The sequence below is a fragment of the Marinococcus halophilus genome (assembly GCF_002265875.1).
Taxonomy (GTDB): domain Bacteria; phylum Bacillota; class Bacilli; order Bacillales; family Marinococcaceae; genus Marinococcus; species Marinococcus halophilus.
Genome location: NZ_NPFA01000010.1, coordinates 1 through 57,671, shown reverse-complemented (window position 1 = coordinate 57,671; position 57,671 = coordinate 1). Strand labels below are relative to the sequence as shown.

The 57,671-nt window shown below is 49.7% G+C and carries 55 protein-coding genes and 1 pseudogene (1 of these 56 running past the window's edge); 53 read left to right on the top strand and 3 right to left on the bottom strand.

Going from position 1 to position 57,671, the window contains the following annotated elements:
- The 18 genes from CHL76_RS11325 to CHL76_RS17090 all read left to right on the top strand — a co-directional run.
- Positions 1-838 carry the 3' portion of an aldehyde dehydrogenase family protein gene (locus CHL76_RS11325; RefSeq protein ID WP_079475444.1) on the top strand. It extends 596 nt beyond the left edge of the window, so 838 of the gene's 1,434 nt are visible here — the last part of the coding sequence; its start codon lies off the left edge, out of view; its stop codon occupies positions 836-838.
- Between the two features lie 32 nt (positions 839-870).
- On the top strand, positions 871-1,776 hold the full coding sequence (locus tag CHL76_RS11320) for an AEC family transporter (protein WP_079475445.1): 906 nt from the start codon (positions 871-873) through the stop codon (positions 1,774-1,776).
- Positions 1,777-1,815: 39 nt separating this feature from the next.
- Positions 1,816-2,274 (top strand): hypothetical protein, encoded by a 459-nt coding sequence (locus CHL76_RS11315; protein WP_158219161.1) that lies wholly within the window; start codon positions 1,816-1,818, stop codon positions 2,272-2,274.
- A 336-nt stretch (positions 2,275-2,610) separates the two neighbouring features.
- A complete protein-coding gene (locus tag CHL76_RS11310) occupies positions 2,611-3,645 on the top strand; it encodes a LacI family DNA-binding transcriptional regulator (RefSeq protein ID WP_079475447.1) in 1,035 nt (344 codons plus the stop codon).
- 57 nt (positions 3,646-3,702) lie between these two features.
- Positions 3,703-4,716: a sugar kinase gene (locus CHL76_RS11305; protein WP_094908612.1), complete on the top strand. Its 1,014-nt coding sequence runs from the start codon at positions 3,703-3,705 to the stop codon at positions 4,714-4,716.
- A gap of 14 nt (positions 4,717-4,730) precedes the next feature.
- Positions 4,731-5,795: a mannonate dehydratase gene (gene uxuA, locus CHL76_RS11300; protein ID WP_094908611.1), complete on the top strand. Its 1,065-nt coding sequence runs from the start codon at positions 4,731-4,733 to the stop codon at positions 5,793-5,795.
- Positions 5,796-6,638 (top strand): SDR family oxidoreductase, encoded by an 843-nt coding sequence (locus CHL76_RS11295; RefSeq protein ID WP_094908610.1) that lies wholly within the window; start codon positions 5,796-5,798, stop codon positions 6,636-6,638. It abuts the gene before it with no gap.
- Positions 6,639-6,653: 15 nt separating this feature from the next.
- Entirely contained in the window at positions 6,654-7,271 is a 618-nt protein-coding gene (locus CHL76_RS11290) for a bifunctional 2-keto-4-hydroxyglutarate aldolase/2-keto-3-deoxy-6-phosphogluconate aldolase (RefSeq protein ID WP_079475451.1), read from the top strand.
- A gap of 33 nt (positions 7,272-7,304) precedes the next feature.
- Positions 7,305-8,318 carry a TRAP transporter substrate-binding protein gene (locus CHL76_RS11285; protein WP_094908609.1) on the top strand — a complete coding sequence of 338 codons (1,014 nt, stop codon included), beginning with the start codon at positions 7,305-7,307 and terminating at the stop codon, positions 8,316-8,318.
- Complete coding sequence (locus CHL76_RS11280) at positions 8,315-8,794, top strand: TRAP transporter small permease (RefSeq protein WP_094908608.1); 480 nt, start codon at positions 8,315-8,317, stop codon at positions 8,792-8,794. Before CHL76_RS11285 ends, CHL76_RS11280 begins: the two co-directional genes overlap by 4 nt.
- Positions 8,791-10,065 (top strand): TRAP transporter large permease, encoded by a 1,275-nt coding sequence (locus CHL76_RS11275; protein ID WP_079475454.1) that lies wholly within the window; start codon positions 8,791-8,793, stop codon positions 10,063-10,065. The genes CHL76_RS11280 and CHL76_RS11275 overlap by 4 nt, the downstream gene beginning before the upstream one ends.
- A 17-nt stretch (positions 10,066-10,082) precedes the next feature.
- Positions 10,083-11,105, top strand: a complete 1,023-nt coding sequence (locus CHL76_RS11270; protein ID WP_079475455.1) for a zinc-binding alcohol dehydrogenase family protein — start codon at positions 10,083-10,085, stop codon at positions 11,103-11,105.
- A gap of 388 nt (positions 11,106-11,493) precedes the next feature.
- Positions 11,494-12,591: a sensor domain-containing diguanylate cyclase gene (locus tag CHL76_RS11265; protein ID WP_158219160.1), complete on the top strand. Its 1,098-nt coding sequence runs from the start codon at positions 11,494-11,496 to the stop codon at positions 12,589-12,591.
- 55 nt (positions 12,592-12,646) lie between these two features.
- On the top strand, positions 12,647-12,889 hold the full coding sequence (locus CHL76_RS11260; protein ID WP_158219159.1) for a hypothetical protein: 243 nt from the start codon (positions 12,647-12,649) through the stop codon (positions 12,887-12,889).
- Positions 12,886-13,737, top strand: coding sequence for a GNAT family N-acetyltransferase (locus CHL76_RS11255; RefSeq protein ID WP_079475458.1), 852 nt, complete (start codon positions 12,886-12,888; stop codon positions 13,735-13,737). The genes CHL76_RS11260 and CHL76_RS11255 overlap by 4 nt, the downstream gene beginning before the upstream one ends.
- Before the next feature lie 126 nt (positions 13,738-13,863).
- Positions 13,864-14,142 (top strand): hypothetical protein, encoded by a 279-nt coding sequence (locus CHL76_RS11250; RefSeq protein ID WP_079475459.1) that lies wholly within the window; start codon positions 13,864-13,866, stop codon positions 14,140-14,142.
- 47 nt (positions 14,143-14,189) lie between these two features.
- Positions 14,190-14,849 carry an SOS response-associated peptidase gene (locus CHL76_RS11245; RefSeq protein ID WP_079475460.1) on the top strand — a complete coding sequence of 220 codons (660 nt, stop codon included), beginning with the start codon at positions 14,190-14,192 and terminating at the stop codon, positions 14,847-14,849.
- Positions 14,842-15,111 (top strand): hypothetical protein, encoded by a 270-nt coding sequence (locus CHL76_RS17090; protein ID WP_079475461.1) that lies wholly within the window; start codon positions 14,842-14,844, stop codon positions 15,109-15,111. The genes CHL76_RS11245 and CHL76_RS17090 overlap by 8 nt, the downstream gene beginning before the upstream one ends.
- On the opposite strand, the gene CHL76_RS11235 is transcribed toward CHL76_RS17090, so the two are convergent.
- Positions 15,106-15,960, bottom strand: coding sequence for a MurR/RpiR family transcriptional regulator (locus CHL76_RS11235; RefSeq protein ID WP_079475462.1), 855 nt, complete (start codon positions 15,958-15,960; stop codon positions 15,106-15,108). The two genes, CHL76_RS17090 and CHL76_RS11235, sit on opposite strands and share 6 nt — an antisense overlap.
- Before the next feature lie 186 nt (positions 15,961-16,146).
- On the opposite strand from CHL76_RS11235, the gene CHL76_RS11230 reads away from it, so the two are divergent.
- From CHL76_RS11230 to CHL76_RS11200, 7 genes and pseudogenes are all read left to right on the top strand, one after another.
- A complete protein-coding gene (locus CHL76_RS11230; RefSeq protein WP_079475463.1) occupies positions 16,147-17,724 on the top strand; it encodes a gluconokinase in 1,578 nt (525 codons plus the stop codon).
- Positions 17,721-19,073 carry a GntP family permease gene (locus CHL76_RS11225; RefSeq protein ID WP_079475464.1) on the top strand — a complete coding sequence of 451 codons (1,353 nt, stop codon included), beginning with the start codon at positions 17,721-17,723 and terminating at the stop codon, positions 19,071-19,073. The genes CHL76_RS11230 and CHL76_RS11225 overlap by 4 nt, the downstream gene beginning before the upstream one ends.
- Positions 19,074-19,095: 22 nt before the next feature.
- A complete protein-coding gene (gnd, locus tag CHL76_RS11220; RefSeq protein ID WP_079475465.1) occupies positions 19,096-19,995 on the top strand; it encodes a phosphogluconate dehydrogenase (NAD(+)-dependent, decarboxylating) in 900 nt (299 codons plus the stop codon).
- 136 nt (positions 19,996-20,131) lie between these two features.
- The gene (fliD, locus tag CHL76_RS11215; RefSeq protein ID WP_079475466.1) at positions 20,132-22,150 is read left to right on the top strand and encodes a flagellar filament capping protein FliD; all 2,019 of its coding nucleotides are present in this window, start codon (positions 20,132-20,134) and stop codon (positions 22,148-22,150) included.
- A 173-nt stretch (positions 22,151-22,323) separates the two neighbouring features.
- Positions 22,324-22,698: pseudogene (gene fliS, locus CHL76_RS11210) on the top strand (flagellar export chaperone FliS); the annotation flags it as partial.
- Positions 22,698-23,054 (top strand): hypothetical protein, encoded by a 357-nt coding sequence (locus tag CHL76_RS11205; protein WP_079475467.1) that lies wholly within the window; start codon positions 22,698-22,700, stop codon positions 23,052-23,054. The pseudogene fliS and the gene CHL76_RS11205, both read left to right, overlap by 1 nt.
- Before the next feature lie 98 nt (positions 23,055-23,152).
- Positions 23,153-23,533 carry a hypothetical protein gene (locus tag CHL76_RS11200; RefSeq protein WP_143747455.1) on the top strand — a complete coding sequence of 127 codons (381 nt, stop codon included), beginning with the start codon at positions 23,153-23,155 and terminating at the stop codon, positions 23,531-23,533.
- Between the two features lie 31 nt (positions 23,534-23,564).
- Here the strand turns inward: CHL76_RS11200 and CHL76_RS11195 are convergent, their stop codons facing one another.
- Both CHL76_RS11195 and pdxR read right to left on the bottom strand, forming a co-directional pair.
- The gene (locus tag CHL76_RS11195) at positions 23,565-24,587 is read right to left on the bottom strand and encodes a DUF6612 family protein (protein WP_094908606.1); all 1,023 of its coding nucleotides are present in this window, start codon (positions 24,585-24,587) and stop codon (positions 23,565-23,567) included.
- Between the two features lie 84 nt (positions 24,588-24,671).
- Entirely contained in the window at positions 24,672-26,096 is a 1,425-nt protein-coding gene (gene pdxR, locus CHL76_RS11190) for a MocR-like pyridoxine biosynthesis transcription factor PdxR (protein WP_094908605.1), read from the bottom strand.
- A 113-nt stretch (positions 26,097-26,209) separates the two neighbouring features.
- On the opposite strand from pdxR, the gene gabT reads away from it, so the two are divergent.
- The 28 genes from gabT to CHL76_RS11050 form a co-directional block, all read left to right on the top strand.
- Positions 26,210-27,520 (top strand): 4-aminobutyrate--2-oxoglutarate transaminase, encoded by a 1,311-nt coding sequence (gabT, locus tag CHL76_RS11185; protein ID WP_094908604.1) that lies wholly within the window; start codon positions 26,210-26,212, stop codon positions 27,518-27,520.
- The gene (locus CHL76_RS11180) at positions 27,517-28,896 is read left to right on the top strand and encodes an APC family permease (protein ID WP_094908603.1); all 1,380 of its coding nucleotides are present in this window, start codon (positions 27,517-27,519) and stop codon (positions 28,894-28,896) included. Before gabT ends, CHL76_RS11180 begins: the two co-directional genes overlap by 4 nt.
- A 352-nt stretch (positions 28,897-29,248) precedes the next feature.
- Positions 29,249-30,676, top strand: coding sequence for an NAD-dependent succinate-semialdehyde dehydrogenase (locus tag CHL76_RS11175; RefSeq protein WP_094908602.1), 1,428 nt, complete (start codon positions 29,249-29,251; stop codon positions 30,674-30,676).
- Positions 30,677-30,901: 225 nt separating this feature from the next.
- Complete coding sequence (gene hpf, locus CHL76_RS11170; RefSeq protein ID WP_079475474.1) at positions 30,902-31,498, top strand: ribosome hibernation-promoting factor, HPF/YfiA family; 597 nt, start codon at positions 30,902-30,904, stop codon at positions 31,496-31,498.
- Positions 31,499-31,746: 248 nt separating this feature from the next.
- The gene (gene secA, locus CHL76_RS11165; RefSeq protein ID WP_079475475.1) at positions 31,747-34,239 is read left to right on the top strand and encodes a preprotein translocase subunit SecA; all 2,493 of its coding nucleotides are present in this window, start codon (positions 31,747-31,749) and stop codon (positions 34,237-34,239) included.
- Positions 34,240-34,329: 90 nt separating this feature from the next.
- Positions 34,330-35,434, top strand: a protein-coding gene (prfB, locus tag CHL76_RS11160; protein ID WP_143745413.1) for a peptide chain release factor 2 whose coding sequence is annotated in 2 segments (ribosomal slippage) — positions 34,330-34,401 and positions 34,403-35,434 — 1,104 coding nt in all. Because the reading frame shifts where the segments join, the coding sequence is not laid out codon by codon here.
- Between the two features lie 69 nt (positions 35,435-35,503).
- On the top strand, positions 35,504-36,382 hold the full coding sequence (locus CHL76_RS11155) for a YitT family protein (protein ID WP_371862270.1): 879 nt from the start codon (positions 35,504-35,506) through the stop codon (positions 36,380-36,382).
- Between the two features lie 418 nt (positions 36,383-36,800).
- Positions 36,801-38,261: a S41 family peptidase gene (locus CHL76_RS11150; RefSeq protein WP_094908600.1), complete on the top strand. Its 1,461-nt coding sequence runs from the start codon at positions 36,801-36,803 to the stop codon at positions 38,259-38,261.
- A 64-nt stretch (positions 38,262-38,325) separates the two neighbouring features.
- On the top strand, positions 38,326-39,519 hold the full coding sequence (locus CHL76_RS11145) for a PDZ domain-containing protein (protein ID WP_094908599.1): 1,194 nt from the start codon (positions 38,326-38,328) through the stop codon (positions 39,517-39,519).
- Positions 39,520-39,715: 196 nt separating this feature from the next.
- Entirely contained in the window at positions 39,716-41,692 is a 1,977-nt protein-coding gene (gene uvrB / locus CHL76_RS11140) for an excinuclease ABC subunit UvrB (protein ID WP_079475478.1), read from the top strand.
- Between the two features lie 7 nt (positions 41,693-41,699).
- Positions 41,700-44,585: an excinuclease ABC subunit UvrA gene (gene uvrA / locus CHL76_RS11135; RefSeq protein ID WP_094908598.1), complete on the top strand. Its 2,886-nt coding sequence runs from the start codon at positions 41,700-41,702 to the stop codon at positions 44,583-44,585.
- 105 nt (positions 44,586-44,690) lie between these two features.
- A complete protein-coding gene (locus CHL76_RS11130; protein WP_158219158.1) occupies positions 44,691-45,818 on the top strand; it encodes a DUF4097 family beta strand repeat-containing protein in 1,128 nt (375 codons plus the stop codon).
- 21 nt (positions 45,819-45,839) lie between these two features.
- The gene (locus CHL76_RS11125) at positions 45,840-46,046 is read left to right on the top strand and encodes a PspC domain-containing protein (protein ID WP_094908596.1); all 207 of its coding nucleotides are present in this window, start codon (positions 45,840-45,842) and stop codon (positions 46,044-46,046) included.
- Positions 46,046-46,408: a phage holin family protein gene (locus CHL76_RS11120; protein WP_079475482.1), complete on the top strand. Its 363-nt coding sequence runs from the start codon at positions 46,046-46,048 to the stop codon at positions 46,406-46,408. The genes CHL76_RS11125 and CHL76_RS11120 overlap by 1 nt, the downstream gene beginning before the upstream one ends.
- A 199-nt stretch (positions 46,409-46,607) precedes the next feature.
- Complete coding sequence (hprK, locus tag CHL76_RS11115) at positions 46,608-47,543, top strand: HPr(Ser) kinase/phosphatase (protein WP_079476989.1); 936 nt, start codon at positions 46,608-46,610, stop codon at positions 47,541-47,543.
- Between the two features lie 36 nt (positions 47,544-47,579).
- Positions 47,580-48,410 (top strand): prolipoprotein diacylglyceryl transferase, encoded by an 831-nt coding sequence (lgt, locus tag CHL76_RS11110; RefSeq protein WP_079475483.1) that lies wholly within the window; start codon positions 47,580-47,582, stop codon positions 48,408-48,410.
- Between the two features lie 25 nt (positions 48,411-48,435).
- Positions 48,436-49,092, top strand: a complete 657-nt coding sequence (gene ppaX / locus CHL76_RS11105) for a pyrophosphatase PpaX (RefSeq protein WP_079475484.1) — start codon at positions 48,436-48,438, stop codon at positions 49,090-49,092.
- Positions 49,089-49,568: an acyltransferase gene (locus CHL76_RS11100; protein WP_094908595.1), complete on the top strand. Its 480-nt coding sequence runs from the start codon at positions 49,089-49,091 to the stop codon at positions 49,566-49,568. The genes ppaX and CHL76_RS11100 overlap by 4 nt, the downstream gene beginning before the upstream one ends.
- Positions 49,569-49,767: 199 nt before the next feature.
- Positions 49,768-50,955, top strand: coding sequence for an ATP phosphoribosyltransferase regulatory subunit (locus CHL76_RS11095; protein WP_079475486.1), 1,188 nt, complete (start codon positions 49,768-49,770; stop codon positions 50,953-50,955).
- Complete coding sequence (gene hisG, locus CHL76_RS11090; protein WP_094908594.1) at positions 50,948-51,589, top strand: ATP phosphoribosyltransferase; 642 nt, start codon at positions 50,948-50,950, stop codon at positions 51,587-51,589. Before CHL76_RS11095 ends, hisG begins: the two co-directional genes overlap by 8 nt.
- Positions 51,589-52,860 (top strand): histidinol dehydrogenase, encoded by a 1,272-nt coding sequence (hisD, locus tag CHL76_RS11085; RefSeq protein WP_094908626.1) that lies wholly within the window; start codon positions 51,589-51,591, stop codon positions 52,858-52,860. The genes hisG and hisD overlap by 1 nt, the downstream gene beginning before the upstream one ends.
- Before the next feature lies 1 nt (position 52,861).
- Positions 52,862-53,452, top strand: coding sequence for an imidazoleglycerol-phosphate dehydratase HisB (gene hisB, locus CHL76_RS11080; protein WP_079475488.1), 591 nt, complete (start codon positions 52,862-52,864; stop codon positions 53,450-53,452).
- A gap of 18 nt (positions 53,453-53,470) precedes the next feature.
- A complete protein-coding gene (gene hisH, locus CHL76_RS11075; RefSeq protein WP_079475489.1) occupies positions 53,471-54,115 on the top strand; it encodes an imidazole glycerol phosphate synthase subunit HisH in 645 nt (214 codons plus the stop codon).
- Positions 54,108-54,839 (top strand): 1-(5-phosphoribosyl)-5-[(5-phosphoribosylamino)methylideneamino]imidazole-4-carboxamide isomerase, encoded by a 732-nt coding sequence (gene hisA, locus CHL76_RS11070; protein WP_079475490.1) that lies wholly within the window; start codon positions 54,108-54,110, stop codon positions 54,837-54,839. Before hisH ends, hisA begins: the two co-directional genes overlap by 8 nt.
- Complete coding sequence (gene hisF, locus CHL76_RS11065; protein ID WP_079475491.1) at positions 54,839-55,597, top strand: imidazole glycerol phosphate synthase subunit HisF; 759 nt, start codon at positions 54,839-54,841, stop codon at positions 55,595-55,597. The genes hisA and hisF overlap by 1 nt, the downstream gene beginning before the upstream one ends.
- On the top strand, positions 55,594-56,223 hold the full coding sequence (gene hisIE, locus CHL76_RS11060; protein WP_079475492.1) for a bifunctional phosphoribosyl-AMP cyclohydrolase/phosphoribosyl-ATP diphosphatase HisIE: 630 nt from the start codon (positions 55,594-55,596) through the stop codon (positions 56,221-56,223). The genes hisF and hisIE overlap by 4 nt, the downstream gene beginning before the upstream one ends.
- Before the next feature lie 182 nt (positions 56,224-56,405).
- Entirely contained in the window at positions 56,406-57,437 is a 1,032-nt protein-coding gene (locus CHL76_RS11055) for a tetratricopeptide repeat protein (RefSeq protein ID WP_079475493.1), read from the top strand.
- A gap of 89 nt (positions 57,438-57,526) precedes the next feature.
- Positions 57,527-57,671, top strand: a 145-nt coding sequence (locus tag CHL76_RS11050; RefSeq protein WP_143747454.1) for an FAD-dependent oxidoreductase, incomplete at its 3' end; no start/stop codon positions are given.

Here is a 57,671-nt window from a genome sequence, read left to right as displayed (position 1 = left end):
GCTGCCAACTGGAAAACTTCAGGTGCTAACGGGGCACGGCGCAGAAATTGGAAACTGGCTATTGGAAAATAATAAAGTAAATATGTTTACATTCACGGGGAGTACTAGTGTAGGGAAATATATTAAGGAGCATGCAGGACTTCGAAAAGTAGCATTGGAGCTTGGAAACAACTCGGCTACTATCGTTCATCATGATACAGATGTTCAGGCGGCCGCTAAAGCGGTAGCATTGAAAAGTTTTAATAATGCAGGGCAGGTTTGTATTTCCGTTCAAAGAGTTTTTGTACACCGGTCTGTTCATGATGAATTCGTCCAGCATTTGAAGAAAGCAACGGAAAGTATACAGGTTGGCGACCCTGGAAAGGAAACTACGGATGTCGGCCCGATGATTTCTGAAGATGCGGCACAGCGTGTAGAAGACTGGGTAGCAGAAGCAGTACATGAAGGGGCAAAAATTCAAGTTGGAGGCCAGCGGAAAGAAGCTGTTTTTTATCCGACTGTGTTGACCAATGTTACTGAAACGATGCGTGTATCGTATGATGAAATATTTGGCCCGGTAGTGTGCGTGGAAGCATACACTGGTACAGAAGAATCAATACAAAAAGTTAATAATTCTGATTACGGACTGCAGGCCGGTATATTTACAAATGATTTAAACTTTGCCCTGCAGGCAGCAGAAGAAATAGAAGTAGGTGGAGTAATTATTAATGACACCCCAGGGTATAGAGTGGATCATATGCCTTATGGAGGAGTGAAAAATAGCGGTACGGGCAAAGAAGGCCCGAAGTATGCTATTGAAGAAATGACAGAAGAAAAGCTTATTGTCTGGAATCGATAACGGCCATTCAATAATAAGAAAGAAGATGCGTTATGGACATTTTTAATATTGTCTGGCCAGTGCTTGCAATTTTTATGGTGGGCTTTATTGCTCAGCGTTTGCTAAATATAGAATTGGCGCCTTTGTCTACGTTTTCGATCTATTTGTTGGTGCCATTTCTTGCATTTAGAACGTTTTACCAGGAAGGCATTAACGCAGAAATTGTTTATTATGCCTCATTTGTGGGTGCCCTATGCTTATTGCTGGTTCTCATCAGTTATTGTTTTTCTTACTTTTGGTATAAAGATAAAGAAAAACACTACGGTTTTATTTTATCTTCAGCATTTATGAACAATGGTAATTTTGGAGTCCCTTTAGTATTGGCAATATTTGGAGAACAGGCTCTGAATATTGCCGTAATGCTAATGGTGCTGCAACAGCTGTTAATGAGCTCTGTGGGAGTTTATTTTGCTGCGAAAGGGTCTTCTATGGAGGCTGCGGGAGGCCAAAACGTAATTTGGAAAGTGTTGAAGCTTCCCCTTTTATATGTTGCCCTTCTGGGCTTTATATTTAATAGCACTTCAATCACGCTGCCGGGGGGAATTACGGGCGGAATTAATTCGATAGCTGATGCAGCGATACCCGTTATAATGTTGCTTTTAGGCATGCAGCTGGCAAATATATCTTTTGCTCACATCAATATATCAAGAATGATGAGCGCGGTTTTAGTCAGGTTAATCATTTCTCCTGCCGTCGCTTGGCTTCTTGTAGTGATGCTTCCCGTAAACACGTTGACGGGGAATATTATGATCATTATGGCGGCGGCCCCCTCAGCAGCGAATACTACTTTGTATGCAGTGCAGTTTCAAACAGACCCACACCATGTATCGGCAGTTACTTTAATAACGACGGTCAGCAGTATTTTTACCATCCCCTTGCTGCTTTTGTTATTGATTTAAGGAGAGCTGTAATGTATGTTCAACGCTATTCGAGTGATTTTGAAACAAACGCTGGCTTTAACAAGTATTTTTGCAGGAGTTAGTTTTTTTGGTGTATTGATATTGAATATATTTGATTTTGAAAGCATTATATCTATTAAAGAACACTGGGCGGAAGCTATTGAAAGTACATTGAAAATCATCGGCATTCTTTTTATCTATAGCATTATTCAGTATGCTTTGGGAAATAAAAAATGCATGCTGCCGGTTTCAGGTTTATTTTTAATGTTTTGTCTGAAAAACTCTATCTATGCTTCCATAACAGTATTAATCTGTGTAGTACCAAGCTTTTTAATGATAAAATTCTTCATAGAACCTTTAGATTTCACCATGGCCTGGTTAAATTACACTGATTTAATTAGCATAGCCGCAGGTATTGGAAGCTTATCGTTTTTGATTACGGTAGTAAAGCAGCTCCCCGTGTATTATAAATGGAGCACTTCGGGCGGGTACGAATAGTAACTGCTACGCCAACAATATTTTCGCCCCTCGTGAAAGCCGGCTTGCGGCAAGCGTCGTGCCCTCTAAAGTCATTACGGCAAACATGATAAAAGACATTTACGGGCACGACTGCACGGTGATTGAGGGCCCCCGTTTCGCTTTCGCCGATGGTTGTGTCGAAGGGCTGCTATCATAATCAAAAAGAAGGTAAATAAAGGGAGCTGTCTTCAAGAAAAGGCAGTTCCCTTTGGCTTAGACGAAAAATATTAGTCCAAATTTACAAAAAAATCTTGTAAAAAGAAAATGTTATCGTTTACAATAAATTTACTAAACCGATTTAGGAAGCTGGGGGATATGACAAAAAAACACTCTTCTCATTTAACAATGTCAGATGTAGCTAAAAAAGCAAACGTTTCCAAAAGTACCGTTTCCCAGTATTTGAACGGCCGGTATGAATTTATGTCTAAGAAAACGAGAGACATGATTCAGCGGGTAATTGAAGAAACAGGGTACTCCCCTAATGTGGTTGCCAGAAGCCTGAAAGTGAAAAAAACATCAACCATTGGTGTTATTGTGGCAAATATACTTCATAAATTTTCTACGGAAATTATACGGGCGATTGAAGACGCTTGCATGGAGGCGGACGTGCACGTAATTGTTTGTAACGCTGACGACGATCCTGAAAAGGAACGAAAATATATTAAAGCATTAATGGCAAAACAGGTGGACGGATTTATCGTTTTTCCTACTGGGGACAATATTGATATGTATGAACTTCTGGAGGAAAGAAACATACCACTTGTGTTTTTGGATCGGATCATTCCTGATTTAGCTGTTAATACGGTGTTGCTTGACAATTTTAAAGCTGTAGATACAGCCGTCCAGGTATTTGCCCAGGCTGGCCATACAAGAATTGCCATTGTCACCATGCCGGCTACGGCTTATGTTACTCCACGACTTGAACGTATCGAGGGCTTTCGTATAAGTATGGAGCGGTACGGCCTGGAGATGCAGGAAAACCACATAATCGATCAACCCCTGGATAGAATTCAGCAGGAAGTGACTGGAATGATGAGCGGCCCGGCTCCGCCGACGGCGGTCCTTGCTGGTAATGACCTTGTTCTGTTGGAAATTTTAAATGAGTGCAAAAACAGCGGCCGCCATATTCCAGAGGATTTTAGTTTAATTAGCATTGATGATGTTTCCTACGCGAATGTATACCAGCCGTCTCTTACGACCATAAAACAGCCAAGTGCAGAGATTGGAGAAAAGGGAGCGGAAGTTTTGCTTCAAAAAATTCGTGGAGAAATTAATGATCAGCAGATTGTTCGAATGGCTCCTACGTTGATTGCCAGAGAGTCAGTGAAGGAATTAATAGAAGAAAACTAAAATTTTTTCTATTAAACTAAACCGATTTAGTTAATTTGTTTGATAAAGGAGAAAACAATGGGAAAAATTATGGCACTTGGAGAAATGATGATGCGCTTTTCTCCTCCCGGCACAGAAACACTAAAACAACATACGAGTCTCGAAACCTTCTACGGCGGGGCGGAAATTAACGTGGCCGTGGCATTAAGCAACCTCGGTACAGAAGCAGAAGTGATCACCGCGCTTCCCGATAATCCTGTAGGAGATGCAGCTCTGGCCTATCTGCGGAAGGAAGGCGTGCAAACAGGAGCTGTTCAGCGGGAAGGTAACCGGCTGGGAACGTACTTTGTGGAAAAAGGAACAGCCGAGCGCCCTTCGAAGATAACCTATGACAGGGCTTATTCTTCCTTTTCCCAATGGAGCCCGCAGGAGACCATCAGTGACAGCTGGTTTCAGGACTGCCAGATACTGCACATTTCGGGAATCACTCTGGCTATCAGCCGGGAGGCGCGCGAGACAGCGTATGCTCTTGCGAAAAAAGCAAAGGAACATGGAGTGCAAATCAGCTTTGACTTTAACTACCGGAGCAAGCTGTGGAGCATCGAGCAGGCCCGGGAAGCGTTTGAATACTTTCTTCCGATGGTGGATATATGCTTCGCCGGGGTGAAGGACCTTACGAACATTTTAAATTATAACGTCTCCGGTGATGCAGACGGGGAGGAAAAGGCGTACAGAGCCTTTATGCAGGATTACGGGATTACCTGGCTGGCTTCTTCGCGTCGCCGCCCATTCACCAATCTGCAGCACCAATTATCCGGGCTGCTGCTGCACGCTTCAGGCGGGCGTGCTGAAGCGCCGGTTTACGATGTGTCCGTTTATGACCGGATTGGCGGCGGCGATGCGTTTTCAGCCGGCATCCTGCACCAGATTCTGGAGTCCCCGGAAGCATCAAAGAATATGTCTGAAATGATTACATTTGCAGTAGCAGTTGGCGTACTCGCGCATACGGTGCCGGGAGATGCATTCTGCTTACCTAAAGAAGACGTTAACGCTTTTCTAAACAGCCAACAAGGCAGCGATATAGCTCGTTGAAGGGAGAAAGAATAATGGATATTGGATTTCGATGGTACGGCGAAGGCAATGACAATGTAAAGCTGGAAAACATCAGGCAGATTCCCGGAACGACACAGATCGTCTGGGCGCTTCACCATAAGGCTGCCGGTGAAGTATGGGAAAAAGAAGAAATACAGCGCGAAATGCAGCTGATCGAATCCCACGGCTTTAAGGCAGAAGTCGTGGAAAGTGTGAACGTTCATGAAGATATTAAATTAGGGCTTCCGAGCAGGGAAGAATACATCGCCAACTATATCGAAACGATAAAAAACCTGGGCGGCGCCGGAGTAAAAGTGATCTGCTACAATTTCATGCCGGTGTTTGACTGGATTCGGACCGATTTGGCTAAAGAAATGCCAGACGGCTCAACGGCGCTGTTTTATGAAAAAGATCTTCTGAATGACGCCAGCCCTCAGGACATAATCGAACGGGTGCTTCAGAATCCCGAATTTACGATGCCGGGCTGGGAACCGGAACGATTGAGTAAAATTGAAGACACCATTCAGCAGTATGAAAGCGTATCGGAAGATGATTTATTTTCCAACCTGCAGTACTTTTTAGAGCGAGTCATCCCTGTATGTAAAGAGCACGATGTCCGCTTGGCCATTCACCCGGACGATCCGCCGTGGTCCGTGTTTAACCTCCCGAGAATCGTCTCCAACCAGGAGCAGCTGCAGCGCATTCTCTCGCTGGTAGATGAGGAGCACAACGGTCTGACCTTATGTAGCGGAGCACTGGGAGCGAATAAAGAAAACGATGTGCCGGCGATGATTCACGCGTTTCAAAACAGAATCCATTTTGCCCACGTCCGTAACGTTTACCGGTACGACAACGGGGACTTTATTGAATCCTCCCACCGGGAAGAAGACGGCTCCGTGCCAATCACAGATATCATGAATGCTTACTATGACATTGGCTACAAAGGATGCATCCGGCCGGACCACGGCCGCCACATCTGGGATGAAGAGGGTCGCCCCGGCTACGGCCTGTACGACCGCGCGTTAGGTATCATGTATATGCTTGGGATCTGGGACCAGAAACGAAAGGAGCAAAAATAAATGACACATACTTCGCTAAAGGGAAAAGTTGCAATTGTCACAGGAGGCGGAGGCGTTCTGTGCGGACAGATGGCTGAGGCTCTGGGAGCACAGGGCGCCCGGGTTGTTGTATTAAGCAGAAATCAGGAGAACGCCCAAAAAGTAGCTGACAAAATTACTGAAGACGGTGGGGAAGCTATTGCCTTTGCCTGTGATGTGACGAAGAAAAGCGACATTGAAGCAGCGAATGAAAAAATCCAGGAGCATTACGGACAGTATCATATCCTGATCAACGGCGCCGGAGGAAACCACCCGGAAGCCGTGACTACAAATGAAGCGTTCCGCTGGGAGGACGTCCAGGACCCGGAAGCAAACTCTTTTTTCGATATTACCGAAGAAGGCATGAATCACGTGCATGATTTAAATTTCACAGGATCAGTGCTTGCTACGCAAGTTTTCCTGAAACACATGATTCATGAAGAGGAAAGCACTGTTATCAATATCTCTTCGATGAGCGCGCCGAGCCCAATGACCAAGGTGCTTTCCTACAGTGCTGCTAAAGCCGGCATTGAGAATTTCACCCAATGGCTGGCCGTACACATGGCCAAGCACAATATCCGCTGTAACGCTGTGGCACCGGGATTCTTTTTAACGAAGCAGAACCGGAAAATGCTTTTGGATGATAACGACCAACTGACCGAGCGTTCATCGAAAATCATCAATCATACCCCAATGGAACGCTTTGGGCAGCCAGAGGATTTAACCGGCACGCTATTATGGCTGGCCGACCCGTCTTATTCAAGATTTGTCACAGGAATTACGGTGCCTGTGGATGGCGGATTCATGGCCTATTCGGGCGTTTAAAAGGAGCGGAAACAAATGAAAAAATGGCAGGCAATACAAAAAGTAGAAGAGAATAAAATCGTGGCAGTCGTGCGCGGGGAAACAAAAGAAGAAGCGGAAATGATTGCAGTAGGCGCCCAAAAAGGCGGCATCGATTTGCTGGAAATCACCTTCACTGTTCCGCATGCTGATAAATTGATTGAAGAATTATCGGAGCGGTACGGATCGGAGGCGGTCGTAGGTGCAGGTACGGTGTTGGAGCCTACAACCGCCAGGCTGGCGATACTCGCGGGGGCCTCTTTTATTGTGTCCCCTCATTTCTCCCTGGATATAGCGAAAATATGTAATTTATATCAGGTGCCTTACATGCCGGGCTGCTATACGACGACAGAAATTATTGAAGCACTGCAGGCGGGCTCGGACATTATAAAGGTGTTTCCGGGGAATATGGCTTCGCCTTCTTTTATCAAAACTATGAACGGGCCGGTGCCGCAGGCCCAGCTGATGCCTTCCGGCGGGGTGAGCCAGCATAACATTAAAGAATGGATTCAAAACGGAGCAGCGGCCGTAAGTGCGGGCAGCAGCCTGTATTTTGATGACGAGGAAAGTGTCCGGCAGGCAGCAGCAGGTTTAGTTGAGGCTTTAAACAACTAAGAAATTTTCATGTTAAAAATTAGGAGGATCCGCATGAAAATATGGAAAAGCTTTTTAGTAGGGACAGCTTCTGTACTGGCGCTGAGTGGATGCAGCACTCAGCCCAGTGCGGAAGAACAAGAAGTAACAACGTGGAAACTGAATCATTTTTCGGACAGCAACCATTATTGGAACGAAACATCGGAATATTTTGCTGACCGTGTGGAAGAATATACCGACGGGAGCGTCAACATTGAAGTTTATGCGAACGGGCAGCTGGGCGATGAAGTTAATACTATTAACAGCATTCAGCACGGGGCGATCGACATGACGATCACCGGGGAAACGCTGGAAAACTGGACACCGAGCGCGATGCTGATGGCTACTCCTTACGCTTTTAACAGCCAGGAGCATATGAGAAGCACGGTCGAAGGTGAAATTGGGCAGGAAATTGAAAGCGATATCAAGGAAAACGCCGGCCTGACGCCTCTATTCTATATGGAGCGCTCGCCAAGAAACTTAACTTCCAACCGCCCGATTTCTGCACCGGAGGATTTGAATGGGCTTGATATGAGAGTGCCTAATGTTCCGCTGTTTATTGATGCTTGGTCGGAAGCCGGGGCCCAGCCGCAGTCCATCAGCCTGAGCGAGGTGTTCACCGCTCTGCAGCAGGGGGTTATAGACGGCCAGGAAAACCCTAATGATCTTATTCAAAGTAACGGATTTTATGAAGTACAGAACTACATCAATGAAACCCAGCACGTCCGTTCCTGGATCTACGTGGTTATAGGAAACGACCAGTTCGAAGCGCTGACGCCGGAGGAACAGGACGAAGTACAACGTGCGGCAGAGGACGCCCAGGAATACTCCCAGGAATTATTCACCGAACAGGTGGAAACCGTGGAGCAGACGCTTCGGGATGAAGGCGTGCAGTTTAATGAAAACGTGGACCAGAAAGCATTTCAGCAAGCCATGCAGCCTGCTATCAGGGAATATTTTGACCAAGAGCAGTACGAGATGTATCAGCAGATTGTGGAGCAGGGCAAAGAAAGGGAGAATAGCGAATGAGGTGGATTAATACATTGGATAGAGCCATACAGGGCATTGTCTTATTGCTTTTTAGCGCTTTGCTGCTTGTAGTGGTCTTTCAGATAGTTATTCGCTTCCTTCCGGTGACCGTGCTGTGGACCGAGGAGATTACAAGATATCTTTTTGTTTACACGATTGCGTTCGCCGCTCCGCTGGCATTGTATCGAAAAGAATTTATAAAAGTGGATTTTATCTATTCGTTTTTATCGGCAAAGCAGCGGGCGGTTTACGAAACCATTGTACATACCCTGATCGGCATCGTAGCAGCGTATTTAGTCGTAGAAGGCATTAACTTTTATCTGCTGGGTACTTTCTTTAGTTCGCCTGCCTCTGGCATTCCTATGCAATACGTTTATGCGGCGGTACCTGTACTGGGGTTATTGCTTCTTTGCTACTCTGTTCTTTTTGTGATTTCTCAATGGACGTCGACAAATATAGAAGCAGGTGAGAAATAATGGCTTTTTTGTTAGTTGGTTTATTTTTAGTATTATTGCTTGCCGGCATGCCCATTGTTTTTAGTCTTGCCGTTTCATCATTAGTGTATTTGTTAATTAATGGGGAGTCGTTAACCATTATCCCCCAGACAATGTTTGCAGGGATAAACTCCTTTACACTTGTAGCCATACCAGCATTTATTCTAGCTGGAAACTTAATGAACGAAGGCGGCATTACGGACAAAATCATACAGTTTTCCAAGGCATCTGTCGGAAGGGTCCGCGGCGGACTGAGTTTAACGAACGTCGCTTCTTCGTTAGGCTTCTCTGGCATTTCCGGAACTGCCCTGGCCGATACAGCAAGCATCGGTTCAGTGCTTATTCCTGCGATGAAAAAGGAAGGGTACGGTCCGGGCTTTTCCGCGGCCGTAACGTCGATGTCTTCGACTGTAGGACCGATGATCCCGCCTTCTTTGCCGATGATTATTGTCGGAACGCTTGCAGGAGCGTCTATTGGAGATTTATTCCTGGCAGGGGCGATTCCCGGCTTACTGCTGGCCTTAGGCTTTTTCATTGTCGCTTACGTGGTATCGGTGAAGCGTTCTTACCCGAAAGAAAATCCGGTATCGACGAAAGAGCTTTTCAAGTCATTTTTGGGCGCTTTTTGGGCGCTTTTGATGGTTTTCATCATTTTATGGGGTATTCTCGGAGGATATTTCACGCCAACAGAAGCCGCAGTCGTAGCAGTATTGTACGCTTTTGTCATTGGCGCCGCAGTCTACCGCAAATTACATTTAAGAAACTTCCCGAAATTATTGATCGATACCATTGTCGCCACTGCCGCCATCCTGCTTTTAGTAGGGTTTGCCAATCTGTTTGGCTGGATACTGGTCAGTGAAGGGATCCCAACGATGTTGGCGGACGGGCTCTTGTCCCTTACAGATAACGGTGTGTTGATTATTTTAATGCTGCTCCTGCTTTTATTGATTGTAGGCATGTTCATGGAAACCATTGCTGCGCTCACTATTCTGTTTCCGGTACTGTTGCCAGTAGCCGAATCAATTGGAATGGATACCGTGCACTTTGGCGTAGTGATGGTACTTGCGTTAATGATCGGTCTATCTACACCGCCGGTAGGGGTTTGTTTATTTGTGGCAGCTGACCTGGCGAAGGTTTCTGTAGGGAAAGCGTTCAAGGAATTGATTCCGTTTCTCGGTGTGTCCCTTGCAGTACTGCTATTGGTCAGCTTCATTCCATCAATATCTTTATTCCTGCCTGGGTTATTTGAATAATAGAAAGGAAGAATAATATGAAAGCTATACAAGTTTCAGAACCTGGCCAGCTAAATGTGATAGAAATCGAAAAGCCACGGATAGAAAACGAACATGAGGTGCTCGTGAAGGTCCATGCAGCCGGGATCTGCGGTTCGGACATGCATATCTATCACGGCAGCAACCCTTTCACCGTGTACCCCCGTATTATCGGTCACGAAGTAGCAGGGGAAGTAGCCGAAATAGGAGAAAGCGTTCATTCTTTACAAGTCGGGGACAAGGTTTCCCTGGAGCCAATTCAGAGCTGCGGAGAATGCTATGCATGTAAGCAGGGCCAGCCCAATGTGTGTGAAAACCTGGAAGTATACGGCGTGCACCGGGACGGCGGGATGAGAGAATTCATGTCTGCTCCTGAGAAAAATTGGCATAAATTAGATGAAGAAACGTCCTGGAATGAAGCTGTGCTGACAGAGCCTTTAACGATAGGGGCGCAGGCAACTGCAAGAGGAGGCGTGAAAGAGGGAGATACGGTGCTGATTACGGGCGCAGGTCCGACAGGCATCAGCTGTCTTCTTGTCGCCAAATTGAAAAAAGCACGGGTGATTATGACGGACCTGAACGATGAGCGATTGAATTATGCCTCTTCGATCGGGGCGGACGTCACTATTAATCCTGGAAATGAGCCGGACGTGTTTGACCGGGTAAGCCAGGAAACAAATGGAATGATGGCGAATGTGGTAATCGATGCAGTAGGAACGGAAAAAACGTTTGAACAGGCGGTTTCGATGGCCTCTATTGCAGGCCGGGTAGTGACGCTAGGTTTTAATAAAGCTCCTTCTTCCCTTACTTCCCTGGACATTACGAAAAAAGAGCTGATGATTGTTGGCTCAAGGCTGCAGTCCAATAAGTTCCCAGAGATTATTGAGTATATTAATCAGGGGAAATTGGATGTAGAATCAATGGTTTCTCACCGCTTTAATTTTCAGGATGTGCAGCAGGCGTTTGAGCAGCTTGAAAGCGCCCCAAATGAAGTGAGAAAGGCTGTTCTTGCATTTGGATAAACAATCCACTAATTTTCAGCCATCAGTTATATGCTAAAAACGTGAAAATAACAATTAATCTATGTAAAGAGCTGTTAAATTAAAACAGCTCTTTTTTGCTATCTAGGAAAATTCTCACGAAGGTAGAGAGGTTTATATACAGAAAAAATTGGTTAATAGGGTTACTAATCATAATACTTAAAAGAAATACATGCTTATAAAAAATTATGTTAAAATATGGATACCAAACCGCTATTAAAAAATACCTGAAAACTGCACCCTTTTTGATTATATATGCCTAAAACTTAAGACATGTGATAAAATGAGTCAATACTATGAATATTATCGCGCTGAGGCATAAAGGCTTAAAGGATTTATGCGGAGGCTTTCGAGCAGGGCGGGGTGTAAAATGAAGCATAAGGAAATAGCGCAGATTAAAACCCAGGAAGTGGCAAAGCGTGTCACGCTGGCGATGCTCGTCTTAGTTCCGGCATTTATGCTGGTGAATTTTTACGATGTATTTTTTCTGGGAGCACCACTTGAAACAGACTGGCTGATTGTTCGTTTGCTTACTGGCATAATTATCCTTAGCTGTCTGCTTTGGTTTGTGTTTAAGCGCAGTGTAGACCAACGGGTGCAGCGAAACTATTACCATGCCCTGTTTGACCAGCCGCTCTCTCCAGTATTTCTGCTGAACGGCCGTGGCAGCGTGATTGAAGTAAATGAAAAACTGCTTGAAATGCTTAACAAGGAACGGGACACCGTGATTGGCCAGTCGATGAATGAATTAAATTTCACAGACTACGAACTGGTCCAGAGATATACTGACCGGGTTATGAAAGGACATTCCCAGCATTTTGAAGTAAATCTACGGCGCCAGGATGGAACGGTGATGGAGCTCGAAGTCATGGCAAGCCCTGTTTTTATGTATCGACGAATCATTGGAATGATTGGCATTATCCGGGACCGCACCAAGCATAACGCAAATATCCGTAAGCTCGAGCGTATGGCGAATGTAGACGGCTTAACGGGCCTTGCCAACCGCAGGGCGTTCAATAATGCCTTTCACCGCTATTGGATCGAAGGCTTGGAACGCCAGTCTCCGCTTGCAGTCATGATGATCGATCTGGATGAATTTAAGAACTTCAATGATACGTATGGCCACCTCGAGGGGGACGAGTGCTTAAAGCAGATTGCCGGGGCTATCCACGGAGTATGCGTGCGTTCCGGAGGAGTGGCCTCCCGGTTCGGCGGAGAAGAGTTTGCTTTGTTGCTGCCGAAAACGAATAATAAAGAAGCCCGGGCTATTGCCCATGAGATAAGTGAAGAAGTAGACAGGCTGAATATCCGTCATGAAACGTCGAGTGTGAGTCCGAAGGTGACGGTCAGCATCGGCGTGAATGTCGTTATACCAGCCCTGCACCGCAGCCGGGAGAACATGATGCTGAAAGCGGATGAAGCCCTGTATGAAGCAAAAAGCCATGGGAAAAATACAGTGAAACTGTAAAAAGGGCCCGTGCAGGCGAGAGGTGAAGAAAGTGAACGCCAAACAGCAAAAAGCTGTGAACAAAAAATCAATTTATGCAGGGCGCTTAAAGAAGGATCTCTTCGGCAGCGCCCTGCTTCTGTTAATGACCATTATTCATTGGATCTCCGCTCCATTTACGACAGATGCATACCTCTTTTACGGAGTGATTTATGTAATTATGGCCACAGAGGATTTGTATATTTACTGGAAGATGAAAGCAGAGCAGGCGTGGATAGACAAAAGCATGACGGATACAGAAAAGAGGGCAGGCAGATGACATTTACGATGCAGCAGCTGACCGAAGAAGACATTCCGGAACTCGTGCAGCTGCTACGGGAAGTTGGCTGGGACTACGACGGAGCGGAAATGAAAGCAGTGCTCGCGGCGGGAGTAGTGTACGGACATAAAACGCCGGAGGGCGGGGTGGTGTCCAGTGCGGCAGTGATTCCATATGGGAAGGCAGCTGCTGCGCTCGGCCTCGTTATTGTGAGGAAGAGCTGCCGCCGTCAGGGATTGGCAAAGGAAGCGGTGAAGGCGTGCTTAAATACAATTCCAGTAAACGCTGGTGTCCTGCTGTTTGCTACGAAAGAAGGGAAGCCGCTCTACCAGCAGCTCGGGTTTGAGGAAGCGGGCAAGGTTTACAAATATGTTGCCCCGGGCCAGGTGGTGAAGAAAACCAGCATCGTTCGGCCGTCCAGCATAAGAACGTACGAAGCCCACGACTGGAACAGCTTACAGCAGCTCGATCTTGGGGCGTTCGGCCAGGACCGGAGCGCTTTTTTGCGTCACCGGATCACCCAGGCCCACCAGGCGCTAATATTATTGGATGACCAAAACCATCCGGCTGGCTTTGGCCTGTCGATCTGGCATGAAGGGCAGCTGCTGCTTGGGCCGATCGCGGCGCCGAATGAAAAAGCGGCAGCAGAGCTGCTCGAACAGTTGATCGAATCGCATCCGGTGAAGGTGCGGATAGATCTTACCGAAGAAAATAGGATCATGACGGAGACACTCCGACAGTGTGGTTTTGAAAAACAGAGCGAGCCGCTTATGATGGCCCGGGCTCCTTCGATTATAGAACCCCGGAATGGAAATCTGTATGCGATTGCTTCGCAGATTTTCGGATAGAGGTTCGTGTGCGTACTGCCTAAATTAGGGTGTTTGATGGCAAATTATGTTACTTTATTAGAAGAGAAGTGCGGGCATGGGCATTTGGCCGGCTTTTATTAATGGGGGCACAATGGGAGAGATATCATGATCAGTGGACCATTTACAACATCTATACTTCCGGGAGTGATAGCTCTCTTCTTTACACTGGTATTTGTAATGAAAGGATGGGCACTCTGGGTTAGGATGCTGCCGGGTATTGCGCTAATGGCTTCGGCTTTGTCACTTTTTTATTATGGTTATATGCGTATCCAGGGATTTGAGGGGGCATCATACGGGATTCTTGGAGGATTTCTAAGCCTTTATGCTGTGGTGTGCTTTGTGATTGCCGGCTGGGATTTGCGAAACAGCAATTTTTTTAAGTAGAAGGATCGTTTTTTGGGTACATAAACTGTAAAGGGAGGTGCAGCGGTATGTGCGGAAGATACACGTTGTTTCATTCCAGGGAAGCGCTGGAGCGGGCCTTCGGCACATCGTTTCCGGAAGGGCCGGCAAGCTACAATATAGCTCCGTCCCAGAAAGTGATGGCAGTGGCGTCCTCCGCAGAACAGACGAAAGCAGGCTGGCTGCAATGGGGGCTCATTCCTTCTTGGGCAGATGATAAAAAAATCGGACATAAAATGATCAACGCCCGGGCAGAAAGTGTCGATACTAAACCGGCATTCCGCCGCCTGCTCGAACGACGGCGCTGCCTCGTGATTGCTGATGGTTTCTATGAATGGGACCGCGAAGGCGGGACAAAGCAGCCGTACCGAATCACGGTCGATGATGAGGAGCCGTTTGCCTTTGCCGGACTGTGGGACAGATGGGAAGGCAAAAATGAAACAATCACGTCCTGTACGATTATTACGACCGAAGCCAACGATATGATGCAGCAAATTCACCACCGGATGCCGGTCATTCTGAATGAAGAAGCAAGAAAAGTCTGGCTCGATCCTGATGAAACCGATAAAAAAGTGTTGAAGTCACTCCTGCAGCCGTTTGACGCTTCGCGTATGGCCATGTATCCCGTAAGTACTGAAGTAAACAGCCCGAAGCATAATTATGCTGCATTGGTAGAACGTATTGAATAACGATTGCAGCCCGGCTTTTCCTATTTTCAGGAGAAGCCGGGTTGTCTTTTATTTAGGGATCTGCGGAGCAGGGCAGTTCGATGATGTCACCATCGAACTTCCTTACAATAAGGGTGGCTCCGCCTTTCTTGCTGTCCAGCTTTGCCACCCAGCCGTCCAGTCCATTGGCTGCATCCTGACTTCACCGTCTTACGACGCTTCCAGCCAGGATTACGCCAGCTGTCTGGAACGGCTGTTCAGGGTGGCTCCGCTTTTCCTATAGCTTTTTCCGGGCGACGGCTTTACGTATTTTGGCCACGGCTTCCTGAGCCTGGTCTTTCTTTTTGATGCAGTAATTCACATACAGGCCATCGAGCAGGGAGAGTTCGGCAAGTCTGGAGGCGAGGGCTTCGGAGCGGTATTCAGTTTCCCTGGAGATTGTCTGCAGGGTCAGGTCTGCTTTTTGGCTGATCGGCGTTTTCGCATAGCTTGTAATGGCAATAATGCGGGCTCCCTGCTCTTTGGCCACATCCATCGCTTCAAGAACGTCTTCATTGGCTCCCGAATGCGAAATCACAATAGCAACGTCGTTTGGCTTCAGCTGGGATGCGGCCATTACCTGCCAGTGGGCATCGGTATAGGCATGGCTTGGCAGCCCGGTGCGCATAAACTTATGCTGGCCGTCCTGGGCTGTGACGCCGGAGCCGCCGCTTCCATAGAAGTGGAGCTCCGACGCTTCAAGCAGGTACTCGACCGCCTGACGGACGGTGGTCTCATCAAGCACCTCCTGCGTGTAGGTGAGGGCATTTTTGTTGCTTTGAAACACCTTGGCCATCACCTCGACCTCGGTATCGCTTTCCTGGATTGTTTCATGAATATCTTCGATTGGTTCGATAATATCGGAGGCGAGCGCGATTTTCATCGCCTGGTAGCCCTTAAAGCCGAGCCGCTTGCAGAAACGAAACACGGTAGCGTCTGCAAGGGAAAGCTGGTCGGCTACCTGATTGATGGTCGAATGAACGATAGTTTCGGGATTTTGCAGCATATAGTCAGCGATTTGTTTTTCTTTATCACTGAAGCTGTTGTACAGCGATTGGATCCGCTGGCGGACGTGAGTCGTTTCGGTAGCCATAAGTACCCCTCCGGAGGAAAAAGTCTTGCTTATATCATAAAGGAATAAATTTCAATTTTCTATAATAAATCATGAAAAAAATTTTCTTAAAACGCTTGCATAGAATTTTATTTCACGTATAATAACGAATTGAGAAAAATATTTTCATTATCTGAAAGCGTTACCGAAAGCGAGGGAGTAGATGTTATGGCTGAATCACTTACAGCCGGTGTGGATATAGGTACAACGAGTACGAAAACGCTGGCTTATGATACGGAGGGAAAAATCTGGGCGGAACGGGAGCTTGAATATCCAATTTATTCTCCGGACCCGGCCTGGAAGGAGCAGGATCCTTACGAAATTTTGCGTGCCGTTGAACAGACGCTGAAAAACGTCATCGAAGACGTTGCTAAAGAAGGAAAGCATATTGGAACGATCGGCTTCAGCGCTGCGATGCATAGTATTCTTGCAGTGGACGACAGCGGCGAGCCGCTGACGCAGGCGCTTACCTGGGCCGATCAGCGGTCAGTACATGAAACCGAAAAAGTAAAGGCCGAAAACGGGCAGGATATTTTTGAACGTACGGGGACGCCGATCCACCCCATGGCACCGCTCACCAAGATTATGTGGTTTCAGAAATACCGGGAAGAAATCGCTGCAAAGGCAGCAAAGTGGATTTCGGTGAAGGAATTTCTGTTCTATAAATGGTTCGGGGAATACATCGTTGATTACTCTATCGCTTCTGCCTCAGGCCTTTTCAATATCCATAAAAAGCAGTGGGATGACAGAGCGCTGGCGCTTGCCGGTATTACGGAAAACCATTTATCCATACCGGTAAGCACGACGTATCATCGCAGCGACTTGAACAAAGACGTCTGCAAGCGTCTGCATTTGCAGGAAACGACCACAGTCGTAATCGGGGCAAGCGATGGTGTGCTTGCAAACGTCGGGTCCGGGGCGCTCGAGGAAGGTGTGGTTGCGTGTTCGATTGGTACAAGTGGAGCGATACGTACGGTCATCGACCGTCCGTATACGGATCCGAAGGGGCGGATCTTCTGCTATGCGCTCACCGATGAGCTGTGGGTGATCGGCGGCCCAATTAACAACGGCGGTATTGCGCTGCGCTGGATGCGGGATAAAATTATGCCGGATCTAAAGGAACAGTGCCGGAAAAACGGTACAGACCCGTACGACGTACTGACGGAAATGGCAGAAAGCGTGATGCCCGGCTCCGACGGCCTGCTGTTTCTCCCGTATATGACCGGCGAACGAGCTCCGTTCTGGAACAGCGACACCAAGGGCGTGTTCTTCGGACTGACGCTTCATCACGGGCGTGAACAGATGGTCCGGAGCGTCATGGAAGGCGTCATGATGCAAATGTACGCCGTTGTCGTAGCCCTGATTGAGGCCGGTATCAACATTAAGGAATTCCGTGCCAACGGCGGGTTCGCCCGCTCGGAGCTGTGGAAGCAGATGATGGCAGACATATTCGAAAGCGACATTGTCGTTCCGGACAGCCACCAGAGCGCCTGCTTCGGCGCTGCCTGGCTCGCCATGACGGCAACCGGTCAGAAAGAAAGCCTGGACACGATTCACGAGCTTATTCCGATTGAAACACGGCAGTCTCCGATCATGGACAATGTGACGGCGTACCGGGATTTAAAGCCGATCTTTCTGCGGCTTGCACGCAATCTTCAATCTGAATTTTCCGCGATTGCCGACGTGCAGCGTGCACACGCAGAGGGCAAACGCACACTTTCTACTGAAAAAGGAGAAATACTATGACGACTTCAGCACCGTGGCTCATTATTGTAGCCGTTTTAGCAATTGTTGCACTGTTATTTTTAGTTATGAGGACGAAGCTTCAGGCCTTTATCGCTTTGCTCGTCGTTAGTTTCCTCGTCGGGATTGCTGTTGGCATGCCGCCGGGCGAAATTATAACAACCATTGAAGAAGGAATGGGCGGCACTCTCGGATTTATTGCCGTCGTTATCGGTCTTGGGGCCATGTTTGGGGAAATGCTTCGTGTCTCCGGCGGCGCCGAACGCCTGGCACTGACGCTCGTTGATAAATTTGGAGAAAAGAACGTCAGCTGGGCTCTTGCGCTTACAGGCTTTATCGTATCTATTCCCGTCTTTTTGGACGTTGCCCTTGTTATCTTAATTCCAATTGTGTACAGCCTTGTCCGTAAAACGAAAAAATCGCTCGTGTACTACGGTATTCCGCTCGTAGCCGGTCTTGCCGTTACGCACAGCTTTATTCCGCCAACGCCGGGACCGATTTCGGTTGCTTCAATTATCGGCGCTGACCTCGGCTGGGTTATTCTGTTTGGCGCACTTGCCGGTCTTCCGGCAGTAGCGATTGCCGGCCCGATGTTCGGGAAATACATGGCGAAAAAAATCGACATCGGCGTTCCGGAATACATGATGGAACAGATGAGAAACGTCGAGTACGACCGCGAGCTGCCGAGCTTCCGCAGCGTTCTTGCTATCATCCTGCTTCCTCTTGTGCTGATTTTGCTTAACACGGGATCCGGAGTTTTCCTATCAGAAGAAAGCACAGCGTATGAAATACTGTCCTTTATCGGGGATCCGTTCTTCGCCCTGACCGTGGCGGCACTTTTAACCTTTTATGTATTCGGTATCCGCCGGGGTTATTCGAAAGAAGAAGTGCAGCAGATTACGACGAAAGCCCTCGAGCCTGCCGGGATTATTATTCTTGTTACCGGTGCCGGTGGCGTGTTCGGTGAAATGCTGATCCAGTCCGGTGTCGGCGACGTGCTTGCAAATGCGATGGAGAATGCAAACATGCCGATTCTTGTCTTTGCCTTTATAACAGCTGTACTTGTCCGTGTAGCCCAGGGTTCTGCAACTGTTGCGATGGTAACAGCCGCCGGCCTTGTAGCGCCGCTGCTTGAAACATACAACGTCAGCGAGCCGATGCTCGGACTGCTCGTTATTACAATTGCTTCCGGTGCGACAGCCTTCTCCCACGTGAACGACTCCGGGTTCTGGCTAGTCAGCAGGTACTTTGGCCTGAACGAAAAACAAACGCTGCAGACATGGACCGTCATGGAAACAATTATCGGTTTTGTTGGTTTTGGTGTAGCACTGATTTTAAGTATCTTCGTATAAATAGAAAAAGGGAGTGGAGAACATGAAAGCAGGAATTATTGGATTAGGTAAAATGGGGTACAATATCGGTCTGCAGATGCTTGATAAAAATCATGACGTTGTTGCCTACGATCTGTCCGAAGAATTTCGCAGCAGTTTTCAAAACGACGGAGGCGGCACGGCCTCTTCGGTGCAGGATCTGGTGGACCAGCTTCCAAAGCCGCGTATCATCTGGGTGATGGTGCCGGCGGGGGATGCCACGGATCAGGTGCTTACCGAAACGGCCTCGTACCTCGATGAAGGAGACATTTTAATCGACGCCGGCAACTCTCACTATAAGCGGACGCTTGCTCATTATGAAGCGCTTGAAGCAAGAGGAGTCCACTTCTTTGATGTTGGTACAAGCGGCGGCATTTCCGGTGCCAGAAACGGCGCCTGCCTGATGATCGGCGGACGCAAGGACATTTTTCCGGTATTGGAGCCGCTCATGCAGGACCTGTCGGTGGAGAACGGTTATCACTACACCGGGGAAGGCGGCAGCGCCCACTATCTGAAAATGGTGCATAACGGCATCGAATACGGCATGATGGCCGCGATGGGCGAAGGGTTTGAACTGCTTGAAAAAGGGCCGTTTGACTACGACTACGAGCAGGTGGCCCGCGTCTGGAACAACGGCTCGGTCATCCGCGGCTGGCTGATGGAACTGATGGAAGAAGCCTTCCGCGGTGATGCCAGGCTCGATGATATCCGCGGCGTGATGCATTCCTCCGGCGAAGGCAAGTGGAGCGTAGAGTCTGCGCTTGAATACGAGGCAACGACCCCGGTCATTGCGCTCTCGCTTATGATGCGCTATCGTTCGCAGGAAACCGATACCTTTAACGGCAAGGTGGTTGCAGCTCTCCGTAAAGGGTTTGGCGGCCATGCCGTTGAAAAAAGTGAATAGCAATGTCCCAGAGGCCCGGAGGTAATCCGGGTCTTTTTTCATATTTTAGAAAAACTGCGTTAAATGCTTCAACTGGCTTTCGTTATTTCCGATAGTAACAATAACGAAGAAAACGGCAGAAGGGAGCCTATCATTCATGCGAGTATCCGGGTTTGCTTCAGGAATGGATATTGACCAGGTAGTTAAAGATTTAATGCGTGCGGAGCGCCAGCCGATCAACAAGCTGAATCAAAAGAAGCAGACGCTCGAGTGGCAGACGGAAATGTACCAGGAAGTCAACAAACAGTTTTTTGATTTCCGGAATACGATTTTTGATTCGATTATGAAGAAGTCCTCGATGACAGCCCGCTCGGCCACCTCCACCAATGAAAGCCGGGTGAGCGCCACGGCTTCAGCCAGTGCCGGCAACGCCACTTATTCCATCAGCGAAGTCAAGCAGCTGGCCAAATCAGCGTCGCAGAGCAGCTTTGAACGGGCGACCGGTCCCGGTTTTTCCGCTTCGGAGGCTATCGGCAGCCAGACATTTGCGACCGGGAAAGAACCGCAATGGAGCAAAGGCGTGATTCAAAGCAAAACAATCAACGCCGACGGCAGCACGTCCTACAGTGTGGAAGGCAGCAAGCTTAAACAAAATTCGGACGATATGATCGTGAAGGTGAGCGGCAAGCAGTACGAGGTGGTAACCGGCACGGATCCGCTCGAGCCTGGTCAGGTACGGGCCAGCTTTAACAGCGACCAGATTGATTTGGAGTTTAGTTCGGCGGTGACGAGCGGCAAAAGCATCAGCGTCCAGTATGCCGCGACCAATGAAACCAAAACAATTGACGCAGCTACCGCGACTTCTTCCTTTTCGCTCGGCAAAGGGGCGATTGACCCAGAGACGCTGGATATCAGCGTAAACGGAGGCGCCGCACTGACGATTGTCACGGATCCGGAGCAGGAGCTTAAGACCGGGGAAGCCTATGTGGATACGAAAACCGGCAGAGTCACGCTCGGCGAAGCGGTAACCGGAACGATTGAAGCGACATTCACCCAGCAGTATTCTACCAATACGATTACCACCTTTGATAAAGACGGTAAGGAGCAGAAAAATAAATTCACGTTCACAAGTGCGCAGTCGATGAACAATATTATGAGCACGATCAGCTCTTCCGGGGCGGGCGTTAGTGCGTTTTATGACGAACATTCCGGCAAAGTGGCGCTCACCCGGTCGGAGACAGGCGATTTTAACAAAAACGGCGATGAAATGCTTTTTTCAGGGGGATTTCTTAACAACACCCTGGGCCTGAACAACGTAGAAGGTGAGTCCCGCCAGGGCGAACAAAATGCTGTGTTTACGATGAACGGACTCGAAACCGAGCGGCCCAAAAATACGTTCGAGGTCAACGGGATGAGCATTACGCTTAAAGAAACGTTTGCTGAAACGGACGGGGCGGTAACGCTTGGCTCCGATACGAACACTGACGGTGTTATGGATACAGTTAAAGGCTTCATCGAAGAATATAATAAAATTATCGAAGATGTAAACGGCAAGCTGAATGAAAAAGTAAACCGGGATTTTAAGCCGCTCAGCGATGAACAAAAAGAAGAAATGAGCGAAAAGGAAATTGAGCTGTGGGAGGAAAAAGCCCGGAGCGGCCTGCTCCGCAGCGACAGCTCCATATCGAACGTCATGAACAATATGCGTTCGCTTTTATATGAGCAGGTAAACGGCACCGATTCAGCCTATAATACGCTCTATTCGATCGGCATTACGACAAGCTCAAGCTACACGGATAACGGCAAGCTCGAAATCGACGAAGCCAAGCTGCGCCAGGCGATTGAAGACGACAGTGAAGGAGTTTACCAGCTGTTTGCCGCGAGCGGTTCCACAACAGAAACCCAGGGTCTCGCCCGCCGGATGAGAGAAACGCTCGACAACGGGGTGACCGCGCTTGCTGAACGGGCAGGGGGATACAAAGGCAAGCTGCTTCCGCACCAGTTTACGCTCGGACGCAATATGGAAAACATCGAAGATCGCATCGCCCAGTTTGAGGACCGGATGGTGTCGGTGGAAAACCGGTATTACCGCCAGTTTACGGCGATGGAGCAGGCGATGAGCCGGGCGAACTCGCAGTCTAACTACTTGATGCAGTTTATGAACAATGGCCAGTAAGAGTAGAACCTTCTTGAGGAGGAAGAAAATATATGAGTTTTAACCAGGCACAGGCGATGTACCAGCAGGCAATGAAGCAGACGACTTCTCCCGAAAAAGAAAAGCCGAAGAAAACATTTTCTTCAAAACAGGCAGTCTCTGCCCCGAGACCGGCGTCAGTTAAAGCCAACCCTTATCAGCAGCAGGCAATGCAGACCGCTTCGCCGGGAGAGCTTACGCTTCTTTTATACAACGGCTGCTTGAAATTTCTCCAAAAAGCGGAGAAGGCGATGAACGAGGGAAAAGTGGAAGAGAAAAACAAGCTGATGATCCGGGCGCAGAACATTATCGGGGAACTGATGATTACGCTGAAAACGGATAGTGAGATTGGCAATAGCATGATGCAGATGTATGATTACATGTACCGACGGTTAATTGAGGCGAATGTGAGCAATGATACAAAGGTTCTGCAGGAGATTTACGGCCTTGTGGAAGAGTTTCGCGATACGTGGAAGCAGGCAATGCAAAAAGACCGGGAGCTCCGTTTCCGCGAAGGTGGCCGGGCGTAATGAGCGTTGTTCGTAAACTTTATGTCACGACCCGGGAGCTGTACGAGAAAGTGGCGCAGCCTATGCCAGTTAATGAACAGCCGAGGGATGAGTACATCGAAAGCGTGGACCTTTTCCTGCAGGCGCGGGACCAGCAGCTGAAAGGCCTGCCGCCTGTGGAGAAATGGACGGAGGCCGAGCGGCAGCTTGGGGAAGAAACGATTAAAATGAATCGTTATATTGATGGCCGTCTTGCCAGCTGGAAGCAGGTCATCCAGGAAGAGCTGCAGGGATCGCGCCAGAAACGCCGTCATATGGGGAAGTATGAGCAAAGTGGTGCGACGGCATCGGCCTATTTTTTCGACAGCAAAAACTAATACATAAAACCTTTGGGCCTGGTCCTGAAGGTTTTTTATATGTATTGAGGGCTGATTATGTTATAACCACGGTAAAGGATGAAAAGGGGCAGATAATGATGAGTGAGCATCTTCGCCGGGCAGAAGCAACATTTCTTCAGCAGTACAGTGACTGGCTGCAGATGGTACAGGAAAGCATGGTACAGGTGACAGGGTTTTACCGGGAAGGGTTCGAAGACAACGGTGATCGCCTGCTGGACAGCACGACCAGAGAATCCTCGCTTTTTTCCTCGCAGACAGTGACGATGGCCTATTTGTTCGGGCAGGAAGAGGAGTGGAGGCAGGATCTCGAAGCCTTTGAGCAGGCGACCGAAGAAGTACGGAGCCTGATCAAGGCAGAAACAATGAGCAGTGAAGAAAAAATGCGCTACGTCGCTTCGGTGTATATGCCGGTTCTTGAGCGCTGGAAGCTGCGGGTAACAGCGCTTGCGCGTAAATAAACAGGCAGAGATAAGCCTCTCTGCCTGTTTATTATTCATCACTGCCCTGCTCAGAAAGAGGCGGCAGGCCGAGCTTCTGTTCAAGCGTCGGCAAAGAACCGTGCTCGATCATCCAATTCGCCGGCTGGCGGTCGGGATACATAAGCTCGGCAATGCTCTGGCCTTCGATTTGGCTGAACCGTTCGCCTTCCTCCCATTCCCGCAGATTTTCAAAATTCAGCTCTTCCGCTGTAGCGACGACGTTGGACGGAGCGCTGATCGTCTGTTCATTGTTCACTTCATCATAGGTGAAGGTAAGAGACTGAGTGGATGAAGAAGTCTGCGGGCTCTGAGAGTTATTCATGGTAATTTTAAAATCTGCCTGGATGCTTTTCGTCTGCATTGAGTCTTTATCAATAGTGATGGTATAGACTGTATCTTCCAGGTTTCCAGTGAACAGCATATCATCAATCAAGCTGTCAAAGTCGTCATTGGTAAACCCGACCGTACTTTTAACTAGTTCCCGCATTTGATCAGAATTGCCACGCGCCTCAATGATATATTCCGATTCCTGTTCCTCCAGCTGAAAATCTGAAGCATATGCTTCAATTAGCTCGAGTACAGCTGCCGGCTCCCCGATAGATTGGCTCGAAGCGCTCAGATCCCCGGTGAATTCGTCTGGATATTTGATCCATTCTTTTTCTGCAGAATCGTATGTGAAAAAGCCCTCGGCTGTCAGGTAGCGTTCAATTTCCTTCGGCTCCTGTTCGGTCGTCTGCAGTGTCGAAGTTTCATGATAGGCAAACGGCTCCGTGCCTACCTCCACGTTAGAGGTAAGTTCGTTAGTAACCGGATCCTCCTGGCCGGGGCCGATCGTCTGGGCCATATTTATATTAATAGAATAACGATTTAATTCCTGCATATAGTCAATACTTTCAGAAAGAACCTCGTCAGAAGCCGGTTCCTCATCTGAAGCTTGGTTTTCTAGCGTATCTGGTTCATTGTTAATGGATGAACATCCTATCGGAAGGACGAGACTTAAAGAAACAAGAAGTACGCCAAATGACTTCCTCATGGAATCTCCGACCTCCATCTAAAATTCATTTTACATATTCCCTAAGAATACCACACTTTTACATAAAAAAGAATAAGACCTCGTTCACGTTAATCTTCCACTGCCTTCCAGAGAGGGAAAGCAGGCACGATGTAGTGCCCGGACAGCTTCAGGCAAAGATGCCTTTTCAAGCCGGGCAAACCCGATCACAAGCGTTGGCGGAGCCTGATCCGGGTATTTCATAAACCGGTCAATGCCATACAGTTCGAGCTTGCCCGCGGCGGCCCGGCCTAAAATAGACGCCAAAGAGTCCTTCGTCTGCACATGCAGAAGAAAGTGAAGGCCCGATTTTTCGCCTTGAATGGAGGCGTGGCTGCCGAACACCTGATGAATTTCATGAATCAGAAGCTCCCGGATCTCTCCGTAATGGCGGCTCATACGCCGAACATGCTTCCGGTATTCGCCGGTTTCAATAAAACGGGCAAGGGTCTGCTGGTGAAGAGAAGACGCTGTTTGAATCAAGTGCGTGCCCTCCTTCTGAAAAGCCGCTGCGAGTGCCGGGGGCAGAACCATGTAGCTGATCCTAAGGCCCGGGAGAAGAGATTTGGAATAGGTGCCCATGTAGACGACGCGGTCCTGCTTATCAAGGCTTTGCAGAGCCGGGATCATGTCTCCTTCATAGCGGAATTCTGAATCGTAATCATCTTCAATAATATAGCGATCCGCCTTTTCATAGCACCAGTTCAGCAATTGAATCCGGCGGGAAACCGGCATGATGGAACCGAGCGGCATCTGATGGGAAGGAGTGACAATGACGGTGTCGGATGCTGTATTTTGCAGCGCTTTAGTCTGAAGCCCGTGGCGATCGACAGGCAGGAGTTCGGTGCGCTGCCCGCTTTTTTCAAGCAACAGCCGGATCCGCTGGTATCCAGGGTCTTCGAGGGCGTAGGAACGATCAGGGCCAAGAAGATGCACAAGCAGCTGCAGCAGCGCCTGGGTACTGGCCCCGATAATGATCTGCTCCGGACGGCATTCCACGCCTCTCATCTGCCGGACAGAATAGCTGATAGCTGTTCGGAGGCGCTCCGCTCCAGCGGGCGGGTCGATGTCACACCAGGAGTCAAGAGAGGCATCGGCGGCTGCCTGCTCAGCTTTTCGCCATTGCTTGAATGGAAAGCGGAACGCATCAACACTCATATGGGAAAAAGAATACGTATAATCCCGTGCACTCGGCGGCGCAGGTTCATTCGCCGCTGGCAGAGAAGGGGCGCCGAGGGAAAGGGGCTCCAGGCGTTCTACAAAATAGCCTTTTCGCTCTGCTGTATAAATGTAACCCTCGGCATGCAGCTGCATATAAGCAGAAAGCACGCTGTTCTGGCTTACGGAAAGGGTCTCTGCAAGCGAACGCTTAGAAGGAAGCTGCGTATTGGCAGAGAATCTTCCCGATAAAATTTCCTGCTGAAACCATTGATATATTTGCTTGTAAATAGGTGAAACCTTGTCATGGCGGGAAATAGGGATATAAAACAATGTAATGTCACGCTCCGGCTGGTACCATTTATTTTTCGTAACTGGTTCTACTCATGATACCAAAATAATTATACAATTGCGAAAAATAAAAACAATTAGGAGGCTTCGTTTCGATGAAAGCACTGCATCAGACATGGCAGGAAAAAAGAGATCAATACGTACCAAAAAGTATCGGGAACGGAAACCGCTCAATTGCAGCCAGCGGGCAGGGGGCAACAATCATTGATGAAAACGGAGCGGAGTTCATTGATTTCGCTGGTGCCATCGGCACAATGAACGTGGGACATTCGCATCCAAAAGTTGTGGAAGCGGCCAAAAAACAGATGGACAAGATCACGCACCCTGGGTTTAATGTAATAATGTACGACTCGTATATTGAACTGGCGGCTCGCCTGAGCAACCTTGCTCCGGGGGCAGAGGCGAAGAAAACAGCATTGTTTAACAGCGGGGCGGAAGCCGTGGAAAATGCGGTGAAAATCGCCCGGAAGGCAACTGGGCGGTCAGGAGTGCTCACATTCGAACGCGGTTTTCACGGACGCACAAATATGACCATGGCAATGACAGCAAAGGTAAAGCCTTATAAGCACAAGTTCGGGCCGTTCAGCCCGGAGGTGTATCATGCACCGTATCCATATATGTTCCGCCGCCCGGCTTCGATGACAGAACGCGAATACGAGCAGCACGTCATCGAAGAGCTGGATCTTTTTTTGAAAACAGAAGTAGCTCCTGATGAACTGGCCTGCATTGTGATGGAGCCCGTACAGGGAGAAGGAGGATTTATCGTTCCGCCGGCATCGTTTGTGCGCTATGTAGCGGAGCTGTGCCGCGATCACGGGATTCTGTTTGTTTCAGATGAGATTCAGGCAGGGTTTGCGCGTACTGGGAAATGGTTTGCCATCGAGCATTTCGGGGTTGAGCCCGATCTGATCACTGTTTCCAAGTCGCTTGCTGCCGGTTTTCCGCTCAGCGGAGTCATTGGAAAAGCAGAAGTGATGGACGCCGCCGGGCCTGGGGAAATCGGCGGAACTTACTGTGGAAATCCAGTGGCATGCGAGGCCGCACTTGCCGTGATCAACATAATTGAATCCGAAAGGCTGAACGAGCGGGCAGAATGGCTCGGCGCGAAGTGGGAGCAATACGCGGGTGAATGGGAAAAGTCTTACAGCTGGATCCGGGGCCACCGCCGCCTGGGCGCGATGGCCGCATTTGAAATTGTGAAGGCAGACGGTCTCACTCCGGACCCTGAAAAAACCGCCCGGGTGACGAAGAAAGCAAATGAACATGGCCTGCTGCTTTTATCCGCTGGTGTGCATGGAAATGTAATTCGTTTTCTGGCCCCGATTGTCATCACAGAAGTAGAGCTTTCCAAAGGGGTGGAAAAGCTTGAATTTGTGTTGAAGGAGATAGAAGGAGAGGTAATATGAATCAGAAAGTATTGAATCAAAAGGATGTCCTGTTTCTCGCCCTTGGCGCTATGCTTGGCTGGGGGTGGGTGGTGCTCTCCGGTACATGGATCATGGAAGCGGGTTCTCTCGGTACTACAGCAGCTTTTCTTATCGGCGGTATTCTTGTGGCCCTGATTGGACTTACCTACGCTGAACTCGCCTCGGCAATTCCGGAGTCCGGAGGAGGCCTGGTCTTCGTAGAACGTGCATTTGGCCGGAGTGCAGCCTTTGTGGCTGCATGGGGAATTCTGCTTGGTTATGTGTCAGTGGTCACGTTTGAAGCAGTGGCGCTGCCGACGGTTATCGACTATATACTGCCGCAGGACCATGCCGGCTATTTATGGACGCTGAACGGCTGGGAGGTTTATGCGACGTGGGTGCTTATTGGCTCTGGAGGCGCAGTAGCTATGACGGCGCTTAACTACTTCGGAATCAAGCCGGCATCATTTTTCCAGTCCATCTTTACACTCGTTATTGTTGGTACGGGCGTCCTGCTTTTGGGAGGCGCTGTATTTAACGGTGATTACGGCAACGTGCAGCCGTTTTTCCAGGATGGGTCTGCTGGAGTGTTTGCTGTACTTGTCATGGTGCCGTTTCTTTTTGTCGGCTTTGACGTTATTCCACAGGTAGCTTCTGAAATCAAAGCACCAGGAAAAAGCATTGGCAGGATTCTGATTATTTCTATCGTAACAGCCGTTATTTTTTACCTGCTGATTGCTTTTGGTGTGACTCTCGGGCTTGGGCCGGAGGAATTGGCAGGCTCTTCCTTAGCTACAGCGGACGCAATGGTGAACCTTCTGGGCAGTCAGGTGTTTGGAACGATCCTCGTGCTTGGGGGCGTTGCCGGCATTATTACAAGCTGGAATGCTTTTATTATCGGCGGGAGCCGTGTGCTCGGTAAAATGGCGGACCGGAAAATGGTGCCAGCCTGGTTTGGCAAAAAACATCCAAAATACGGCACCCCGTCCAACAGTATTCTTTTCCTTGGTGCTCTGGCGTTTATAGCGCCACTGCTCGGCCGGCCGGCGCTCGTATGGATTGTTGATGCCGGAGGGATTGGAATTGTCGGTGGATATTTACTCGTTTCTATGGCCTTTCTTCGGTTGCGCAAAACAGAACCTGCGCTTGAACGTCCGTTTCGCATTGGTCCGTATAAAATTGTAGGATGGCTGGCGGTGATTTTGAGTACAGGATTTGTGCTTCTGTACTTTCCGGGTATGCCGGCAGCGCTTATCTGGCCGTATGAATGGATTATTTTAGGTGGATGGATTTTAATGGGGGCAGTGCTGTACGCGGTACAAAAACCGGTCTATCAAAAGGAAGAAGAAAGCTCTTTCAGCAGTAAGAGACCATAAGAAAGAACCCCGGCGGAAACCGGGATTCTGGTGTCCGGTACGGCCGCTTAGACAAGGGGAGCGGCGCCCGGACGGACAGAACAGTGTGGGAGGTTGCTGCTGTCAGAGGTATGAGGGGAAATATGTAGAAGAGAGCAGCCGAAGTGCTGCTGCCTGCTACTATCATATGTTCTGAATCCCCGGAATACAAGGGACTCCGCTTCTTTAGGCTTTATTTTAAAATAGGAGTGCTTCCGCATGTCCTATTCTAAAATAGGAAGTAGACGATTTAGGAATGAGCAGAATAATAAATGGAATTTGCGGGTATAGAATGAACGATGCACATTCACGCATGAAAGGGAGTAATGATTGTATGTTTGGAAAAATATATATTAACGGTGAATGGAAAGAGGCAGACGAAGGAACCTTGGACGTTATCAATCCGGCGAATGGGGAAGTAGTCGGTGAGACCGCCAACGCAGGAGAAGCAGAAACGAAGGAAGCGATCAATGCTGCGCACGAAGCGTTTGATTCCTGGTCGAAAACGACCGCGTACGAACGCGCAGACATTCTCCGCAAGATTCACGGCCTGATGATGGAGCGCCAGGATGAACTCGGTGAACTGCTGACTAGGGAAATGGGGAAACCTCTTGCAGAGGCTAAAGGAGAGGTGGCCTATGCGGCTTCCTTTATTGAATGGTACGCGGACGAAGCCAAACGGGTTTATGGCGAAACGATTCCCTCCGGCTCGGAAAACAAGCGGCTGATGGTGATTCACCAGCCCGTCGGCGTCGTCGGTGCGATTACGCCGTGGAATTTCCCGCAGGCGATGATCACCCGTAAGGTAGGACCGGCCCTGGCTGCAGGCTGCACGATCGTGCTGAAGCCGGCGAAAAATACGCCGCTGTCCGCCGTTCGCTTCGTGGAAATCTGTGAAGAGGCGGGCGTGCCCAAAGGCGTGATCAACCTGGTGACCGGCCAAAGCTCGTCAGCGATCGGCAATGAATTAATGTCGAACGAAAAAGTACGAAAAGTCACCTTTACCGGCTCTACCGAAGTCGGAAGCAATTTGATGGAGCAGGGTGCTCAGGATATTAAAAAGCTGTCGCTCGAACTCGGCGGCCATGCGCCGGCCCTTGTGCTTGATGATGCGGACATTGGCAAAGCGGTAAATGGCGTCGTGGCTTCGAAATTCCGTGCCTCCGGCCAGACATGCATCTGCGTCAACCGGGTGTATGCTGATGAAAAGGTATACGAAGAATTTGTGGAAAAATTTGCAGATGCCTGCAAAGACCTGAAAGTCGGCGACGGCATGGACGAAAATGTAAAGGTCGGCCCGCTGATTGATAAGGATGCGTATGATAAAGTTGAGCGCCACGTTCAGGACGCCGTCGATAAAGGTGCGAAAGTCGTCACGGGCGGCAACGGCTATGAAAAAGACGGCGGCTACTACTTTGAGCCAACCGTGCTCCGTGACGTTAACCATGATATGATCATCATGCATGAAGAAACATTCGGGCCGGTGGCGCCGGTGCAGAAAATCACCAGTGATGAAGAGGGCGTCAAGCTGGCGAACACGACGCCATTCGGGCTTGCTTCGTATTTCTTTACCGAAAACATGTCCCGGGGCATGAAAGTGGCCGAAGGACTCGAGTACGGGATTGTAGGCTGGAACGACGGCGGGCCATCGGCTGCCCAGGCACCATTCGGGGGTTGGAAGCAGAGCGGTGTTGGACGCGAAGGCGGCCGTCAGGGCATCATGCCGTTTCTCGAAACCAAATATATTTCGATAGGACTATAATAGGAAAATGAGCTGTGCCGGAGCGTTCCGGTACAGCTTTTTTTATAATAAGTACCAGATTAAGTTACCGGTGACATTTAAAAGGGTTTTATCTGTTTCATAAGTCCTGAGACACTATTGTTAAGCCACATTCTTTTCACTTTCTAAAAAATTTTGTTGTTTGAAAAGGATTTCGCAACAGGAATATAGAAAGTAGACACATAACGATAAGGAGGGGTTCACTTGATGAACTTTAACATTCGCGGGGAAAACTTAGAGGTGACTCCAGCTCTTCGAGGTTACGTAGAAAAGAAAGTAAGTAAGCTTGAACGTTATTTTGATACGACCCCTGTGGCGGACGTCCATGTGAATATGGAAGTTCAAAACAGCGAGAAAATTTTAGAAGTGACTATCCCTATGCCGCAGCTGCTCCTCCGTGCAGAAGAAACGCATACGGATATGTATGCGGCGATCGATCTTGCGACGGATAAGCTCGAACGGCAGATTCGAAAATATAAAACGAAAGTCAACCGCAAGTTCCGCCAAAACGGCAAAACCTCGGAAGTGTTTAAAACCAACATCGAAGAATTAAACGATGAAATTGCCAATGGCGGCGTAAAAGAAGCTCCTTTGACTGATGAAGTAACAGAAGAGGACGACGGTCTTGAAATCGTCCGGACTAAACGGTTTAACCTAAAACCGATGGATACCGAAGAAGCAATCCTGCAAATGGATATGCTCGGCCATAACTTCTTTGTTTTTGCTAATTCTGTCAGCGGTGATACCTCAGTCGTGTACAGACGTCGCGACGGACGCTACGGCTTAATTGAACCGGAAGAATAAATATATGCATTTACAAGTCCTGTGCTGAAAAGCGCAGGGCTTGTTTTGGTTTTACCGCGAGCACGGGTTCTCGTTGTAACAATAGCGGAATACTGTTAAAATGTACGATGATGCTTAGAAATACAACGATTCATTTATATATGAAAAAACAGATAAATTAAGCTTTACGCACTCCTTAACAATCAAAAATTATGCGCGTCAATCGTATTTCGGCTAGATGGTACGAAAGAGAGGACGATGATTAAACCATGAGAGGTTTATTGAAGAAAGTCATTGGAGATACAAACCAGAAATATGTAAAAAAACTGGAGAAAAAAGCCGAAAAAATAGAAGCTTTTTATGAAGATGTCCAGGTTTTGAGCGATGAGGACCTTGTCCGTAAAACAGAAGAGTTTAAAGAGCGCTACCAAAAGGGCGAAAAGCTGGAACAGCTGCTTCCGGAAGCATACGCTGTGGTGGCAGAAGCGTCGACACGAGTGCTCGGCATGACTCCTTTCCGCGTACAGCTGATGGGCGCTATCGTATTAAACGATGGCGATATTGCTGAAATGAAGACGGGGGAAGGGAAGACCCTCGTGGCCACCATGCCGGTTTATTTAAACGCAATTACCGGCAAAGGCGTGCACGTTGTTACGGTCAACGACTACCTGGCCAAGCGTGACAGTGAAACGTTAGGGGAGCTGTACCGGTTCCTCGGGTTGACCGTCGGCCTGAATTTAAAAGACATGAGTAAAGAAGCAAAACGGGATGCTTACCTGGCTGATATTACGTATGGAACAAACAACGAGTTCGGCTTTGACTACCTGCGGGACAATATGGTGCTGTATAAGGAACAAATGGTGCAGCGGCCGCTGCATTTTGCGCTCGTGGATGAAGTTGACTCGATTTTGATCGACGAAGCGAGAACACCGCTGATCATTTCAGGCTCGGTGGAGCAGTCGACCAAACTGTACGCTGCGGCGAATGTGTTTGTGAGTCGGCTGAAGGAAGAGCGGGATTATACGATCGATGAAAAAACTAAAACAGTGCTTTTGACCGACGAAGGCGTCACGCGGGCAGAAAAAGCTTTTCAAATCGAAAATCTGTACGACCAGCAGCACGTGCAGCTGCTGCACCATATTAACCAGGGGCTGAAGGCCCATGTGACGATGCACCGTGACGAGGATTACGTGGTTCAGGACGGTAAGGTTGTTATTGTGGACCAGTTTACCGGACGTCTGATGGCCGGCCGCCGGTACAGTGAAGGCCTCCACCAGGCCATTGAGGCGAAGGAAGGCATGCGGGTACAGAAAGAAAGCATGACGCTCGCATCAATTACGTTCCAGAACTACTTCCGCATGTATCAAAAGCTCGCCGGCATGACCGGGACAGCGAAAACGGAAGAAGAGGAATTCCGCAATATTTACGGCACGGATGTTATTTCAATTCCGACCAATAAGCCGGTGGTCCGTGAAGATAAATCCGATTTGATCTTTAAGACCCGGGAAGCAAAATACCGGGCGGCAGCGGAAAAGATCGCTGAACTGTACGAAACCGGCCAACCCGTGCTTGTCGGTACGGTAAACGTGGATACGTCAGAGCTGATCTCACGCTATCTGAAAAAGAAGAACGTGCCTCATAACATCCTGAATGCAAAAAATCACGAAAATGAAGCGAAAATTATTGAAAATGCCGGTCAGCGGGGAGCCGTCACCATTGCGACCAACATGGCCGGGCGTGGGACTGACATCAAGCTCGGGGACGGCGTCGCTGATCTTGGTGGACTGTTTGTCATTGGCACCGAGCGGCACGAAAGCCGCCGGATCGACAACCAGCTCCGCGGCCGTTCCGGGCGCCAGGGAGACCCGGGGGCTTCCCAGTTTTACCTGTCAATGGAAGACGAGCTGATGCGCCGGTTTGGCTCTGATAACATGCGCGGCATGATGGAACGCCTGGGCATGGAGGAAGACCAGCCGATCGAAAGCAAGCTCGTCACCCGTGCAGTGGAACAGTCACAAAAGCGGGTGGAAGGAGCCAACTATGACTCCCGGAAACAGATCCTGCAGTACGACGACGTTATGCGTGAACAGCGTGATATTATTTATGCCCAGCGGATGGAAGTGCTTGAGTCTGACAATCTGAGAGGCATTGTGCTCCGTATGCTGGAATCTACGGTGAAAAATATCGTTGCGGCTTATACGCCGGTGGAACAGGTGCCGGAGGACTGGGACCTTGAAGGCATGCTTCATTATCTGAATACGACCGTACTGAACGAGGGCGACTTGACCGAGCAGGATGTGAAAGGCCTCGAACAGGAAGAAGTCGTTGAAAAAGTATGGGAAACAGCAAAAGGCAACTATGAAGCAAAAGAACAGGAATTTGACGAAGAATCCATGCGGGAATTCGAAAAGGTGCTGCTTCTCCGTTCGGTCGACCGGAAGTGGATGAACCATATTGATCAGATGGATCAGCTTCGCCAGGGCATCCACCTGCGGGCCTACGGCCAGAACGACCCGCTTCGGGAATACAAATTCGAAGGCTTTAACATGTTTGAAGACATGATCGCCTCGATTGAAGAAGAAGTAGCCACGTACGTAATCAAATCAGAAGTGAACGAAGAGAATCTGCAGCGCCAGGAAGTCGCTAAAGGAAAAGCAGTGCGGCAGGACGAGCAGGAAGCAGAACAAGAACAGCAGAAAAATAAGAAGAAAACAGCGCCGGCAAACGGGAACCGGAAAATGCCGGTGCCGAACAAACGGTAGCAGTATACGAGAAACGGCAGCATGAATCCCCGAAGTGCTCAGCTTCGGGTTTTTTCCTTGCCACCTACATTCAGAAAGGAGATTTCTTACATGGATATGGCAGAAATTCGAAACGAACTTGAAAATATGGCTAAGCGATTAGCGGACTTTAGGGGGTCTCTTTGACTTCGAAGTAAAGGAAGAGCGCATCAGCGAACTCGAAGAAAAGATGACCCACCCCGGCTTCTGGGACGACCAGGATGCTTCTAAGAAAGTTATTGATGAAAACAATGCATTAAAGGATATTACTGAAGGTTACCGTCGTCTTGAAGAGCAGCATGAGAACCTGGAAGTATCCTACGAGCTTGTGAAGGAAGAAGACGATGAAGATTTAAAAGAAGAGCTCGAATCAGGCACAAGGCAGTTGAAAAAAGACATTAACGATTTTGAACTGCAAATGCTTCTCAGCGAGCCGTACGATAAAAATAACGCGATCCTGGAGCTCCATCCCGGTGCGGGCGGTACCGAATCCCAGGACTGGGCGTCCATGCTGCTTCGGATGTACACCCGCTGGGCAGAAAAGAAAAACTATACGGTGGAAACCCTGGATTATCTTCCGGGGGACGAAGCCGGCCTGAAAAGCGTCACCATGATGATCAAGGGCTACAACGCCTACGGCTTTCTGAAAGCAGAAAAGGGCGTGCACCGGCTCGTGCGGATTTCACCGTTTGACTCTTCAGGGCGCCGGCATACCTCCTTTGTCTCCTGCGAAGTTATGCCGGAAATGGAAGACTCCGTAGAGGTGGAAGTGCGGACGGAGGATTTAAGAATCGATACGTACCGGGCGAGCGGGGCCGGCGGTCAGCACGTAAACACCACGGATTCCGCAGTGCGGATTACCCACCTGCCGACAAATATCATCGTCACGTGCCAAAACGAACGGTCCCAGCTGAAAAACCGGGACCAGGCGATGAAAATGCTGCGGGCAAAGCTGTATCAGCGCCAGATCGAAGAACGTCAGCAGGAAATGGATGAAATCCGCGGGGAACAGAAAGAAATTGGCTGGGGAAGCCAGATTCGTTCCTACGTGTTTCATCCGTACAACATGGTGAAAGACCATCGGACCAATGTCGAAATGGGCAACACGCAGTCAGTGATGGACGGCAACCTGGATCCGTTTATCGATGAATACCTGCGGGCGAGCATGAAAGTATAACAGAAGGCAAAATCAGCAGCCTGCGTTCGCGCAGGCTCTTTTTACGTCAAACTAAAAGGAGGAACTAAAGTGGCAAACCGAAGAAGAAAACCAATGTCAAAAACAGCATTGAAATGGGTCAACGGGTTCCAGATCTTTACTGGAACGGCTGTAGTAGCTGTTTCATATAACGCTTTTTTACTGCCGAACTCGATTGCATCTGGAGGAGTAAGCGGTTTGGCGACCCTGCTGGAGGCCGCACTGAATGTAGAGCCGGCGGTAACAATCGGTATCACCAATGTCCTCCTCTTCATCCTTGGTCTCCTGCTTCTTGGGGGACTTCAGTACGGTGCGAAAACGATCATCGGAACGCTTTTTTTGCCGTTTATTGTTTATTTCACCAGGAACTGGGACATTGGAATTGATGACCCGCTGCTTGGCGCGTTATTTGGCGGAATCGGAGTAGGCTTTGGGCTCGGACTGGTTTTTCGAGCCAGCGCTTCGACCGGAGGCACAGATCTTTTAGCTCAAATCATTCATAAATACGCCGGGGGGACGCTCGGTACCTCGGTCTTTATTATGGATGGACTGATTGTTACGGGCTCGGCATTCATTTTTGGCCTGGAGTTCGCGCTATACGCCCTTATTTCGTTATTTGTTACGGGAAGAACCATTGATGTCGTGCAGACCGGGCTGGGCTATGCGAAGGTAGCGTTTGTGATTACGAAGCATGAAGAAACGGTTCGCAAGTCTATTTTAAAAGAAGTGGATCGCGGGGTGACCAAGCTCGAAGGACGGGGAGGCTTTACCGACGATTCACGCCCCGTACTGATGTGCGTTGTTAACCGGGGGGAAGTCACCCGGCTGAAGCGCGTGATTCAGCTGCAGGACCCCGAAGCATTCGTAGTTGTAAGCAATGCTTCAGAGGTGCTGGGCCAGGGATTTGAAAATCAGGGCAACTCTGTGTAAAAAAGCGGCAGCGCCAACATTGTGTTTCGGAACCACAGAAGTTCATGCTACACTAAAGAAAAGTGGAAAGGCGTCGATAGGAGTCTTCTCTGGCTGTCAGTTCTCTGCCTGGAACTGCCGAAAGGCAGGGAAGGCAGAGGAAGACAACGGAAGAAGCGACTGCGCCTTGAAACTGGACAGCAAGAAAAGCGCAGAGTGTTTGTTCACCACCGGGGACGACTCGCCGTTTTCAATCGGCTTGAGACGAAGTCGCAAACGAGTTGAAAATGCGAATGGACCCGGATGGTAACACTCGAAGCTGGACGAAAAGAAAAGCGCAGAGTGTTTGTTTAAATTGGAGGAACAGCCCGCGCAGCTGATTCCTCTTTCATATAGTCTATGGTTTGGTTATGACTTTAATAAAGCTGGAGTGAAATAGATGAAGAAAAACATCAAAGTGACGGCAGCAATTCTGGTCACAGCAGCGGCAGCCGGGACCGGGGGTGCAGCCGTAGGTGCTTCTGTCTGGGGAGAGGAATCAGGCGCTTCCTCATCTGCGCTGTCCGAATCCGGTTCGGACAGTGGAGCGCAAAACGTGTCAGAAGAGGACTTAAACAAAATCAGTTCAGTGTATGATCTGATTGACTCCGAATACATGAGAGAAGTGGACGATGATGCGTTGGTGCAGGGGGCAATCGAAGGAATGATCGGAGAACTCGATGACCCTCACTCCAGCTACATGAGCGAAAGCACAGCACAGGAATTTACGCAGTCGCTGGATTCGTCCTTTGAAGGCATCGGGGCTGAAGTAAATAAATCGGGGGATGCAGTAACGATCGTTTCACCAATCGACGATTCCCCGGCAGAAGCCGCCGGACTGCAGCCCAATGATGATATTTTGGAAATTAACGGAGAAAGCACTGAAAACCTTGAACTTAATGAAGCGGTTCTGAAGATCCGCGGAGAAAAAGGAACGAACGTGAATCTCACTGTACAGCGCGGAAGCGACGAGCCTTTTAATGTTGAAGTGGAGCGCGACGAAATTCCGATCGAAACCGTAGAAGGTGAAGTGATTGAGCAGGACGGCGAAAGCATCGGTTATTTGAATGTCTCGTCATTTTCTGAAAATACAGCCAATGAATTCGAAACCCAGCTCGAACAGGTGGAGAGTGAAAACATTGATGGCCTGGTGATCGATGTCCGCGGAAATCCAGGTGGATATTTAAACGCGGTGGAAGATATCGGCAGCATGATTATCCCGGGCGGCGAGCCCGTGGTGGAAATTGAAGACCGTGAAGGCACGATTTCAGAAGTGACCTCCTCTTTAGAGGAGAACAAAGACTATCCGGTAGTTGGTGTGATTGATCAGGGAAGTGTGTCTGCTTCTGAAATTCTGGCAGCTGCGATGAAGGAGTCCGGAGGCTTTGAACTAGTAGGGCAGACGACCTATGGCAAAGGAACGGTGCAGCAGGTAATGGAGCTTGATGATGGAAGCGATGTGAAGCTGTCTGTCTCTAAATGGCTGACTCCGGATGGAAACTGGATTAATGAAGAAGGCGTGAAGCCGACCATTGAGCAAGAGCAGCCCGACTATTTCCAGGCATCTATTTTATCCATTGATGAAGCTCTGGAGCCGGATACGACCGGTGAAAACATTGCTACCGCACAAACGCTTTTAAAAGGAGCCGGGTTTGACCCGGGACGTGAGGACGGGTACTACAGCAAAGAAACAGAAGCAGCGGTACAGGATTTCCAGGAGGAACAGAAAGATTTGGAAGCCACTGGGACACTGACGCCGGAAACAGCAGATGCGCTGAATGATTTTGTGCTTGAAAATGTCCAGAACAGGGACAACGACAAGCAGCTGCAGCGCGCGCTTGATACAGTCACAGAACAATAAATGAAATCTGAATGATAACGGTGGCCGGGGCCTGCCCGGTCCGAAGAAAAGGGGGAAATAGTGGATGCAGGGAATAATCGGTGAAATTGGTCCTGCGTTAGCGTGGTTTTTTCTGAACCCGCTGACTTACATAATGATAGCAGCTATGCTTATGACTGGTTATCTCCGGGTGAAAAGAGAGCGGAAAATGTTTCATGCAAAAATGTATCCAATGCTGATGGAATTGACGATGAGTGTTATTCCGGCGATAGTAATTGCTGCTTTTGTTTCTGTTATTACTATCGTTACGGGCATTTCACTGCCTCTTGGAGCAGTCCTGCTTGCGATGGTGCTCAGTGCTCTTTTGGCAGTGTCAGGACTGCACCGCTTACTGACAGCGCTGCACGTCTGGGGAGGGGCATTTTTGGCTGCCCTTGCTTTGGATGCTGCCGGGATAGCGGTGCCTTTTTTCTCCGCTGGGTCATGGCTTGGAAACGGCTTTGATGCTTTTTCCCTGATGGTCTGGCTTGCAGTGCTCACGCTTGCCGAAGGCATTTTGGTTGTCTGGAACGGGGTGAAGTTTTTTTCTCCGCTTCGGACAGTAAGCCGCCGCGGCAAGCCGATCGGCGGCCAGGTCACGCACCGTCTCTGGATGCTCCCTGTATTTTTGTTTATCCCGGGAAGTGCTATAGAGGCGGGAGGCTGGTGGCCGCTGCTTCCTGGAGGTGCGGCTTTTTCCCTTCTTTTACTTCCGGCAGTAATCGGCATACGTATGAAAACCTTTGATCGTTTGGCGGCCGTGCAGGTGCGCTCTGCCGGCTGGTGGATTATAAGAATATCAGTCCTTACCGGTGCCGGGGCAGCACTTGCTTATTTTTACAGCGGATGGGCCGTGCCGGTAATGGTGGCCGTGCTGATTCTGCTGCGGGAATGGGTAACCATTGCTGCCGGCAGCTCAGCTAAAAGCAATTTTCTTTACACTCTCCGGGTCGACGGAATCTCAGTACTTGCTGTACTGCCGGAGTCTCCCGCAGACCGGATGCACATTAAAGCGGGAGAAGTCATTCGCCGGGTGAACAGCGAAAAAGTATATGATGAAGCAAGCCTGTACCGGGCTGTGCAAAAAAATTCCGCCTACTGCCGGCTGGATGTGGAGGATATTAACGGAGAACTCCGTCAGGCACAGGCGGCGCTTTACAGTAATCAGCATCACCAGCTGGGCATACTCATGATTAATAAAGAACAAACTGCGCCGGAAAACATGCATACGGCCCAGTAAAACAGAACCCCCTCCCGGGTTCTGTTTTTTTGCATAGGGACAGGGGAAGTGTCGTTTTCTTTGCAATTGCCGGGGAGTGGAGTACAATAATAACAGCGAATATACGTTCGTTTTTATGTTGTTTCTTTCCAATCTTCATGTGGTATATAGTAAATAGACATATGACCGGAACGCAGACAGGAAGTGAGGGACTACTATGAACGAAACATTTGAACTGGCGAGTAGATACAATCCGGAGGGCGACCAGCCGCAGGCGATTGAAAAGCTGGTTCAAGGACTGAAGGACGGCAAAAGATACCAGACACTGCTTGGCGCGACCGGAACCGGTAAAACGTTTACCGTTTCCAATGTGTTAACAGAAGTGAACCGGCCCACGCTTGTTATGGCTCACAATAAAACACTCGCCGGGCAGTTATACAATGAATTTAAAGAAATGTTTCCAAATAACGCCGTGGAGTACTTTGTAAGCTATTATGACTATTATCAGCCGGAGGCCTATGTGCCGCAGACAGACCAGTTTATTGAAAAAGACGCGAGTATTAACGATGAAATCGACAAGCTAAGGCACTCGGCGACGAGCGCCTTATTTGAGCGCGAAGACGTTATTATCGTCGCCAGTGTATCCTGTATTTACGGGCTTGGTTCCCCGGAAGAGTACCGGGATCTCGTGCTTTCGCTTCGGACCGGCATGGAGATCGAACGGGACCAGATTCTCCGGAAACTCGTGGACATTCAATACGAGCGTAATGACATTAATTTTGTGCGCGGGACATTTCGCGTGCGCGGGGATGTCGTCGAAATTTTTCCGGCTTCAAGAGATGAACATTGCATTCGTGTTGAAATGTTCGGTGATGAAATTGACCGGATCACCGAAGTGGACGCCCTGACTGGTGAGGTTATTGGTGAACGCTCGCATACTGCAATCTTCCCGGCTTCCCACTTTGTGACCCGGGAAGAAAAAATGGAGCGTGCCATTAAAAATATTCAGCAGGAGCTTCAGGAGCAGCTTGAAAAGTTTCGGGCGAACGGCCGGGAGCTTGAAGCCCAGCGGCTTGAACAGCGGACCAATTACGACCTTGAAATGATGCAGGAGATGGGCTTTTGCTCCGGCATTGAAAACTATTCGAGGCATTTGACTTTCCGGAACCCCGGGGATGCGCCTTATACATTGATTGACTATTTTCCGGATGACTTTTTGCTAGTGGTGGATGAGTCCCACGTAACGCTTCCACAGGTGCGCGGCATGTACAACGGGGACCAGGCGAGGAAGCAGGTGCTCGTGGACCACGGGTTCCGTCTTCCGTCCGCGATGGACAACCGTCCGCTGAAATTTGATGAATTTGAAGAGCGGATTAATCAGGCAATGTTCATTTCTGCGACACCGGGGCCGTATGAGCTTGAACACGCACCGGAAGTCATTGAGCAGATCATCCGCCCGACCGGCCTGCTTGACCCTACGGTGGAAGTGAAGCCGATTGAAGGCCAGATCGATGATTTAATCGGCGAAATTCATGAGCGCCGGGAACGGAATGAGCGGGTGCTTGTGACGACGCTCACGAAAAAAATGGCCGAAGACCTGACCAACTATTTAAAAGAACTCGGCATCCGGGTGAAGTACTTGCACTCGGACATTAAAACACTTGAACGGATCGACATCATCCGCCAGCTCCGCCTCGGCCAGTTTGATGTTCTGGTCGGCATTAACCTGCTCCGGGAAGGGCTGGACATCCCGGAAGTGTCGCTGATTGGTATTCTGGATGCAGACAAAGAAGGCTTTCTGCGTGCGGAACGCTCCCTTATTCAGACAATGGGCCGCGCCGCCCGGAACGACCGCGGGCATGTTATTATGTACGCAGACAAAATCACCCGTTCGATGGACGTGGCGATTAGTGAAACAAACCGGCGCCGTGAGATCCAAATAGCGCACAACGAAAAATACGGCATTACGCCGAAAACAATCCAAAAAGAAATCCCTGCCCTGATTCAGGCTACGGTCAGTTCAGAGGATTCCTCGGATATTGATAAACCAGCTCTCGATAAAATGAGCAAGAGCGAGCGGAAGAAAGTCATTGACCAGATGGAAGACGAAATGAAACAGGCAGCGAAAGACCTGCAGTTTGAACGCGCAGCGGAACTGCGCGATATGGTATTAGAACTTAAAGCGGAAGGATGACCAACGAATGGCAGCAGATAATATTAAGATTCAGGGAGCAAGGTCCCATAATTTAAAAGATATTGACGTGACAATTCCACGGGACCAGCTGGTCGTCATGACCGGGTTATCCGGCTCCGGGAAATCTTCGCTTGCCTTCGATACGATTTATGCTGAAGGGCAGCGCCGTTACGTGGAATCATTGTCGGCTTACGCCCGCCAGTTCCTGGGTCAGATGGAAAAGCCCGATGTTGATTCCATTGAAGGACTCTCCCCGGCCATATCGATTGACCAGAAAACTACAAGCAAGAACCCGCGTTCCACGGTCGGCACCGTGACGGAAATTTACGACTACCTGCGGCTGTTATTTGCCCGTGTCGGTACACCTTACTGCCCGTACCACCATGTGCCGATTACCTCCCAGACTATTTCACAGATGGTCGACCAGATGATGGCTTACGCTGAACGGACAAAAATGCAGATTCTCGCTCCGGTTATTGCTGGCCGGAAGGGAGAACACGTGAAAGTAATGGACCAGCTGAAGCAAAAAGGGCTGGTGCGTATTCGTGTGGACGGAGAAATGCGTGACGTTGGAGAAGAAATCAAGCTCGATAAAAATAAAAAGCATGATATTGAAGCAGTGGTAGACCGCGTTGTTATAAAGGACGGGGTCGAGTCCAGGCTCGCAGACTCCCTGGAAACCGCCCTTGAACTCGGAGAAGGGAAAGTACTTATCGATGTTGTTGGTGAAAAGGAAATGCGGTTTAATCAGCACCATTCCTGCCCGGAATGTGGCTTTTCCATTGGGGAGCTCGAACCAAGAATGTTTTCCTTTAACAGTCCGTATGGCGCCTGCCCGACCTGTGATGGTCTTGGCAGTAAGCTTGAAGTGGACAGCGACCTAGTCGTTCCTGACCCGGATCGCACGCTCCGGGAACACGCTATCGCCGTATGGGAGCCAATCAGCTCCCAGTATTATCCGCAGCTGCTCCGCTCGGCATGTGACCATTTTAATATTGATATGGACACCCCGTTCAAGGATCTCTCGGCAGAGCATAAGAAAATACTGCTCGAGGGCAATGGCCAGCAGAAAATAACCTTCCGGCACAAAAATGAGCGCGGCCAGGTCCGTGAGCGCCAGATCTACTTTGAAGGCGTGCTGAACAACGTTTCCCGCCGCTATCGTGAGAGCGGGTCGGATTTCACCCGTGAACAGATGCAGCAGTATATGAGCAACAAGCAGTGCCCAACGTGTAAAGGCCACCGCCTGAGTCTTGAAGCGCGTTCTGTGCTGGTGGGAAATATTCACGTTGGGGAATTGACGGATCTGTCGATTCAACAGGCGTATACGTATATAGAAACTATCGAGTTAACAGAAAAAGAAATGGAAATTGCCCGCTTGATTCTCCGTGAAATCAATGAGCGCCTCGGCTTTCTCATTAATGTCGGTCTCGATTATTTAACCCTGAGCCGTTCCGCCGGCACCTTGTCAGGCGGTGAAGCGCAGCGTATCCGGCTGGCGACCCAGATCGGTTCGGCGCTGATGGGGGTTCTATATGTGCTTGATGAACCTTCAATCGGACTGCATCAGCGGGATAATAACCGGTTGATACAGACGCTGCAGAACATGCGCGACCTCGGGAACACGCTGATTGTTGTCGAGCACGATGAGGACACTATGCTTGCCGCTGACCATATCATTGACATCGGTCCCGGGGCCGGCCGCCACGGTGGTCAGATTATCGCAGAAGGAACGCCGGAAGAATTAAAGGAAAACGACGATTCCCTGACCGGCCAGTATCTGGCCGGGAAAAAATTCATTCCGCTCCCGACTGAACGCCGCAAGCCTTCCGACCGCTGGCTGAAAGTGAAGGGCGCGGTGGAAAACAACTTGAAGCGGACGAATGCGGATATTCCGCTCGGCCTGCTAAGTGCGATCACCGGGGTTTCCGGTTCCGGAAAAAGCACACTGATTAATGACATTTTATATAAAGTGCTTTCACAAAAGCTTCACCGCGGTAAGCAGAAGCCGGGCGCGCATAAAAGCGTGGAAGGCATCGATCAGCTTGAAAAAGTAATTGATATCGACCAGTCGCCAATTGGACGGACGCCTCGCTCAAACCCTGCAACCTATACAGGTGTGTTTGATAATATCCGTGAAGTGTTTGCTATGACCAACGAAGCGAAAATCCGCGGTTACCAGAAGGGACGCTTCAGCTTTAACGTCCGTGGAGGGCGCTGTGAAGCATGCAAAGGCGACGGTATCATTAAAATAGAAATGCATTTTCTCCCGGACATTTATGTCACGTGCGAAGAGTGCGGCGGTCAGCGCTACAACCGCGAAACGCTCGAAATTAAATACAAAGGTAAAAATATTGCTGATGTGCTCGAAATGACTGTCGAAGAGGCAGTCGGCTTCTTTGAAAACATTCCAAAAATCCGGCGGAAAATTCAAACGTTATATGACGTTGGTTTGGGGTATATAAAACTAGGACAGCAGGCCACGACACTTTCCGGCGGAGAAGCCCAGCGCGTAAAGCTTGCTTCCCAGCTGCACCGCCGTTCTACAGGCAAATCCCTTTATATCCTTGATGAACCGACGACCGGCCTGCATGTGGATGATATCGACCGGCTGCTCAAGGTACTCCAGCGGCTCGTAGACAACGGAGATACTGTTTTAATCATTGAACACAATCTCGATGTCATTAAAACAGTGGATCATATCATCGATCTTGGCCCGGAAGGCGGAGCAGGCGGCGGCAAAATTGTGGCTACAGGCACGCCGGAAAAAGTAGCGGAGTCAAAGGCCTCCTATACTGGTTATTATTTAAAGCCGGTGCTTGAAAGAGAAAGAGACCGTATGGCCAGGCAATGGGAAGCATCAGAAGAGGCGGCCCATACCCCTTCATCGTAGAAGAATTGACTGAAACGGATAATGTTGTTCTTCGTATGTAATAGGAAGCAGCAAGCCAAAACGCTACGTGCCGGTTTTGATATATTACCGAAGGAGGAACACGAAATGGATGAAGAACGTCAGCGAATACTGAAAATGATGGAAGACGGCATTATCTCGCTTGAGGAAGGAGAGCGTCTGCTCCGGGCTAAAGGGTCAGCCCCGTCACCGGAAGCTCAGGAAGGTGGCAAAGAAGACGGGAAAGGCGGCTCTTCTGAATCCCGGAGAAGCGGCGCCTATCGGACAGACAAAAAAGCGGGCGGCAGCCAGAAACGAAAAAGCAAGGAAGATCCGTTCGCGATGCTTTCGGGGTTTTTCGACCATGCACTTGACCGCGTTAAACGGTTTGACCTCGATTTTAATTTTGGGCCATCTGTAGATTTTCAGCATACGTTTGAACATGATGAAAGTGAGATTCGTTCGCTCGACACGTTTATCCAAAATGGAAGCCTGATCTGCCAGAGGTGGGAAGGGAGCACCATTCGCGTTGCCTGCCAGGTGAAAGCTTATACAGAAGAAGACGAAGATTCAGCACGGCGCGAGTTCATCGAAGGCACTGACTTTGATTCCCGAAGCGGCAAACTCCGCTTTGCTTCAAGATCCGGCAATTATAAAGTCCAGGCGGTTGTCTACATCCCGGAGAAATCACTGGACAAAATGGATGTCTCCACGTTTAACGGGGATATCCGAATCGATGGCGTTCAGGCAGATAATCTGTACGTGAAAGCAAGCAACGGTGCGATTACAGTACTGCACGCTTCTGCTGGTTATCTGGCAGTGGAAACAGCCAATGGCACGGTGGAGCTGAAGGAGGGGAGAATCGGCAGTGCGGACGTTAAAACGTGGAATGGCTCGATTCACTACGACGGATCGCTCACAGATATTGAAGCAGAGGCGTTGAACGGAGCGATTACGGCCCGGTACACGTCAGTAAGCGAGAGAAGCCGGGCGCTTCTTTCCACAACAACGGGCAGCATCAAAGTGATTGCGCCGAGGGAGATCCGCACGGAGGGCGTCCTCCGGACAAACGTCGGCAATTACAAGTGCCTGCTCGATAATATCGAAGTGAAAGAAGAAAAAAGCGAGTTCATGCAGAAGTATTACCAGTTTGTCTCCAACTCGGAATCGGCTCCAACGCTGCGGCTGGAAGCTTCGGCAAAGACAGGAACCATTACTGTGCAGGACCATGAATAAAAAACTGAAAGGGTGATCAGATTGGCAAAGAAAAAGTTGTACAAATCCCGTGACGACCGGAAATTGACAGGTGTATGCGGTGGGTTGGCAGATTACCTCGGCTGGGATTCCTCTTTAATACGAATCATAAGCGTTGTGCTTGTTATTCTGCCCGTCACTTCCTGGGTGCTGCTGATTTATCTCGTGCTGGCTATACTTCTGCCAAATGAAGAGGATGCCGTTTCCTGATGGGCTGTTTAGTACCGTTTATTGTTAACACCATTGCGCTAATGGTAGTGGCCGGGTTTTTCCCCGGATTTTCCATAGACGGCTTTGGGGCGGCCATCGCAGCCGGACTGGTGTTGACGCTGATCAATCTTGTGATTCGGCCGCTTTTAATCTTTTTCACCCTGCCGCTTTCCGTGGTGACATTCGGTTTGTTTATTTTTGTCATCAATGCCTTGATGCTGATGCTTACGTCAGCAGTTATGGGAGAAGCCTTTAACATGTCCGGCTTTGGCATGGCTTTTCTTGCCGCTGTTGTGATCGCGGTTTTAAATATGCTGATGTATAACCTTTTTGTAAATCCGCTGAGCGGAAGAAAAACGTAATCTTATTCGTGCTGCAGGAAGAATAATGCACAAAAAAGGCCCGCTCACCGGCGGGTCTTTTTCATGCAGCGGCAAAATTGAAATCCCTCGGCGCAGGTTCCATCTTCTTTTGAAAACGTGCTACAATAACAACGTACGAGAAGAGGAAACAAACATATTCATAATACAACGGACCGATTTTTTTGAGGGAGGCAGCACGATGGCAAAAGTGACGGCAACGGATTTACAGGAGCGTTTTCAATTAGAACTGCTCGCCGGAGGAGAAGGACTGTACCGGGCAATAACCACAAGCGATATCTCCCGCCCGGGGATTGAAATGGCCGGCTTTTTTACATATTACCCCGCCCGGCGGCTGCAGCTGCTTGGACGTACTGAGCTTTCTTTTTTTCAACAGCTTCAGGATGCAGAAAAGCAGGAGCGGATGGAAAAGCTGTGTACGTATGACACTCCCGGCATTGTAATCTCGCGGGGGCTCGTGGCTCCGCCGGAGCTGATTGAAAATGCGGAAAAAACCGGTGTTCCAATCATGCGATCGCATCTGGCAAGCACGCAGCTGATCAGCCAGCTGACGAACTATCTGGATACCAAACTGGCTAAATCTACGGCTATGCACGGGGTTCTGGTGGATATATATGGCATCGGCGTTTTGATTACTGGAGCAAGCGGTGTGGGGAAAAGCGAAACCGCCCTGGACATCGTGCGCCGGGGCCATCGCCTTGTAGCGGATGACTCTGTTGAAATCCGCCAGCAAAATGGCGATACTCTTGTCGGAACAGCACCAGAGCTGATCCAAAACCTGCTTGAAATTCGCGGTCTTGGCATTATCGATGTGATGACGCTGTTTGGCGCAGGCGCTGTACGACCGTACAAACGAATCTCGCTAACCATCCATCTCGAACTATGGGATGAACAAAAGGCCTACGACCGCCTTGGGCTCGATGAAGAAACGCTCCAGGTGCTCGATACGGAAATTCAAAAGCTCACTGTGCCAGTACGGCCAGGCCGGAACCTTGCTGTTATCATCGAAGTAGCAGCGATGAATTTTCGGCTGAAGCGGATGGGCGTAAACACAGCCCAGCAGTTTTCCGATCGTTTGAAACAAATGATCGATGACGGCGATAAAGAAGAATTTTAACGAATACACATCTAGCAGACAGGAGTGGCAGGGGATATGATTTATTCATCGATGCAGCCGATTGACCGGATTGCCTTTGAGGTTGGGTCTGTACCAATTTACTGGTACGGGATACTCATCGGCCTGGGCGCTCTGCTGGGATACATATTAGCTTCCTACGAGGCGAAAAAACGGGGGCTTCCAGAAGATATTTTTGCAGATCTGCTTATTTTTGCCATACCAATTTCAATTATCTGTGCCCGTTTGTATTACGTGATCTTCGAATGGGACTATTATGCCCAAAACCCGGGCAGTATTCTGGCTGTGTGGGAAGGCGGCCTTGCGATCCATGGCGGATTGATTGGCGCAGTGCTTACGGGTATCGTTTTTTCAAAAATCAAGCGCGTTTCTTTTTGGAAGCTTGCAGACATCGCTGCGCCGAGTATTATTTTAGGCCAGGCGATCGGCCGCTGGGGTAACTTTATTAACCAGGAAGCCCACGGCGGTGAAGTGAGCCGTTCGTTTTTAGAAGGGCTGCAGCTGCCTGAATTCATTATTAACCAAATGTACATTGAGGGTGCCTACTATAATCCGACATTTCTATATGAATCACTTTGGAATATTGCAGGGTTTTTACTGCTTTTGGGGCTGCGCCGGGTTAATCTCCGACGCGGAGAATTGTTTTTAACGTATGTTATCTGGTATTCCTTCGGACGCTTTTTCATCGAAGGCATGCGTACCGACAGCTTAATGCTGTTCGATACGATCCGGGTGGCGCAGTTAATTTCGGTGCTCTTGATAGTAGCAGCCGTGAGCCTGATTTTATACCGCAGGCAGGCAGGCCTTGCCAAAGCAAGATACTTAAGTAAAGACGGGCCCGGCATATAAGGAAGAAAGCGAAAGGGGAAGCACCATGACCAGATGGAATACACTGCTGTTTGATTTAGATGGCACGCTGATTGATACCAATGATTTAATCATTTCTTCTTATGAGCATGTGCTGACGTATTATGCGCCGGACCAATATAGCAGAGATGACATCATCAGCTGGATCGGGGTACCGCTGGCAGACAATTTTTCAAGCATCAGCAGCAATCCGAGCCAGGTGGAACAGATGATTGATACCTATCAATCCCACAACCTGGCGAACCACGAAACGCTCGTCCGCGAGTACGACGGAGTATACGATACTATCAAGACGCTCCATGAACGCGGCTTTTCTCTTGGTATTGTGACGACAAAGCGGAAGGAAGCGGCGGTCAAAGGAGCGGAGATGCTCGGGCTCCTTCCTTTCTTTTCGACGTTCGTTACGGTGGATGATGTCACAAATCCCAAGCCGCATCCAGAACCGCTGCAAATAGCCATGACACAGCTGAACGCCCGTCCGGAGGAAACTATCATGGTCGGTGACAGCCAGTTTGATATTCTGGCCGGGAAAAATGCGGGGGTACGTACAGCGGGAGTAGCATGGACCATCAAAGGCGCATCATTTCTAAAAAATTATGAGCCGGACTGGATGCTCGCCAAAATGAGTGACCTGCTTGATATTGTCGGTGAAACAGAAGAATGAGAAAAACAGACCGTTATTTCCCGGGCAATAACACGAATGCTCTATGGCAGATGTACCGGACAGTGCCGTTTTTGAAGGCGTTCAAAAACACGGCCATTATCGAAGTTTCCCGGGCGGTTCCGTTTGTGTCTGTGAAGCGGTGGATGTACCGGCAGCTGCTCGGGATGCAAATAGGTGAAAAAACAGCGCTTGCCTATAAGGTGATGCCCGATCTAATGTTTCCCGAGAAAATCCATATTGGCAGCAACTCCATTATTGGCTATCAGTCGACGATCTTAACACACGAGCATTTAATTGATGAATACCGGCTCGGTGACGTCGTGATCGGAAATAAAGTTATGATCGGCGCCAATGTGACCATCCTCCCCGGAGTGACTATCGGAGACCGGGCTGTCGTGGCAGCAGGAACCGTCGTGCACAAAGACGTGCCCGCGCGGTCTTTTGCCGGAGGCAGTCCGATGCGGATAAGAACATAGGCTTCAAGCCGGCTTTCATAAGAGCCGGCTTTTCTCTTTTCTTGTGAGCGAAAAAGCTGATAGAACAGCTGATATTGTTATAATGAAAGCAGAAATGGAAAATTGACGGTGTAAAAAAAGATGTGTAAACTATGATTATTCTTTATTTTGTTAGTACATTAGCGAACTAAAGCACCGTGAAAAGAAAAGGAGAGAGAGTATGAGTAAGCTTTTTATGTTTGAAAAGCCGCTCGGTATGCGGGATGCGCTTCCGGGGTATTTTCAGACAAAACGGAACGTACAGCGGGTCATTAACGACGAATGGGAAAGCTGGGGGTATCTGCCTGTCGAAACGCCGACCCTGGAATATTATGATACGGTCGGGAGCGCCTCGGCGATTCTTGACCATCAGCTCTTTAAACTGCTTGACCAGCAGGGGCGGACGCTGGTGCTTCGCCCGGACATGACGGCCCCGATTGCCCGGGTCACAGCCTCGGGACTGCAGAACCAGCATTTTCCTATCCGTTTGGCTTATCATACTAACGTCTTTCGCGCGCAGCAGCTCGAGGCCGGGCGGCCGGCAGAGTTTGAACAGCTTGGGGTGGAGTTGATTGGAGATGGGACTTCGAGCGCGAACGGCGAAGTCGTTTCTCTTATGATTGAAGCTTTGCGAAAAACCGGCCTGACCACGTTTCAAATCACGGTCGGGCATGTCGGTTACGTGAATGCGTTGCTTGAAGAAGTGCTCGGTAACGATGAGCGGGCCGATGACCTTCGCCGGTTTTTATACGAAAAAAACTATGTCGGCTACCGCCAGCATGTAGAAAATCTTCCGCTTTCCTCGTTGGATAAGAAAAAGCTGAACAGCCTGCTGCGTCTGCGAGGCGACTGGCGGACGCTGGATGAGGCCGTGAACCTGGTCCAGACTCCGGCAGCAAGGGAAGCAGTCGAGGAGCTGCAGGAGATGAAAGCGGTGCTTGAGCACTACGAGCTGTCCGATTACATTAAGCTCGATTTTAACTTATTTATGCATATGAGCTACTATACCGGCATTGTATTTGAAAGCTACGGCAACAATCTGGGTGTGCCGCTCGGGAGCGGCGGCCGCTATGATGAACTGCTGCAGCAGTTTAATCGTCCGGCCCAGGCTGTCGGATTCGGTCTCCGGCTTGATTTGCTTGTTGAGGCACTTGGCCTGACTGGGGCGGTGCCGTCGCAGACGTGTATTTTGTTCAGCCCGGAGCGCCGCCCGGAAGCGGTGGATCATGCGCGTAAGCTCCGCGAAACCGGAAAACGGGTCGTGCTCCAGGATATCCGAGGCGTAGAGGACGTGGATCAGCTGAGTGATTCCTACGAAGATGTCATATCCATGATCGGAAAAAAGAAGGAGGGAGCGGCGCATGAATGAATGGCTGACAATCGCGATGCCCAAAGGACGGATTTTCGAAGAAGCGGTACAGCTTCTCCGCAAAGCCGAATTCCCTATTCCGCCGGAATTTGAAGAGTCCAGAAAGCTCATCGTTGATGCTCCGGAGGCAAATATGCGCTTTATCCTGGCGAAGCCAATGGATGTGCCCACCTACGTGGAACACGGGGTGGCAGACATTGGGGTGGCCGGTAAAGATACGATGATCGAAGAAGAGCGCGACGTATATGAAGTGCTGGATCTCCATATCAGTGCCTGCTACCTGGCAGTAGCAGGACTGCCGGAGTACGAGAAGACGGATGTAAATCCAAAGGTAGCTTCAAAATACCCAAATCTGGCGACGCAGTATTTTAAGCAGCAGGGCGAACAGGTGGAAATTATTAAATTAAACGGCTCTATTGAACTGGCCCCGCTTGTCGGCCTGGCAGACCGTATTGTAGACATTGTTTCCACCGGGCAGACGCTGAAAGAAAATGGTTTAATAGAACTTGAAACGATTGTGCCGATTACGTCCCGGCTGATCGTCAATCCGGTAAGCTATCGTTTAAAGGATACCGTCATTGATGATCTGGTGGAGCGTGTTGCCCAGGTGATAGGAGTGGAAGAACAATTATGATGAATGTGACCCCTTTGGATAAATCAGTAACACTCGAGCGCACCATTGAGGGAGGCACTGAAAAGCAGCGGGAATCAGTGGCCTCGATTATTGAAAAAGTGCGGGAAAACGGAGATAAAGGCCTCATGGAACTCACCGAGATATTTGACCGCGTTACGCTCGATGAGCTGTTTGTCCAGCAGGAAGAAATAGATGAAGCATACAACCAGGTGAATGATACAGAGCTTGAAGCGATCCGCAAAGCGATTGAAAACATAAAGGATTTTCATCAGCGTCAGCTCCGGCAGTCCTGGATGGTAACCAAAGAAGATGGGACGATGCTCGGCCAGCGGATTATCCCATTCGACCGTGTCGGTATTTATGTGCCGGGAGGAAAAGCAGCATATCCCTCCACCATTATGATGGACGCCATTCCGGCGATCGCTGCAGGCGTAAAAAGCATTACGATGTGCTCGCCTCCCGGTGAGGACCAGCGTCTTCATCCAATGGTGCTCGTCACTGCCAGCGAGTTGGGGATTGAACGTATCGTGAAGGTCGGCGGTGCCCAGGCGGTAGCCGCGCTTGCCTACGGAACAGAAAGCGTGCAGAAGGTGGATAAAATCGTTGGCCCCGGCAATATCTATGTAGCGCTGGCTAAGCGGGAAGTGTTCGGCCAGGTGGCGATTGACAGCATCGCCGGGCCGAGCGAAATCGTCGTGCTTGCTGATGAAACAGCCCGTGCCGATTATATTGCAGCCGACATGCTTTCCCAGGCGGAGCATGATGAGCTCGCCTCGGCTGTTCTTGTTACCACCTCGGAGGAGCTCGGCAGGAAAGTGGCGCAAGAGCTTGAGCGTCAGCTCGAAGATCTTCCGCGTAAAAAGATTGCTGAAGAATCTCTCGATAAACACGGAGCCATTTATGTAACGGAAACGATAGCTGAAGCAGTGGACGCTGTGAACCGGCTTGCACCGGAGCACCTGGAAATCATGACGGCCCGGCCCGAGAACCTGCTCGGCTCCATCCGCCACGCTGGAGCTGTCTTTTTAGGGCCGTATAGTGCCGAGGCGGTCGGGGATTATTTTGCCGGTCCGAACCACGTGCTTCCGACGAGCGGAACAGCACGGTTCTCGAGTCCGCTTGGTGTCGACGATTTTGTGAAGCGTTCAAGCGTGATTTCCTACAGTAAAGAAGCACTCGAGGATAACGGCGAATACATCTCTGCGATCGCCCGGATTGAGGGCCTTGAAGCACATGCACGCGCAGTGGATATCCGGAAGGGGGAAAAGTAATATGGCAGAACGCAGAGGAAGCGTCGAACGCACGACGGGAGAAACATCTATCCGGCTGCAGTTTGGCATCGATGGCGAAGGGGACGGGGTCATACAGACGAACGTGCCGTTTATGAGCCATATGCTCGATCTGTTTAAAAAGCATGGCCATTTCTCCCTTGACGTGCAGGCCGAAGGCGATGTAGAAGTGGACGATCACCATACGACAGAAGATATTGGTATTTGCCTCGGAGAAGCCTTCATGCAGGCGCTTGGAGATAAAAAAGGTATCCGCCGCTACGGCCAGGCGAAAATTCCAATGGATGACGCCCTTGCGGAAGTTGTCGTGGATTTAAGCAACCGGCCGCATCTTGAATACCGGGCAGATCTTCCCGCGGCTAAGGTAGGGACGTTTGACACCGAGCTCGTACATGAATTTTTATGGAAATTTGCGGTGGAGTCCCGGATGAATCTGCATATAATTGTTCATTACGGGCACAACACTCATCATATTATCGAAGCGATCTTTAAAGCGATGGCACGTGCCCTTGATGAAGCGACACAGCTTGATCCAAGAGTGAAGGGCGTTCCTTCCACTAAAGGAATGCTATAAAAAAGGAGTGGAACACGCGTGATAGGAATAATCGATTACGGCATGGGCAACCTGTACAGCGTGAAAAAAGCCCTGGAGCGACTCACCATCCCTTATTTTGTGTCCGAGGATACAGAGGAGCTTGCGGAAGCAGACGGGTTAATTCTTCCCGGCGTTGGAGCTTTTCGGGATGCCATGAATTTAATCCGGGAAAACGGCCAGTTTGAATTTATTGAACACTGGGCGGCTGACGGCAAACCGCTGCTTGGCATCTGCCTCGGCATGCAGCTGCTGTTTGAAGGCAGCGAAGAACATGGGGACACAGAAGGGTTCGGCTTTCTGCCGGGTTATGCCCGCAGGTTCTCCGGAAAAGACAGCCAGGGGCGAAAACTGAAAGTGCCACACATGGGATGGAATTCGCTCACGTTTCATCAGCCGGATCACCCGCTGCTGAAAAATGTGGAAGAGGGCCATGCTTATTTTGTGCATTCCTACGTGATTGAAACCGCCGATCCGGACGTGCTGCTTGCCACCAGCGATTACGGCGAGGTAGTGCCGGCGGTGGTCGGCCGCGGCGAAATTATGGGTACGCAGTTTCACCCTGAAAAAAGTAGTACAGTCGGTATTGGAATGCTTGAAAACTTCGGCGCGATCGTCCGCGAAAGGAGCGGAGCTCATGAGTGATTTTATTGTATACCCGGCAATTGACATCCGTAACGGCAACTGCGTACGCCTTTTTCAGGGCGATTACAGCCAGGAAACCGTTTATGGAAATTCGCCATTTGAGATGGCAGCTTCGTTTGCGAAGGCGGGCGCGGAGTGGATTCATATGGTCGATCTTGACGGGGCGAAAGAAAAGCGGCGCATCAATCATGCTGACGTCGTTCGCGCCGCTCAGGAACTTGACGTCCGCGTTCAAGTCGGAGGCGGCATCCGAACGGCAGAGGACGTGGACTATTACTTAGCAAGTGGAGTGGACCGGGTAATACTGGGCAGTGTCGCCCTTCAGTATCCGGATTTTGCCCGTAAAATGCTTGAGAACCATGGCAGCCGGATTGCGATCGGTCTCGACGCCAGAGACGGGTATGTTGCTGTCAACGGTTGGCTCGACACCTCTGAGGTTACGGCTGTGGAACTGGGACGGGAAATGGCTGCCCACGGAGCAGAAACGTTTATATTTACCGATATTTCAACCGACGGCACGATGTCCGGACCGAACGTGGAGGCGACGAAACAACTCGCAGAGGCGACCGGCGTGAACGTTATCGCTTCGGGGGGGATCGGCACAATGGAAGACGTACGAAACCTCGCGGACAAGCGGGATAAAGGGATCGCCGGTGTTATTGTCGGAAAAGCGATATACACCGGCAAAGTAGATGTGGCAGAAGCCGTGAAGGAGGTACAGTAATGCTCACGAAACGGATCATTCCATGTCTGGATGTGAAAGAAGGAAGGGTAGTGAAGGGCACGCAGTTTGTAGAACTGCGGGATGCCGGTGACCCAGTGGAGCTCGCGGGGTTTTATGATGAGCAGTGGGCGGACGAGCTGGTGTTTCTCGATATCTCAGCCTCACATGAAGGCCGGAAAACAATAATAGATGTCGTGGAGCAGGTGGCTGCAACCATTGCCATTCCTTTCACGGTCGGCGGTGGTATCAGCTCGGTCGATGACATGCGCAATATGCTCCGCGCAGGCGCAGATAAGGTTTCGCTCAACACGGCTGCGGTGAAAAACCCTGAACTGATTACTCAGGGAGCCACCTATTTCGGCTCGCAATGCATCGTCGTAGCGGTTGATGCGAAGTACGATGAGTCGATTGGCTCTTGGAGAATCTACACGCATGGCGGCCGCACGCCGACAGATTGGGAAGTGACCGACTGGGTTAGAGAAGTCACCGCCCGGGGTGCAGGGGAGATTCTTCTGACAAGCATGGACCAGGACGGAGCCAAAACCGGCTTTGACGAAGCTTTGACGCGAACGGTCAGCGAAGCGGTGGATGTGCCTGTTATTGCTTCGGGCGGAGCCGGGGCCAAGGAGCACTTTGTAGATGTGTTTGCAAAATCAGGGGCAGACGCGGCGCTTGCTGCTTCGATCTTTCACTACAAAGAGACATCGATTGAAGAAGTGAAAGCCTTTATCCGGGAGAGAGGAGTCTTAGTACGATGAATGTCGACGAATTAACATTTGATGAAGCAGGCCTGATTCCGGCCGTAGTCCAGGACGCTATTAGTAAAGAGGTTCTGACGCTTGCCTATATGAACAAAGAATCGCTGCAGAAAACAATCGATACAAAGGAAACCTGGTTTTACAGCCGGTCCCGCCAGGAACTATGGCATAAAGGGGAAACATCCGGAAATAAGCAGCAGGTATCAGACATCCGGTATGACTGTGACAGCGATGCCTTAAACGTGCTTGTCGAGCCAGCAGGCCCTGCCTGCCATAAGGGAGATTACAGCTGTTTTTCCCGTTCGCTGCTGTCGGAAGAAAAGCAGTCAGCCGATGGCCGGCGGTTTGCAATTATTAATGAACTTGAACAGGTGATTGCCACCCGCGAAGCTGAAATGCCGGAGGGCGCCTACACGACGTACTTGTTTACCGAAGGCGTGGATAAGATTTTGAAAAAAGTCGGTGAGGAAGCCGGTGAAGTAATCATTGCTTCCAAAAACCGGGATCACAAAGAACTCAGCTGGGAAACCGCTGATCTTCTGTACCATCTGCTAGTACTGCTGAGGGAACAGAAGCTCCCGCTTGACGATGTGCTGCAGGTGCTTGAAGAAAGACATCGTTCATAAAAAGACTATTATCAAAAATGACCGTCCTTTTCGGGCGGTTTTTTCTATAGGCTTCTTCTGGCTATTATAGTGATGGGTGAACTGCTAAGAGTTTTCATGAAGCAGGGGGCGTGTTATAATGTCACAATTGATAAGGAACGTGAAAGAATCAGGGAAAACAAATGAAGGAAGGATGAAAGGAATTGGGCTCAAAACAAAAAAACGAAGACGCAATTATTCCTTTCTTGCAGTCAGGTGAATACTTCTTTCAGCGGGGCGTGGTGGCTTATCAGAAAAATCACCTGAAGCGTGCCGTTCTCTTTCTGGAAAGAGCTGTAGAGCTCGAGCCTTCCAAAGGATTGTTTCAATGCCAGCTTGCTGCAATATACACAGATATGGAACGATTTGAGCGCTCCAATGATATCCTGGACCGGGTACTTAAAGACATCGAGCCGGAGCGCTCTGAATGCTATTTCTTTCTGGCCAATAATTACGCCTTCCAGGGTAATTTTGAAAAAGCAGCAGAAACAGCCGGGTATTATATGAAAATCGCGCCGGAAGGAGACTTTGCAGAAGAAACGAAGGAACTGCTCGAAATGATTAAAGAAAACGAGCCCGGGCTCCTGGAGCATCCAGGCGATATGACTATTTATGAACGGGCAGTAGAACAAGCGGCTAAAGGCCGGGTGCAGGAAGCCCAGGAGCTGTTTGAAGAGCTTTTGGAACAGGAGCCCGATTACTGGGCAGCGTACCACCAGCTGGCAAAACTTCATCAGCACCGTGGAGACACACGGCAGGCAGTGCAGCTTTTAGAAAAAGTTCATCAGGAAGGTGCTTACGTGCCGGCAAGCTGCCAGCTCGCTGCGTTGTATGAAAGCCTGGAGGATCATGATCGTGTAAAAGAAATAATGAAGGTGCTGACAGCAATTCTTCCGCTCGACCGGGAATCCCTGCACTGGATCAGCGCCGTTTGTGCCTATCTCGGGTATTATGAAGACGCCTGTCGTTATGCCCGGCTTTATCATAAGCGATTTGTGATCGAACGCGGATCGGTTGCGTTTTATCACGGGGCGGCGTTATATTTGCTCGGAGAAACGGGCCAGGCGGCAAAATGGTGGAAGCAGAGCCGCCAGCTTGATCACCCGGAAGTGAAAGAGCTCTACCGGGAATATGAACAGAATACACTGACCGAGCAGCGGGTAAGGGAATTAGTACAGGATGATTTCCAGCAGTAAGCAGACTACTGGACGCTGAAAACCGGCTGCCATACAATAAATACAGATGCCATAAGACAGTGATATTTAAAATAAGGGGAGTGGCCTTTATGACGGAAGAACGAATTTATGATGTGATTATCGCGGGTGCCGGCCCGGCCGGCATGACGGCGGCCGTGTACGCCTCGCGGGCGGAAATGGATACGCTCATGCTTGAGCGCGGCGTGCCCGGCGGGCAGATGGCCAACACCGAGG

Excerpts from the sequence above, each read along its gene's own strand:
- CHL76_RS11320 (WP_079475445.1), top strand. The coding sequence starts at position 871 with ATGGACATTTTTAATATTGTCTGGCCAGTGCTTGCAATTTTTATGGTG.
- CHL76_RS11310 (WP_079475447.1), top strand. The coding sequence starts at position 2,611 with ATGACAAAAAAACACTCTTCTCATTTAACAATGTCAGATGTAGCTAAA.
- CHL76_RS11305 (WP_094908612.1), top strand. The coding sequence starts at position 3,703 with ATGGGAAAAATTATGGCACTTGGAGAAATGATGATGCGCTTTTCTCCT.
- uxuA (WP_094908611.1), top strand. The coding sequence starts at position 4,731 with ATGGATATTGGATTTCGATGGTACGGCGAAGGCAATGACAATGTAAAG.
- CHL76_RS11295 (WP_094908610.1), top strand. The coding sequence starts at position 5,796 with ATGACACATACTTCGCTAAAGGGAAAAGTTGCAATTGTCACAGGAGGC.
- CHL76_RS11290 (WP_079475451.1), top strand. The coding sequence starts at position 6,654 with ATGAAAAAATGGCAGGCAATACAAAAAGTAGAAGAGAATAAAATCGTG.
- CHL76_RS11285 (WP_094908609.1), top strand. The coding sequence starts at position 7,305 with ATGAAAATATGGAAAAGCTTTTTAGTAGGGACAGCTTCTGTACTGGCG.
- CHL76_RS11280 (WP_094908608.1), top strand. The coding sequence starts at position 8,315 with ATGAGGTGGATTAATACATTGGATAGAGCCATACAGGGCATTGTCTTA.
- CHL76_RS11270 (WP_079475455.1), top strand. The coding sequence starts at position 10,083 with ATGAAAGCTATACAAGTTTCAGAACCTGGCCAGCTAAATGTGATAGAA.
- CHL76_RS11265 (WP_158219160.1), top strand. The coding sequence starts at position 11,494 with ATGAAGCATAAGGAAATAGCGCAGATTAAAACCCAGGAAGTGGCAAAG.
- CHL76_RS11255 (WP_079475458.1), top strand. The coding sequence starts at position 12,886 with ATGACATTTACGATGCAGCAGCTGACCGAAGAAGACATTCCGGAACTC.
- CHL76_RS11250 (WP_079475459.1), top strand. The coding sequence starts at position 13,864 with ATGATCAGTGGACCATTTACAACATCTATACTTCCGGGAGTGATAGCT.
- CHL76_RS11245 (WP_079475460.1), top strand. The coding sequence starts at position 14,190 with ATGTGCGGAAGATACACGTTGTTTCATTCCAGGGAAGCGCTGGAGCGG.
- CHL76_RS11235 (WP_079475462.1), bottom strand. The coding sequence starts at position 15,960 with ATGGCTACCGAAACGACTCACGTCCGCCAGCGGATCCAATCGCTGTAC.
- CHL76_RS11230 (WP_079475463.1), top strand. The coding sequence starts at position 16,147 with ATGGCTGAATCACTTACAGCCGGTGTGGATATAGGTACAACGAGTACG.
- CHL76_RS11225 (WP_079475464.1), top strand. The coding sequence starts at position 17,721 with ATGACGACTTCAGCACCGTGGCTCATTATTGTAGCCGTTTTAGCAATT.
- gnd (WP_079475465.1), top strand. The coding sequence starts at position 19,096 with ATGAAAGCAGGAATTATTGGATTAGGTAAAATGGGGTACAATATCGGT.
- fliD (WP_079475466.1), top strand. The coding sequence starts at position 20,132 with ATGCGAGTATCCGGGTTTGCTTCAGGAATGGATATTGACCAGGTAGTT.
- CHL76_RS11205 (WP_079475467.1), top strand. The coding sequence starts at position 22,698 with ATGAGCGTTGTTCGTAAACTTTATGTCACGACCCGGGAGCTGTACGAG.
- CHL76_RS11200 (WP_143747455.1), top strand. The coding sequence starts at position 23,153 with ATGAGTGAGCATCTTCGCCGGGCAGAAGCAACATTTCTTCAGCAGTAC.
- CHL76_RS11195 (WP_094908606.1), bottom strand. The coding sequence starts at position 24,587 with ATGAGGAAGTCATTTGGCGTACTTCTTGTTTCTTTAAGTCTCGTCCTT.
- gabT (WP_094908604.1), top strand. The coding sequence starts at position 26,210 with ATGAAAGCACTGCATCAGACATGGCAGGAAAAAAGAGATCAATACGTA.
- CHL76_RS11180 (WP_094908603.1), top strand. The coding sequence starts at position 27,517 with ATGAATCAGAAAGTATTGAATCAAAAGGATGTCCTGTTTCTCGCCCTT.
- CHL76_RS11175 (WP_094908602.1), top strand. The coding sequence starts at position 29,249 with ATGTTTGGAAAAATATATATTAACGGTGAATGGAAAGAGGCAGACGAA.
- hpf (WP_079475474.1), top strand. The coding sequence starts at position 30,902 with ATGAACTTTAACATTCGCGGGGAAAACTTAGAGGTGACTCCAGCTCTT.
- secA (WP_079475475.1), top strand. The coding sequence starts at position 31,747 with ATGAGAGGTTTATTGAAGAAAGTCATTGGAGATACAAACCAGAAATAT.
- CHL76_RS11150 (WP_094908600.1), top strand. The coding sequence starts at position 36,801 with ATGAAGAAAAACATCAAAGTGACGGCAGCAATTCTGGTCACAGCAGCG.
- CHL76_RS11145 (WP_094908599.1), top strand. The coding sequence starts at position 38,326 with ATGCAGGGAATAATCGGTGAAATTGGTCCTGCGTTAGCGTGGTTTTTT.
- uvrB (WP_079475478.1), top strand. The coding sequence starts at position 39,716 with ATGAACGAAACATTTGAACTGGCGAGTAGATACAATCCGGAGGGCGAC.
- uvrA (WP_094908598.1), top strand. The coding sequence starts at position 41,700 with ATGGCAGCAGATAATATTAAGATTCAGGGAGCAAGGTCCCATAATTTA.
- CHL76_RS11130 (WP_158219158.1), top strand. The coding sequence starts at position 44,691 with ATGGATGAAGAACGTCAGCGAATACTGAAAATGATGGAAGACGGCATT.
- CHL76_RS11120 (WP_079475482.1), top strand. The coding sequence starts at position 46,046 with ATGGGCTGTTTAGTACCGTTTATTGTTAACACCATTGCGCTAATGGTA.
- hprK (WP_079476989.1), top strand. The coding sequence starts at position 46,608 with ATGGCAAAAGTGACGGCAACGGATTTACAGGAGCGTTTTCAATTAGAA.
- lgt (WP_079475483.1), top strand. The coding sequence starts at position 47,580 with ATGATTTATTCATCGATGCAGCCGATTGACCGGATTGCCTTTGAGGTT.
- ppaX (WP_079475484.1), top strand. The coding sequence starts at position 48,436 with ATGACCAGATGGAATACACTGCTGTTTGATTTAGATGGCACGCTGATT.
- CHL76_RS11100 (WP_094908595.1), top strand. The coding sequence starts at position 49,089 with ATGAGAAAAACAGACCGTTATTTCCCGGGCAATAACACGAATGCTCTA.
- CHL76_RS11095 (WP_079475486.1), top strand. The coding sequence starts at position 49,768 with ATGAGTAAGCTTTTTATGTTTGAAAAGCCGCTCGGTATGCGGGATGCG.
- hisG (WP_094908594.1), top strand. The coding sequence starts at position 50,948 with ATGAATGAATGGCTGACAATCGCGATGCCCAAAGGACGGATTTTCGAA.
- hisD (WP_094908626.1), top strand. The coding sequence starts at position 51,589 with ATGAATGTGACCCCTTTGGATAAATCAGTAACACTCGAGCGCACCATT.
- hisB (WP_079475488.1), top strand. The coding sequence starts at position 52,862 with ATGGCAGAACGCAGAGGAAGCGTCGAACGCACGACGGGAGAAACATCT.
- hisA (WP_079475490.1), top strand. The coding sequence starts at position 54,108 with ATGAGTGATTTTATTGTATACCCGGCAATTGACATCCGTAACGGCAAC.
- hisF (WP_079475491.1), top strand. The coding sequence starts at position 54,839 with ATGCTCACGAAACGGATCATTCCATGTCTGGATGTGAAAGAAGGAAGG.
- hisIE (WP_079475492.1), top strand. The coding sequence starts at position 55,594 with ATGAATGTCGACGAATTAACATTTGATGAAGCAGGCCTGATTCCGGCC.